Here is a 57295-nt window from a genome sequence, read left to right as displayed (position 1 = left end):
TTCATTCTGATTATTGGCCCGCACGGTGGGACCCAGTTGTTTCGTCTGAAGCGCATATAAGCGCTCATGCTATTTCATCAAGCGGCTAAGCGTTTGTGCGGTAAAATCGACCATGGGCACGATCCGGGCATAATTTAACCGCGTAGGCCCTATAACGCCGACCACGCCGACCACCTGCCCGCCTTCGTCGCGGTAGGGCGATGCGATGACCGACGAGCCCGAGAGCGAGAAGAGGTTATTTTCTGCGCCGATGAATATGCGGGTCGATGTCGCATCGCGGGCGCTATCAACCAACTTGGCGATTTCCTCTTTATTTTCCAATTCATCCAGTAATTGCCGAACACGGTCCAAATCGACCGCCGCGCTTTCATCGAGCAGGTTGGACTGCCCTTTCACAATCATCACCGGCCGTTCATTGGCATCAAGCGTCCACATGGCAAGGCCCCGCCGAATAAGGTTGGCGCTCGCTTTATCCAGCGCCGCCTTTTCGACGCGGATTTCGCTATCCAGCCGTTTCATCGCGTCGGCAAGCGTCAGACCGGAAAGCCGCGCCGTGATATAATTTGCGGCCTCATTCAAACTGCTGTCGGTTATGGCCGGCGATATATCAACAAGCCGGTTTTCCACGCTGCCATCACCGCCGACCAATATTGCCAACGCCTGCACCGGCGAAAGGCGCACAAAGCTGAATTGCTTCAACACGGCCTCGCGGCGCGGAACGATGACCAGCCCCGCGCAAGCCGACAGCCCCGACAAAACCGAAGTCGCCGCCGCCAAGGCCTCTTCAATTGGCCCCTCGCCCTGTATCTGCGATTCAATCGCGCGCTGTTCCTCGGCGCTTGGCTCTGCGGTTTGCATAATCCCGTCAACGAAAAGCCGCAGACCGATTTCAGTAGGCATTCGCCCCGCACTGGTATGCGGCGCGGCCAGCAGGCCCAGCTCCTCTAAATCCTGCATGACATTGCGGATGGATGCAGGCGACAGGTTGAGCCCGCCAAATTTACTCCCCGCTTTGCTAAGCGTGCGGCTACCAACCGGCGCGCCGCTTTCCAAATAGCTTTCCACCACCATCCGGAAAATCGTGCGGGTGCGGTCATTCAATTCGGTGATGGGGGGATTGGTCATAGCAGAAATATCTAGCGCACAGCAGTTGCAATGCAAGCCTATCTGTCTATGTCGAGTTTCCCATCATCAGGAGAATCAATTATGCGTCCATCCGGCCGCGCGCCAGATCAAATGCGCGCTCTCACCATCGAAACAGGCTTTACGAAACACGCAGAGGGCTCCTGCTTGATCAGCTGCGGCGACACGCGGGTGCTGGTTACGGCCAGTGTCGAAGACCGGCTTCCACCTTGGATGCGCGGCAAGGGTGAAGGCTGGGTCACGGGCGAATATTCGATGCTGCCCCGCTCCACCCATACCCGCAGCCAACGGGAAGCCGCACGGGGCAAGCAATCTGGCCGGACGCAGGAAATTCAGCGGCTGATTGGCCGATCTTTGCGGGCTGTTGTCGACATGAAAAAACTTGGCGAGCATCAGATTACGCTCGATTGTGACGTCATACAGGCCGATGGCGGCACGCGCACTGCGTCTATTTCCGGCGCATGGGTGGCGATGCGCCTCGCGGTTAATGGCTTGCTCGCGTCGGGCGCGATCAAAGAAGACCCGATTACCGCACATGTCGCCGCGATTAGCTGCGGCATATATAATGGCACCCCGGTGCTCGACCTTGACTATGATGAAGATAGCGCGGCCGATGCCGACGCCAATTTCGTTTTGATCGAAGGCGGCAAGATCGCCGAAGTGCAAGCAACCGCCGAAGGCGCAACCTATGACGAGGAAGGCTTGCTGCGCCTGCTGCGCCTCGCGCGCATGGGATGCGACGATATATTCAAGGCGCAGGCGGCCGCAATAAAGTGACGTCCCGCAAACTCGCCTCCGGCAGGCTGATTATCGCCACGCACAATAAGGGCAAGTTGGCCGAGATTGACGCGCTGCTCGCACCCTATGGCATGGCAACCGAGGCAGCGGGCGATCTCGGACTGGCCGAGCCTGAGGAAACGGGTAGCAGCTTTGCCGAAAACGCCCTCATCAAAGCGCGTGCGGCTTGTGATGCCACGGGCTGCGTATCGCTCGCCGATGATAGCGGGCTTTGCGTGGCCGCGCTTGGCGGGGCGCCTGGCGTATGGACAGCCGATTGGGCCGAGCGGAACCCGGTCGAAGCGGATGCACTGGGCGGTCCGGGGCGCGACTGGTATCTCGCCATGGGCAAGGTCGAAGGAAAACTCGCTGAATTGGGGGCAGACGTGGACCGCAGTGCCTATTTCATATCCACCCTCGCGTTGGTTTGGCCTGATGGACATCATGAGATTTTCGAAGGCAAGGCGCACGGAACGCTCAGCTGGCCGCCGCGAGGGACATTGGGATTTGGTTATGACCCTGTCTTTGTTCCGACCGGCGAAACGCACACCTATGCGCAGCTGGGGCCGGATTATAAGCTGAAACAAGACCACAGGGCGGCTGCATTTGCCAAATTGGTGGCGGCGGTTTTCTAACCGCAGGACGCGGCTTGGGGTCCGGACCCTAAAACACCCTCTGGCCAATAAAGTTACCGGGCGGGCTATAGCGGCATACCAAAACGTCGCGCTGGCTATTGCTGGCAATCCCGCAGCCGATTTTCGTCGTGCTGCGCCATATAATCTGCGTATAATGACCGACATCTCGCCAATTGCCCGTGGTGCTGACATCGGGGAACACGCCCGCCTGGAAAAAGCGTTTTTCGTTTATCCAACCATCCGCCATCTGCTGAAACGAAAATGCGCCCGCGGTTCCCGCCCATAAATTCTCGCCCTGATTGGGGCGCGAGGCATTGCTACTATGTTCAAATCGGCCATTGGCGATCAGCACCTGCGCATAGGCAAGCGCGGCGGCGCTAAGGTCTGGATCGATTTTTACAGGACCAACCCCGACCTCCGCCCGGGCATCATTATGCGCTTTGAGCATGGCCGATGCCAGCGCATCATTTGCAGGAGCCGGAGTGGCTGTTGAAGTTGGCGGCGGTGGAGGAGGAGGAGGAGGTGGCGGTGGTGGAGGCGGCGCAACCGGAGGTGCCGCCGGAAGCGATACCGCCGGAGCAACGGGCCCGGAGCTGGCCGAACCACCGCCGCAGCCTGTAGCTAGTAATATGATTGTTCCTTGCGCGATTAACGCCGCATATTTACAGGTCCGCCGATGCTCCATAATCCATCCTCCGCTATTGCGACCAAAGCAAATGACCGAGGCGGGTTAGCGCTCTACATTCATTGGCCATTTTGCGTTTCCAAATGCCCTTATTGCGATTTTAACAGCCATGTGCGCAGCGACATTGATGTTGACGATTGGCGCAGTGCGCTCATTTTTGACTTGAGACATGAACATCAAGTTAATCCCGCACCCACGATCGGATCGATCTTTTTTGGCGGAGGCACTCCATCGCTAATGCCCCCTCAACTCGTCGCAGATTTGATTGCTCAGGCGGATGATTTATGGGGTTTGTCCCCGCAATGCGACATCACACTGGAAGCAAATCCGTCGTCTGTCGAAGCTGCGCGTTTTTCCGAATTGGCGCTGGCCGGAGTTAATCGCATTTCATTGGGATTACAGTCCCTTGATGATCAAAGCTTACGCTTTTTGGGCCGCGCCCACAGCGTCGATGAAAGCTTGGTCGCACTCGATATTGCACAGCAGAATTTTGCCCGTATGAGCTTTGACTTAATCTATGCACGGCCCGGCCAATCCATCGACGCGTGGGAAAGCGAACTCACCCGGGCAATCCGTTTCGGCACCGGTCATTTGTCGCTGTATCAATTGACAATTGAACCGGGGACACAGTTTGAAACGCTGGTCCGCACCGGTAAATTAACCCCGGCCGATGATGACCATTGCGCCGATCTGTTTGAGATAACCCGGCAAATAACGACGGCGGCAGGGATACCGGCCTATGAAATCAGTAACCATGCCCGCGCCGGTCAGGAAAGCCAGCATAACTTGACCTATTGGCGGTATCAGGATTATGTCGGCATTGGTCCCGGCGCGCATGGGCGCAGGGGCGGCATGGCGACACAGCGTCACAAAAAACCGGAAAATTTCCTCGCCGCCATCACGCGCAATGGCCATGGCCTGCAAGAGGAACGGCTGTTGCCGCCGCAGGAACAAGCGGTCGAGGCGCTGCTAATGGGCCTGCGCCTTGCTGAAGGGATAGCGCCTGATGAAATGGCCGCACGTTTTGGCCTATCCGTCTGGCAGATGCTCGACAAGGCCGCAATTGGCCGCCTATCCCGGCTGGGTTTGTTGCGTGCGGAGGGCAGCCGGCTGCATGTAACGGCGAAAGGAATGCCGCTGCTCGATGCGATCCTGCCGGAAATTGTCGCGGTGACGGCGGGGTGATGGTGCGCGAACTCGACAATAGACTTATCAGCGCCTAGGCTGATCACATGAATGCGTTGATCGCCGAATATCGCAGCCACCTTGCCGATAGCCGCCGGCAATCGGGTGCAACCGTGCGAGCCTATACCGCGACCGCACAGCGGCTATTGCTGTTCCTTCAGGGGCATTTTGGTGAGACCGCCGACCGAGGCATATTGGCCAAGGTTACCGCTGGCGATTTGCGCGCATTTCTGGCCGATAGGCGGGGCGATGGCCTGACCAACCGGTCAACGGCAAGAGAGCTGTCGGCGGTCCGCAATTTCCTGCGCTTCGCTCTGGGCGACGACGCCGCCATCCCTGCCATAAAAGGTCCGCGCACACAGCGCAGCCTGCCGCGCCCGATTGCGCCCGACGACGTGCTGGCAATGGCGGATGATATTGCCGAAACCGCCCGCGAAAGCTGGATCGGTGCGCGCGATTGGGCCGTGCTGCTGCTCCTGTATGGCAGCGGCCTTCGGATCAGCGAGGCAACCGGCCTGAGCGGGGATATATTACCGCTGTCCGATACGCTGCGCGTGACCGGAAAACGCGGCAAGACCCGGATTGTCCCCTTATTGCCGCAAGTGCGCGATGCGATTGAAGCCTATCTCGCCGCCTGCCCGCATCCGACCGCAAAGGACCAATCCCTGTTTCGCGGCGCTCGTGGCGGGCCGCTCTCCCCCGCCTTAATCCGCCGAGCGGTACAAGGCGCACGCAGGCGCATGGGACTGCACGACAGCGCGACCCCCCACGCGCTGCGCCACAGCTTTGCCACGCATTTGCTGGCGGGCGGCGCAGATTTGCGCAGTTTGCAGGAATTGCTCGGCCATGCGAGTTTAAGCTCAACGCAGGTTTATACAGGTGTTGATACAGCGATGCTGCTGGATGAGTATTTGAATGCCCATCCGAGGGCATAAATTCCTCTCCTTTGGGAGAGGATACGCAGCCTTGGCAGCATTTCTCAAACTCCTCTCCCGTTGTGAGAGGCAAGCGGAGCTTGTGGACTTGTCCACTAGCGTAGCTCGGTGAGGGGTTCAGCTCTCCCGAAAGCAAACAACCCCTCACCCACTGCGACTAGGCGGCAGGCCGCCTAGTCTCGTTGCCCTCTCCCACAGGGAGAGGTGTGGTTAAGGTCCAGAAAAATATGCGAAGACTAAAAGAGCAATAAAGATTAGCCAAAGCGACATGGTCAATTTAGCGAAATGATTTGAGAGATTCTGAAGTGCTTCCAATACCTCGCCATGTCTTCTGGCCTCTTGAGCTTCGGAATGGACTGCTTCTTCGAAATCCAGTCGGTTACTCTCAACATCTTCATCTGTGGAATCTTCCAAACTGCCCTTTGTCCAACTTATGTTCGCCTTCGTGATCGGTAAACTTCCTTTGCCGTCCCAATGCACATTTGTTTCAGTCCAACCGCTGTCGATTGATTGTGGAGGGAATTTTACAGTAATGTTCAGCTTAAAGTCTGGCTTCTCGAAAGACAGGATTTGCTTCACTAGAAGAGCGTAATTTTCTTTTCCAAGCCCTATCCAAGCGTAGACATCTCCAGTTTCTGAATTGCCAAACTCAGAATCGTAAGGTTCATGATACGATAGGAAACCGGGATATTTTTCGCCATCATGGTTCTCGGCACATTTATCAAACCAATCGCTGTCCACTTCAAAAATTTGCAGAAAAATTGGTATTTGATACAGATCCCTACCAGTCTGCTTCTCAAACTCCTCAACAGACTTATCCCTACGTTTGTAGCGAGGGATCGGCACATCATGAACGTCATTGCCTAACCTAATAAATCCGTCATCGATCCAGCTGGACGCATAGGAACATTTTGTGTGAATTTTTCGGGAATTCAATCGATCATGCTCTGCTGCGCCTAAGACCAAATCACATCCGACAAGTTTGAGTGATATTGAAACTTCTCTCAGCATTTCAGCTATTTCAGGTTTGGTTTCCTTTCTCATCACCCCAACCGCCCCGCACACGCATCCCAGATCGCGCTTGCCGTATCCGTCCCGTTAAACCGGTCGATGGCGACAATCCCGGTGGGTGATGTCACGTTAATTTCGGTTAGCCATTCGCCGCCGATCACGTCGATACCTACGAAAATTAAGCCGAGTTCTTTGAGCCTTGGTCCCATCGCCGCGCAGATTTCTTCCTCGCGCTGGGTGAGCTGGGCTGCTTCTGCGCTGCCGCCGACGGCAAGATTGCTCCGAAATTCGCCTTCCCCTGGACGGCGGTTGATCGCGCCTGCGACCTCGCCATCGACCAACACGATCCGCTTGTCGCCCTTCGCCACGTCGGGAAGGAAAGGCTGCACCATATGCGGTTCGGGCCATGTGCCGTTGAACACTTCAAACAAAGCGCCCAAATTGCTGCCATCGGCCTCAATCTTAAAGATTGCCTTGCCGCCATTGCCGTGCAGCGGTTTAACGACGACCGCGCCATGTTGCCGCTGAAAATCGCGCACCTGGTCGGCTGACCGGGTGATCAATGTGGGCGGCATGAAATGGCGATAATCAAGCACCATCACTTTCTCTGGCGCATTGCGCACGCTGACCGGATTATTGACCACTAAAGTTTCGTCCGCAATCCGTTCGAGCAAATGTGTCGCGGTGATATAGCCGACGTGAAAGGGCGGATCCTGACGCATCATCACAACATCAATATCGCGGCCCAGATCAATCCGCTTTGCCTCGCCAAATCGGTAATGATCGCCCTCCACACGCTGCACATCATATACGGGCCGCGCCAGCGCGGTCAGCCGGTCATGCGCATCGAGGGTCAGCGTGCCGACATCATAATGCCAGATGGCATAGCCGCGTTCCTGCGCGCTCAGCATCAAGGCAAAGCTGCTGTCGCCATGAATGTTGACGCCGTTCATCGGGTCCATTTGGAATGCAGTATTGAAGGTCATTTCTTATCTTTCCATTAGCAGCTTAGCGGCCAGTCGTTATCGCTCCTTATGTCGGCAAATTGCGCAAGCCACAAGCGCGGGGTGCGCGCGCCGCTATGCTAACCCATGCCGTCCCAGACATTGACCAAATGACGCGGCAGCCGCCACGGAGCAATGAGTATGACATCTATGCGGATATTCTCTGCGCCTTTGCCATATTGGCCAATCATCGCTTCCGCCGCCGCCGCCACGCGCCGCAACCGCCATGCGTCAATGGCGGTGGCAAGGTCGGCATCCTTTACCCGGGCCTTTACCTCAATAAAGGCAAGGGTTTTCCCTCGCCGCGCGACGATGTCCACCTCCCCCCGGGGATTGCGCACGCGCTGCGCGACTATTCGCCAACCGTGCAGGCGCAGCCACCATGCCGCTATCGCTTCGGCGCGGCGGCCGCGCTTTTCGGCAGCCTTGCGGGCGCCCTCTGGGCGTTTAACGGGTGACGGCATGGCTGCTATGCACCTGATTTCATAGCAGTAGCCCGCGCATACAGGGCCTTGCGGTCGAGCCCGAAGCGGCGAGCAATTTCCGCTGCCGCCTTAGCCGCTGGAAGGCGCAGCAACGCTTCCGCCAGCGCCGCTTCGGCATCACCGCTTTCCGCTGCCGCAGCTTCAGCCGGTGGGCCGACCATCAGGACGATTTCCCCCTTGGGCTGATCGGCGGCGTAACGCTCGGCGAGGTCGGCCAACGAACCCGTAACAACCTCTTCAAATTTCTTTGTTAATTCCCGCGCCACCGCAGCTTTGCGATCACCCAGACCGGACGCCAGCGCCGCTAGCGCTGCGCCAAGCCGAGGACCGCTTTCGTAAAAAACCAATGTCGCATCGACGGTGCGGTATCGTTCGATCGCATCGGCCCGCGCTTTCTCTTTATTCGGCAGGAACCCGGCAAATAGAAACACATCGGTAGGCAGGCCGGATATGGACAAAGCAGCGATGGCCGCGCTGGGCCCCGGCGCAGTGCTGACATAGATGCCTTGCTCCCGCGCGGCTCGGACCAGCTTATATCCGGGGTCAGAGATCAGCGGGGTGCCAGCATCGGAAACCAGAACAACGATCCCGGCGCGCGCCTGTTCCAATAACCTGTCGCGGTCATCGGCGCTGCTATGGTCGTTATAGCGCCTCATTTTTTTCTTCAGGCCCAAATGATGAAGCAGCTTTCCCGTGACCCGGCTATCCTCCACGGCGACAATATCGGCCGCAGCCAAAAGCTGCACTGCGCGCTGTGACAAATCTGCAAGGTTGCCGATTGGGGTGGCAACGATATAAAGACCTGAGTCGAATGCCGAAAACGGCTGGGGATTATCGAGTGAGGACAAAGTCATGACAGCAATCTTTGCAGCAACATCTGCCGCTCCGCAAGAGCGGGTATCAGGCTTTGCCCGCGCGGTAAAAAGAGTTGCGGCGCTCTCCGCCTTGGCTTTGCTGGCTGCTTGCCAATCGGTAGTGCCAAAGGGCGGCAATGTCCCTGTGGCCGGACCAAAGCCGGATCCGATCGTCATTCCCGCCGATGGCCGGCATCAGGTTGCGTTACTGTTGCCCATCACTGGCCCTGACGGCGATGTTGGGCAATCCATCGCCAATGCCGCCGCGCTGGCCATGACCGACACAAACAGCACGACAAAAATCAACCTGAAAACCTATGACACCGCGCTCGGCGTCGCGGCAGCGGCGCAGCAGGCGGTTGCGGATGGTAATAAGCTGATCCTTGGCCCGTTGCGCGGGGATAATGTCGTTACTGCCGCCGATATTGCCCGCACCAAAAATGTTCCAATCATAAGCTTTTCCAACGATATCGGCGTGGCCGGACGCAATGTATATGTGCTCGGCCATTTGCCTAGTCAGTCGGTTGACCGGATTGTCCGTTTTGCAAAGGCAAAGGGGAAAAACCGTTTCGGCGCGATTGTCAGCAACAATGTCTATGGCCAGCGGGCCAGTTCCAACCTGACCATTTCGGTTCGTGATGCGGGCGGAGTGCTCGTAAATGTTCAACAGGCCGATGATTCGCAGGCATCGATTGATGCCGCAGTCGCTCGGTTAAAAGCGGAAGGTCCGGTTGACGCCATTTTAATCGGCGGCACCGGCGGATGGGCCCGCATGGTCGCCCCGTCTTTGAAACGCAGCCGGGTCAATGCGCAGATTTTGGGCACGGAGCTATGGAATATTGATAGCCGCTTGGCGAGCAGCGCCGATATGCGGGGCGCATGGTTTGCCAGCGTCGCGGATGGTTATTACCGGCAGTTTGCCGAAAAATACCGGACCAGATACGGCAAAGCACCGCTGCGCCTATCGAGCCTGGGATATGACGCGATATTGCTGACCAGCCGCGTTTCACAGGAATGGCAATTGGGCACGACTTTCCCGATTACCAATTTAATCGATCCGGGCGGCTTTATCGGCATTGACGGCGCTTTCCGCTTTAGCGGCAATGGTCTGTCCGAACGTATGCTGGAGGTGCAGGAAGTGCGAGCGGGCCAATTCACCGTTATCGAAGCCGCACCAGGCGCATTTGCAAAATAATCATCGCAATCGGCTGCTAAAACCATTGGCCTCCGTTTACGCTTGATTCAGCGTTTGGCGGTAAATGCTCAGCATGGCGTGGAACTGGCAAACAGGGTTTTTCCCGAACGATAAATTCGAACAGTTGGAGCAAGGGCAGAAGGCCAAACTGGCTCGGTGGTTCAGCGATGATCGCGAAATGCTGGTCTATTATGATCGGAATGGCCATGCGCTGCCAATAACACGTGCAGAGCAAGACATTTGGCTGGCCGATGCGAACCATATAGTCGAGCGTTATGTCGCAGAAGAGACATTGGTCGTAAGCGACTTGATGCTGTCGATGATTGTAACCTTTTTTGTGACAATATTTTTGTGCACAATGTTGGAACTGAACATGTTTTTAACTGTCACTATGCCGATGGCAATTGGCGTATATGTTGCGAGCCAACCCTATTTGAGGTTCAGACAAAGCTGCAACGCCTTGCGCGGCAAAATTGAACAAAAACTACAATTTCGAGATCCGGTTGGCGAAATGGTCGCTAAGCGGGAAAACATATTTCGCCATTTTCATATTTGGGGGTTTGTTATACTCTTAATCATTGTCGGCGTTATCATGGTTGCTGAGCCGCAGATGCAAGGACCGCTGCCCGCAATCCTAATCCTGATATTCATCCCGATATATGTTTTCGTCTTCTTAAACATGAAGCTAGGCGAAAAAGTGGACAAGAAACATATCGCGCGAACCGGCAAATGGTTCCGCGATTGGTTTTAGGGTCAGGACCTAGGCCTTCGGTTTAAGCTGCTTTACGCTGTTTATTCAATTTTTTCAGGACCATTTGCCGTTTCAACCGGCTGAGATGGTCGATGAACAATATGCCTTCCAAATGGTCCATTTCATGTTGAAGGCAAGTCGCCATCAACCCGTCCATTTCCTCTTCATGGGTTTTGCCGTCCAAATCCTGCCAACGGGCGCGGATTTTTGCGGGGCGGTCCACCTCAGCATATTGATCGGGCACCGACAGACAGCCTTCATTATAGCTGGCCATATCTTCGGACGGATCGAGGATTTCGGGATTGATGAAGATACGGGGATCGCGGACCACGTCATGATCGTGATTGCAATGTTCGCCATGTTCATGATCATGCGGTGCCGGTTCCTGAAGGTCAATGACCAGCACGCGTTTCGGCACGCCCACTTGGATCGCAGCAAGGCCGATGCCCGGCGCGTCATACATGGTTTCAAACATATCCTCGACCAGCTTGCGCAGATCGGCGTTAAATTCGGTCACCGGCTGCGATATGGTTTTCAATCGTGGGTCGGGGACTTCTAAAATCGGTAAAATAGCCATAGCGGTAATTTAGGCAATATCGCCCCTATTTACAACCAAAACTGCTGGGTAAATTCTACCCCACGGGCCGCCTGGCACGCAGCGCCTGTGCCAGCGTCCCGTCGTCGAGATAATCAAGCTCTCCGCCCACTGGCACACCGTGTGCCAGCTGTGTCAGGCGTATTGGGTAGCTTTCCAACCGCTCGGCCAGATAATGAGCGGTCGTCTGTCCCTCCAATGTTGCATTCATTGCGAGCACGACTTCATCAATCCCGCCGGCCGCAACACGGGTGACCAATGCGTCGATATTCAAATCTTCTGGCCGCACGCCATCGAGCGCCGACAATTTTCCGCCCAGCACATGAAAAGTCCCCGGAAATAAACGCGACCGTTCCAGCGCCCAAAGATCCGACACATCCTCAATCACACAGATTGACCGGCTGTCGCGGCGCGGGTCAGCGCAAATGCCGCAGGGGGTCACGGTATCAATATTGCCGCAATTTTCGCACGTCACCAGCCGTTCGTTGACATTTTCGAGTGCGCGGAGCAGCGGCTGCATCACGCTTTCGCGTTTTTTCATCAAATGCAGCACCACTCGCCGCGCAGACCGGGGGCCAAGCCCGGGAAGTTTTGATAATGCCTGCGCCAATGCGTCTATTTCTTGCGATGCCATGACGACATCATTAGGGCGCTTTGCAACAAAGGAAAAGACATATGCGCATCGCCTTTATGGGAACACCGGAATTTGCCGTGCCGACGCTTAACGCGCTGGCGGCGGCGGGGCATGACATTGCCGCCGTCTATTCTCAGCCGCCACGCCGGGCTGGCCGGGGAAAGAAGCTATCCCCTTCGCCGGTCCACGCCCGCGCCGAACAGCTTGGGATCGAACTGCGCACGCCCGTGTCGCTTAAGGGCGCGGAAGAGCAGGCCGCTTTTGCTGCGCTCAACCTCGATATTGCGGTGGTCGCCGCTTATGGATTGATCCTGCCGCAACCGGTGCTGGATGCGCCGGCCCATGGCTGCCTGAACGTCCATGGTTCGCTGCTGCCACGCTGGCGCGGTGCGGCGCCGGTGCAGCGGGCGATATTGGCCGGAGACCAAGAAACCGGCGTGATGGTGATGCAGATGGAGGCAGGGCTGGATACTGGTGGCGTGCGCGCCGCTGCGACGACGCCGATTGCCCGTAAGACCAGCAGCGAGCTAACGCAGGAGCTTGCCGCTATGGGCGCGGATTTGATGGTGCAGGTTTTGGCCGACCTTCCTGCATACCCGGCACAGCCGCAACCAAGCGAAGGCGTGACCTATGCCTCGAAAATTGACAAGTCCGAAACGAGACTGAATTTCGGGCAGGATGCCAGTGCAGTCGAGCGTCAAGTGCGCGCTTTTTATCCGAGCGCCTGGTTCGAATATGACGGACAGCGATACCGGATATTGAAATGCGATGTCACCGAAATAGCACAGGAGCTTGGCCCCGAAGGCATGGTCATGGACGACCGATTGACGATTGCTTGTAAAAGTGGGGCGATCCATCCTCAGCTGATCCAGCGTGCGGGCAAGCCTGCTATGTCCATCGGAGAGTTTCTGAAAGGCAATAAAATTCCGGCCGGAGTGCTGCTTTAATGCCGCGTTTTGCTTTGACGATTGAATATGATGGCGGCCCCTATGCCGGGTGGCAGCGTCAGGATAATGCGCCGACGGTGCAGGGTGAAATTGAAAAAGCGCTGCGTAAAACCTGCGGCACGGATATTCCGGTTTATTCGGCAGGGCGCACCGACGCCGGGGTTCATGCGCTTGCGATGCGCGGGCATTTCGATCTCGATACGCATTTGACCGGCTTCCGTCTGGCAGGCGCCCTCAATGCCCATTTGCGTCCAGCCCCGATTGCCATCCGCGCCTGTGAGATTGTCGATGATGAATGGCATAGCCGGTTTAGCTGCACCGGCCGCGCCTATGAATATCATATCGTCAACCGTCGCGCACCATTGGCGCTGGAAAAGGGAAAGGCATGGCAAATCCCCTTTCCGCTGGACAGCGATGCGATGCATGAAGCCGCGCAGTTGCTTACCGGACTGCATGACTTCACCACTTTTCGGTCGACTGAATGCCAATCGGACAGCCCGATCAAAACGCTCGACCGGTTGGACGTGCGGCGCGACGGGGAGCGGGTGATTGTCGAGGCCGCAGCGCGCAGCTTTCTGCATCATCAGGTGCGCTCTATGGTCGGCTGTCTCGCGCTGGTCGGCCGGGGTAAATGGAGCGCGGTAGACCTGCAAAACGCATTGGACGCAAAGGACCGTGCACGATTGGGCCATAATGCCCCGCCCGACGGATTATATTTTGTCGATGCCGTCTATCCGCAGGGTTAGGGAAATCTTGCCGCCCTTAACCGAATATCCGGGCAACCGATTTTTCGAGCATAATCAGCTGCCACAATAGCCGCCCGTGGTCGCTGCGCCCGGCGATATGATCCTCTGCGATCTTGCCAATCGCGGCGCTGTCAAACCATTGCATTGACGCCAATATCTGGCTGTTTGCTATCCCCCGCGCGCTATCGGCCAAGGGACCACGCAGCCACTGGGCAACCGGCGTGACAAAGCCCATTTTTGGCCGGTAGAGGATATCCTTGGGCAGATAGCGCTCCATCGTCTGCTTCATCAGATATTTGCCCTGCCCCCGGCGCACACGCATATTTTCAGGCAGCTTTGCAGTGAATTCTATCAGCCGGTGGTCAAGCAAAGGCTCCCGCGCCTCTAATCCTACTGCCATGCTGGTCCGGTCCAGCTTGGTCAATATATCACCGGGCAGCCATAACTTCATATCGGCATATTGCGCACGGTCGAGCCCGGAGCGCGCAGGCGCGCCGCGCATCAACCGGTGCATATGCTCTTCGGCGCGATATCCCTGCAATATGCCCTTGGCGCGGCCAGAATAGAGTTGATGCCGGATGGCGGGGCCGGTCACGCCCACGGCTTCGGCATAGCCTTCCTCCCCCGAACGCGCGAGCGACAGCAAGGTCGTTTTGGCACGCAGCGGCCGGGGCGCCCAATCGGCCTTGGGATAGGCACGGCCTAGCGGCCCCAATAGGGCCGAGCGCAGCGCAGCCGGTATCATGCCGCGTGCTGTTTCCTCGCCGTGATGAAATACGTGACGGCGATAACCGGCCATCGCCTCATCCGCGCCATCCCCCGACAAGGCCACCTTCACCTGTTCCCGCGCGAGTTCGCAAACCCGGTAAGTTGGCAGCGCGCTGGCATCGGCAAACGGTTCATCAAAATGAAAGGCAAGCGTATCAATCAATTGAAAATCATCGCTGCCCACCTGCCGGCTGCGATGATCGGTGAGGAAGCGTTTGGCGACGGTGTCGGCATAGGCGCTTTCATCCAACTCCCCGACGTCAAAACCGATGGAGCAGGTTTTTACCGGTTGCCGGGATATTTCCGCCATCAGTGCAACGACGCTGCTGCTGTCCACCCCGCCCGATAGAAACGCCCCAAGCGGTACGTCGGCGACCATGCGCGATTCGACTGCTTGCTTCATCAGGCGCAGCAGCTCCTCCTCCAATTCCTCCTGCGACCCTTTGATCCGGTTGGAGAAATCAATGTCCCAATATTCCACTGGCTGCGGACGCGGGCGGCCTTGTTGGAGCAGCATGGTGTGTCCGGCAGGTAGCTTCTTTACCCCGCTGATCAAACAAGTGTGGTCGGGAACATAGCCGAAGCTTAAAAAATCATCGACTGCGCCCAAATCGGCTTCGCGGCGCAGCGCCGGATGCGCCATCAGCGCCTTTAACTCTGACCCGAAAATGATACTGCCATCGGCAAGGTCCGCATAATATAGCGGCTTCACGCCCAGCCGGTCGCGCGCCAGAAACAGCTGCTTTTGCGTTAGATCATAAATGGCAAAAGCAAAAAAACCGTGGAAATGCGTTACACAATCCGTCCCCCAATGCCGCCAACCATGCAAGATAACCTCGCTGTCGCTATCGGTTCGAAAAGCATATCCGGCCTGCTCCAATTGCCGCCGCAATTCTCGGAAATTATATATTTCGCCGTTGAAAACCAGAACCGCTTTGCCATCGGCGGAGTGCATCGGCTGCCCCCCGCCCGCCAGGTCGATGATCGACAGCCGCCTATGGCCGAACCCAACGCCCGCGGCGGTCCACACGCCCGAACCATCGGGACCGCGATGGGCAATCGCGTCGGTCATCCGGCGCACCCGTTCTGGATCCACCGGCTTTGCCGTTTCCACATGAAAAATGCCTGCAATTCCGCACATAGATAGCCGCTTAGCGCACCCCCATCATCTGGTCAGCAACTTTGTCAATATTTCCCATATCGTTGGCAAAGCCGTTAATCGCGGCAATTTGCGACGCTTTGCCCTTATAGGGCGCGGACAGCAATATGGCCGCAGCCTGTTGATCACCCCCCAACAGCTTTGCCTTCATCGTCGCCAGCTTGATCCGGCTCGCCGATCCGCTGGTCACGCCGCCGATGCGATAATAGCTGACTACGTCACGCAGCACCCCGCCTGCGCCCATAATTTTTTCCGCTTTGGCCCCTTGCGGTGCAGGGATATTTTCGACCCAGGACCAGCCACCATCGGGATCAATCGCGCCTTGACCATATCCGACAATTTCGCGTCCTTCGCTTTGCCGGTCATAGAGTGCGGCGAAAAAATCAACCTCTTGGCCTGCGCGATTGCGGTACCGAGCATATAATATCCGGCTCGCTCCATCAAAACGCGGGCTCCAATGCTGCCCGCTTTGATGGTCCACAATTTGCCAACCGGCAGGGCGCGGCAGATCAATCTGCTCTGGCAAAGGCGGCACCTGGGCCGAAATTATGACGGGCCAAGCAGCGGGGATAGCGATGATCAAGCCCAATCCGATCATCACCGCCTTCGCTGAAACCTGAAACCGGGCGGGCATTTGCAAGCGGGCGGGATCAAAAGCGGGCGCATCGGGGCTTTTATCGAAATAGCGCCATGCGCCGCCGATGATGACCGCGATCACAATGCCGAAAAATATCCAGCCGTAAAAAACATGGTCGAACCCGGCCGCCGATTCAATGCCGCGAAATTCGGCGATGTAGATAGTGGCAAAAGCGCGGATACCATTGGCGATTATCGGGACTATGAAACAGGCCGCCATGAAAATTGCCCGCCGGTTCCAGCTTGTGAAACAGAGATTAGATATCAACGCGCCGAGCGCCACCATCGCGATCAGGAATTTCACCCCTGAACAAGCCTCAGCCACGCGAAAAAGACCCGCTGGTGTCGAAATAAATATCCCTTCAATATGCGCAGGTATGCCAAATAAGCCAAGCAGAAACATGCACATATCGGCGGTTACCAATTGGAGCGCTGGCACAGCCTCTTCGCCGAAAGGCAAAAGGAAGAACATATAAAATAGGGGAAAGGACAAACCACGAGTCACATTGGGACCAAGCAGTGCCGCAGCCGTTCCCTGCAACATCATAATCAGACCCAATTGCCGCGCGAGTGCAACGCTCGCTGCATCGCCGAGCAGCCAACCAAATGAGCCCGCCGCGACATATAATAAAGGCAGCCACCAAGTGACAGGAACAAGCGCCGCCAGTTCAGTCTTGCGCATCACCACCAGCCAGCCGAGGATGGGCAGAATCAGCAGGCAATGGTTAAAGGTGGAACTCGTCCACCAAATTACCGCCATATCGGCTGCATCGCGCCAGAATAGCAGCAATATACCTACCCACATGCCCACCAGCATCAGTAGCGACCGGCGCCAAATCATGTCCGTGCCGCCGCTGGCTGGCCCCACCCAATCGTCGAGGCGAGAAGACATTGCTGTCATTCCGCCGCCTCGCGGAGCGGCTTAATTGACATCAACGCATCCAAAGGGGCCAGCTGACCATCCCAGCTATAATGTTGCTGCACATGCAAACGCGCGCTGATACCGAGCCTTTTTGCGGCCTCGGCATCACTTAACAAGGCGCAGATTTTTTCAATTTCTTCGCCGATATTGGCGGCGACGTGGAAATGAACGCCGTCAGTGGCTTCTATCCCTTCGGCCGCAGCAGCAGAGGCAACCACCGGTTTTGCCATGGCCATCGCTTCCAGCACTTTATTCTGAATCCCCCGGGCGATGCGCAGCGGCGCGGCCACCACATGAGCCGCCGTTAACCAACTACGCACATCGTCAACCGCCCCTGTCACAGTCACGCCGGGCAAATTTGCGAGCGCTTTAACTGCGTCGGTGGGGCTGCGGCCAACGATTATAAATTTGGCATCCGCGTGGCGTTGCAAAATGGCGGGCATCGCGCGGCGGGCAAAGTCATCCACTGCCTCTATATTCGGGCGGTAATCCATTTGCCCGGTGAACATAATAATCTTCCCACGCGGCACGCCCTTTGCTCTTGGTATGTCCGCCAGCGGGTCATAGCTGATCGTATCAATGCCATTGCCAATGGGCAGGACTATATCAGCGCTAAGCCCGCTACGCTGCCGGAAAAGCGCTGCCTCGGCTTCGCTGACGAACAAGCTGGCATCGGCGCGGGCAGCGACTTGATGTTCAAAAGCAGCGAGCAAACGGCCTTCGCGGCGATTGACCCAGCGCATAAACGCCCCGCCTTCGCTCGCATAGCGTTCAAATTTGGCGCTATCCACGTCGACGAAATCCATGATGATCCGCCCAGCAAAATCATCCGGAATATATTGTGCCATTTGGCCGGAGAAAACGAAAATGTGGCTGATTGGGCGGCTTGCCAGCACGCTGTTCACCCAATTGGCCATTGACGGTGATGCGAAGCTTTCCACCGAAATGGGTCTGCCGGAACGCAGCGCCTCTAGCCCCGCCTGCCACTGCGGCTTGACCCGTTTTTCCGCATGGACCGACGCAAAGTTCGGCTCCATTTCAGCGACAAAGCTCATATCGCGGTCGTCATCGGCGAAGCTACCAACATGCACGGGGCCCATTTGCGCGAGATGCTGCAAGATATGATAAGACCGGATTTTATCGCCCCGATCGGCAGGCCATGGGATGCGGTGGGCGAGAAATAATATCTCTGCCACTATCCCAATCCTTTGGCGATCCAAGGGCCTAAACGGTTGGCGATGGATAAGGGCAGCCGCTGCCAGAGCGCGATTTGCATCTTATATTTCGGGCTATTCGGGTTCACGTCGCGCGGTTCGCCGCCATCCGCCGTGCGCACTGCATAAGACAGCGGATCGGGTTCGAAACCCCAATTTTTCTTGAAATGATATGCTCCGCTGCCTGTTTTGCTGCGGCCAAAATCAAAACTATGGCAGCCTTTTTGCCGGGCATGGTTCATCAGCGCATAATACATAACGTCATTGGCGCGCAGACGCCGCGCATCCCATATTCCGCCGCCCCAATAAGGCATGACGATGCCATTATGATAGAGGCTCAACACGCTCGCCACCGGCCGGTCGCCATCAAGCACGGTCAATATATCGGCCTGATCGCCGAAGCCGTCCAGCACCGCGTCCATCAACGATTGCGGGAACACTGGCGTGCCGAGATTGCGGACGCTTTCGGCATAAATCGCATAATGGTGGCGGCGATCCTGCCTACCGTTGCCAGTGGTGATGCGCAAACCATTGGCCAGACCTTTGCGCACCTCAGCCCTTTGTTTCCTGGGTATCGCGAGCAGCTCCGCCTCATCATCGCTGGTCAGGGCGCGGGCGAAATTGGCATGGGCATCGCTTTTTTCGGTCCATGCGCCGCCGGGCATCGCCCCGCCGCGCAGCTCTACGGTTGGGCAGCTCCGACGCTCAGCAAATTGCCATGCTGCCTCGGCAAGTTGTTTCACGGCCACGGGATTACCGGATAATATGCCCCCGCCGACGGCGAAGCCGGATGATACCAGCGCCCGCCCAAATAACGGCGAGTGCATGATATGCAGAGGGAGTATGCCAGCAATCTCACCCCCCGCTTCAGCGATCAAGCAATGGGCCTCTTGCCCCGTAGCGCGTTCAATCGCGTTCAGCCATTTCGGCCGGTGAAACGGCGATCCGGCCGCCTGCGCCATGACCCAAGAATCAATGCGGGCGCATTCACCGGGGTCGCCCAGATTAAGCGCACGGATAGACGCCAAGCCCTGTGCTGAACGGAAATGTTGCGGCGCGTTCATGCGGCTGCCTTTTCCAATAGCCGTTGCTGCTCCCGCATCGCAATCGCATCGAGCCTTTCCCATTCAAATTCACGGGCGAGCCGCGCCAGCTTTCCCGCCATTTTGTCGAGTTTTGTATAATGCCGCAATTTCGATTTTACCGGTGCATTGGCAACGCGGGGTTGATCGGGGTCAATTTCCCATGGGTGGAAATAGATGATCGCGGGGCGGCCTTCCTCCAAATTCACCTGACGAATGGCCCAGCGCGAAAATTGATAAGGCAAAAGCCGAAAAAACCCGCCGCCACCAGCCGCCAGCCGTTTGGGCCCTAATTGCGCCGTAGTGACCGGAATCTCAAGGAAATCCGAACCTGCCACCGGATGAAAGGCGAAACGCGGCGCTTCGGCCCAGCCATAATGATCATGCTTCACCGGCGCCACGCTGGAGGAATAATAATAGCCTTTTTCAGCCAATATTTCATGTGCCCAAGGCGTGCGTTTATCGATTGAGAAGCTAGGCGCGCGGTATCCCGTAACAGCCGCGCCGCTTGTATCCTCAATAATCTTGCGCGCTTTATCAATATCGGCGGCAAATTGATCCGGGGTAAAATTAAAGACCCGGTCATGGGCATAGCCATGGCTGGCAATTTCATGCCCCGCCTCGACAATACGCCGCATCAATGCCGGATAACGCTCGGCCACCCAGCCAAGAGTAAAGAAGGTCGCCTTCACTCCGGCATCATCAAATAATGCCAGCACCCCGTCGGTATTCCGCTCAGCGCGGCACTCTAGGCTGTCCCAGTCGCTGCGTTTGATTACGGTTTCAAATGCACCTACTTGGAACCAGTCTTCGACATCTACGGAAAGCGCGTTTCGCACGGGCTAAACGTCCTTTCATTGCAATGTTACGCGGCGCGGTTTGCCTGACGCAGCTTGCTTTCTAGCGAAGTTTCACGGTCCATCCAATCAATCATCATGGACAGCACATGGCGCAGCGCATCTTCCTGCTCGCTCACTCGCTGTTCCAAGGTTGCCAAACGGGCAATCAGTTCGGGATTGGCTTCAAGCGCGGCTACTGCTGCAACATCTTCGTCCTCATTATCGGCGAGCCGAGTTTCAGCTTGCCCGTCAGGTTGAGCGGGCGCAGCGTTATCCAGCACCAACTCTTCTGCGGCTTCGGCAGTATAAGCAGGCAGCGGTTCGGTTTCTGTTTCCGGCTCAGGCGCTATTTGCGCTTCGGGCACTACCGGCGCAGCGGGGGCTTTTGCCGACGGCGGGGCCGTATATTCAAATGGTTTGCCAGCCATATCTGCGACCACCGCTTTCACCAGAGCGCCGTCAATATGATGCAATTGTTCGACCGCGCCCATTAACATCACCCGGCTCATCAACATATTCAACTTGCGCGGGACGCCGCCAGTTTCAGCATAGAGCGCGGTGAAAGCATCGCTGCCAAATTGGGGATTGCCATTCCATCCAGCACGGGTCAGGCGGTGGATGATATAGGGTTCAACCTCGTCAGCCTCCATCGCGTCGAGATGATGCGTGGCGATGATGCGTTGGCGCAGCTGTTCCAATGCGTCCGAATTTTGAACCAGATCCCGAAATTCAGGCTGTCCCAAAAGGAAAATTTGCAACAGCGCCTGCGACCCCAATTGGAAATTGGACAGCATACGCAGCTCTTCAACGGCATCGATGGACAAATTCTGCGCTTCGTCCACCACAAGCAAACAACGGCGGCCGGAACGCGCTTCACCATGCAAATAGCTTTCAATGGCTTTCAGCATCTCGGCCTTATCTTTGCCATGCGAAGAGATGCCAAAGCTTTCAGCGGCCATTTGCACCATATCTTTGCCATCCAAATGGCTGGTCACAATCGTCGCGGCGCTGAGGCGCGATTTATCGATGCTCTGCATCAAATGCGCCACCAGCGTCGATTTACCCGCGCCTACTTCGCCCGTAATGACAATGAAGCCTTCGCCTTGCGCAAGGCCATAGCCCAGATAGGACAATGCCTTGCGGTGCGTTCCGCTTTCAAAATAATATTGCGGATCAGGCGTCAGCTGAAATGGCCGTCCGTTCAGTCCGTAAAATTGGTCGTACATATTGTCTTTCTCCGATCCAAATTCATCTGCTCAGCATTAGAAGCTGTAGCGCAGCCCCAGCAAAGCAGAGGCGGTCAAATCGCTGTCAAAATCTTCCTGACGGAAACTATCGAGGCCAACCGCTGCGGTTGCCGACAGGCCGCGAACAATCTCGCGGTAATAAGCCGCGTTTGCGCCCAGCCCCAGAACATCAGGTGCCCCTGTAAATCCGGGGTCAAAATAGGTCGCATAAACGCTGGTATCAAAGCGTGAGCGCTCATCAATATTCCGACCCAAAGATGCGAGCGCGAAATAGTTCTCGTCAACCAATCCGGACAGTTCCGCACGGGCCCCGACGGCAGATGCCAGATAACGGCGGTTGCTGTAACCTGCCGCGACGCCGACATCCCATCCCGAAAGATTGGAAGCCAATGCCGCCGTCACGCCGCGATTGCGGAACGATGCGCTGTTGGCGCTTTGCAGGGCATCGTTGAAGCAGAAACCACCTGCCCCGCCGAATGCACAGCCGCCGATGTCGCCGGACAATGGGTTGCGCGCGACCCGGAAACTGGTCGGCAACGCCGCCAAGCTATCGTTCAACAAGCTGCCAAAGCCCGTGACCTGGTCATAAACCGCCACGTTCACCGCAAAGTTGTTATTCGGTTGATAAGTCAAATTGGCACCGAAAGTATCGCCGCCATAGCGTTGCCCATAATAAGCGCTAACCGAAGTCCGGCTGCTTGGACGCCAGGCAAGGCCCACGTCCCAGATCAGCCCGTCTTCCTGATACGCAACCAATCGCGGCGAAGCAGGGTCCGTCACAAAGCGGCCATTATCATCGACCACTGGATCACCCGCCGCATCCCGCAGCGCGTCACGTTCGCTAATCTCAATATCTTCATATCCGATACCGCCAATCACGGCGAGACCGGCGGCAACAGGCACGGTCACGTCGCCGCGTACATATTTGCCTTCATAGCGGTTATCCAGCTGTCCGGCATCCTCACGCTCATATGCGCCGCTGATCGCCCAACCGATCGGCAATTCACCGGGCTGCATCCCAACAGATGCAGTGGCTAGGTGGCTGACACTGTCGTCAAATGTGCTGAACGGTTCCTGGCCGGGCGGAAGGTCAACATCCTTGCTTTCAAATTTGGTATAGCCCGCACGGTAAGCAGCATTGACCGACAAACCGCCAACATTGGTCGCAAATGTGGGGCCGGCATAAACCGAATAGACTTGCGAGACGTTATCTGGATTGCCAACCAAATTGGTGGGCGATGCGCCGCGTCCGTCAATCCGGCTGCGGGTTGCAATGGCCCCTGCCTCTAGGCTCAAACCAGGCGCGACCAGCACCGAACCGCGCGCAAGGCCGGATACGAGATTTTGGTCATCCACTCCATTGTCATAAGCGATCAACCGTTCATAACGCACATTAACCTGCGCCTCGGCGCGGCGCGTTGATATGGATGCATCAACGCCGGCGGCAACCGTAGTATAGGTCAGCACATCATTGCTGCCGTCCCGGAAACTGGTCAGTGCAACCTGCTGCACCTCCAGATATGGGGTTACATCAACGCGCGGTCCTTTTCGCGCGCCGCTGCGGCGAGAGCTTTTTTCTTCTTCAGCAGCGGGCACCTCGTCGCTTCCTGCGCTGCCATAAACGGGGCCGCTGTCATCCAACGGCGACCATTCAGGTGCCAATTGCTGCGCCAAAGCAGCCTGCGGCAACATAAATGCCGCGCTACCCAAAAGGGTGATTAATATCTTCTTGCTGGAAGTCCGGTTGTGCATGATCATGCTCCATATCCATAATAATTGCCGAATTTTCGGCCTGTGGGAGAGAATTTTGCGCGGTTCAAAAGCAGCTGAACATGGTCGCAGCCGCTGAGCAGACTAAGCGCATCGCGCAGGGCACTGTCTGTGGTTTCATCCGCATTCACCACTACCAAACACTGACCAACATGAAGTGCAAGCACAGAGGCCGGCGATGCCGCCAATGCGGGGGGCGAATCGAAAATGATTATCCGGCTGGGATCATTACGGGTCAGATCATCGATGATCTCAGCTGTCCGTGATGCCGCCAGATACTCGGTATCCTGATTGGTTTGCGCCCCCGCAGGCAGAACCGACAGTCCTGCTATATCTGTTTCAATAACGAAGCTTTCGGCATTGCTGTTGGGATCGGCCAACGCGTCCATCAATCCCGGACTATGGTCAATTCCCAGCGTCGCCAATATGCTCGGCTTGGCAAAATCGGCATCAACGAGCAGGACGCGGTTGTCCTTTTCCGAGGCCATGGACAGCGCCAAATTGATCGAACAATAGGTTTTACCCTCATTTGGATGCGCCGAACAGACCAATATCCGTTCGCCATGTTCAACAGGCTCATATCCTTTTCCGCCGCGCGCCGCGAGCAGCAGCTGCCGTTTCACAATCCGAAATTCTTCCGACAATCCAGTCACTGGGCCAGTCGGGTCAATAAAATTGCCATCGGTCAACAATTGCCGGTCAATCTTGGCAAAACGGGTGCTTTGCTGCGGCCGGTTGGACCGGCTGGAATAAGCGGGCGGGGTTGCGGCCTGCACCGGGGTAGGCGCAGCAGCAAGCGGAGCGATCTCGGCAACGGGGCTGGCTTGGGGCGCCGGACCCGGCACTGGTCCGGGCACTGAACCGCCTGTTACCGAGCTATCCGGTGAGGCAGGTTCGGCGGCTGGCGGTGCCATCGGTGCGCCGCCGCGCAAGGCATCGCCAAAGCCGTATAATTCAGAGGCACGTTCGAGCAGCGAGCCGGATGATTTGATGGAGCTATGCTTGTTCATATCTTTGCCCTTCTCACGCCGTGATGCCGCGCTGAACAAATTCGGCGACCAGCAGCAGCGCAAAAACGCCAACCAGTGCGAACGAACCTGTGTAAAATAGTTTAAGCTTACGCCGCCGTTCTTCGCGGGCTTCGCTGCTCAACATTTGCGAAATTGATCCGATGACGGGCAAGCCGCTTGCCCGCTCCAGCTTTGCTGCCGTGGGGAAGCTTGTCTGCAAATGGCCCAATGCAAAAGCCGCGCCTGCACCTGCGCCAATCCCGGCAAACAGCACCATCGCCAGCAATAATGGCCGGTTGGGCGCGGCAGGGACGCTGGACAGGGTCGGCCGGTTGATCACCCGGAACTGAACCGCATCGGTTTGCGTTTCCACATCACCGCGCAGCGCCACATTGTTACGCTCCGCCACCAAATCATCATATTGTTTTTTCAGGACATCATAATCCCGGTTGATCCGTGTCATTTCGGCAGCAACGCCGGGTTCAGCGGTTTGCTGTGATGTCAGCTGCGAAATCTCGCCCTCCAACGCCGCTTTGCGCGAAGCCAGCGCCGTGGCGGACGCTTGACGTTCCGCCCGCAAGCTTTGCAAAGAAGAATAAGCTGGATTCGGCGTGCTAAACGATCCGCTACCGCCGCCTGTGCTTGGCGATGCTTTTGCTTGTGCCCGCAAGTTCGCAACCTGATTTTTTTGCGCAATTACGTCTGGGTGGTTATCGGTTAAGCCGCGTGCTCGCATCGCACCCAAATCGGCCAAAGCCTGCGACAGCGCCACTTGCGATGGACTGGCACTGGCGCCGCCGCCGCCAAAAGATGGCGTCGACAAGCTTTGCGGAGTTCCCGCAAGCTGGCTGTTTAACGCCGCCAAAGCGCTGCGTGCTTGCACCAGCTGCGAATCGATTTGTGTAATTTCTGCACGGGCCGAGGCCAGACGCTGCGACACCGAACCGATGCCGGGCAACAGACCAAGGTTTTTGGTTTCAAATTCCACCCGCTTGGCTTCGGCTTCCTGCAATGCAACCTGACGGTCCTGAATTTGTTTTTCGAGGAAACGCAGCGTTTGTCCGGTTTCTTTCCGGTCACCCGCAATGCTGTCTTCCTCTGCAACATCAATCAGTTTCTGCACCACATCGCGCGCCAGTTTAGGGCTCGATTGCTTTACCGTGATGGCAAAGAAATTATCCTGTTCAGATTTAACCTCAATCTTGGCCCGCAACCCTTCAACCTTGCCCGCCATTTCGCGGTCTGATACCACTGTTTGTCCCAGCTCTGTGCCGCGAATGACCTTTTCCAAATTGGTCGAGGAGGTCAGCGTTTGTTCCAACTGTTGGATATTCCGCGCCCGGTCATTGGCCGAAATGCCCACTTTATTTGACAGAAATTCCTGCGTCTGCACCTGAACCCGCGCTTCTGATTCATAGCTGTTGGGGATCATCGCCACGCCAAGCCAACCCAGCAGGCAAAAGCCCCAGGCAATAGCCAAAGCGAGCCAGCGCCTGTTCCAGACACTATGGATCGCAATCCGGATTTCATCATAAAGACCTGTCATATCAGCTTCTTATCTTTCCGTCGTTTATGTGGGTCATCGCTATCATCGCTCGCTCAAAAGGCGCTTTCGGGGATGATGATGACGTCGCCGGGTTGCAGTTGCACATTGGCCCGGCTGTCCCCGCGCTTCAGCAGGTCACCAAGACGCAGCGCATATTCCTGCTGCCGCCCTGTGGCGCGGTTAACACGGATCAGGCGGGCCCGGTTGCCCGATGCAAATTCGGATAGGCCTCCGACCGCGATGATCGCGTCAAGCACGGTAATATTGGCGCGATATGGGATGCTGGCCGGTTTTTCGGTCGCGCCCAATATCCGGATATTCTGGCTTCCGCCTTGGAAATCATTGACGATCACTGACACGATCGGTTCGTTGATAAATTGCGATAATTGCAGTTTAATATCCTGCGCAAGCATCGTCGATGTTTTGCCCGCTGCGGGCATATCGGTAATCAGCGGGGTGGTGATGCGGCCATCGGGACGCACTTGCACTTTTGCGCCAAGTTCAGGATTGCGCCAAACAAAAATCGTCAACGTATCGAGCGGCCCGATCAGATATTCCTCACTCCCGCGCTGAACCTGCGATGCCGTTACTGGTGCTTCGGGCAGGTTATTGCCGCCAAAGCCAGAGCAGCCCGACAGCGCAAGTGCAGCCGCGCTCACGCCCAGTATCGCTTTGGTTTTCAGAGCATTATTCATTTTTTCTTCCTTCATCAACGCGCCCCCAAATTGCCCCGCTCGCAGTCACGCAGCGCAGGCATTGGTCACAGATTACCCACTCATATGATGAAAAAAGGTGAACAACTTGTTAGTATTAACTGTATTTCGCCGCAAAAAATGACCGCGTCCCTCTATGAGACATTGGCGCAACTATTTGTTTACAGTTTTTTGGAGCGATTTTCGGACTGAAAATGCGGCCCTACTTCATCGAGATGCAACGGCCCTCTGTATTTTTTTCGCACCAGCATTAACCACTGCAAGGTCGCAAGCCCGTTTAGGGTTAGACAGTTAAAAAAAACCAATTCGTCGCTATTTGAAGCTATTCGTCATGAGCCGTCCTACACCGACAAAACTGGCCTCATGCGGCATTCGGCGCGGCTGCACCCGTTTTGAACCGGTGCCAGCTTGGATGTACAAATTCGCCCTGCTGCCATGCTTTACGCAAGAAATATAATCCGAGCGCAGTTGCGATAATCAGCGCAGGCAATGACGCCTCAGCGCCAAATGCGCCGCCGGTGAGCAGCGCCGGTCCGTCCGTTTTGCTGATTAAAAATCCGGGAATATCGGTGCCGGATACTTTGATACCAAATATACCGCCTTGGGTAACATTCCACGCCATATGCAAGCCGATCACCGCCCATAAACGGCGCGTAATCATGTAAACAGCGCCAAGCAATATGCCTGCTTCTATCGCGATCGCCAATCCGGCAAACAGGCTGGCATTGGGATTGCCGAGATGAACGAGGCCGAATAGCAACGCCGAAATGAATAGAGCGAATATGCTGCCCAGCCATTGTTCGGCAAAGCGAAATAAAATGCCGCGAAACAATATTTCCTCCATTATTCCCGATTGCATCGCCATGCCGAATAACGGAACCACCACCCATAGGCCGTTGCTGCCCGTCACCGAATAGCCGCCAAAAGCGGCGATCACTGCAATAATCGCGGTCATCGCGCCTGCGCCAATGGCAAGGCCCCATGCCCATTCGCGCAAGGCCCCCTCCGCCTCAAAATCTGTCAGCGGTTTTCGTTCCACAAAAAGGACGAATAGCAAATAAGCCATCGCGCTAACCAATGCGACGGCAACGCCCAGCCCGCTTTCAAAACCCTCTGTCTGCGCTGGCGATGGATTGAGCGCGAAAAAAACCGAAGCGGTTAGCCCGACCGACAACCAGATCGTCATAATTCCAAAAACCATCAAAAATGCAGGATGAGCAATGATATGGTTTAAGATGCGAATTACCGCCGGTTGCTCTGCCTCGTCCATTATCCCTCCTGTCTTTCTCGGCGCAGTAGCTCATTCTTTATATCCAAGCCATAGGCATAGCCGCCCGGCGATCCGTCGCTGCGGATGACCCGGTGGCACGGGATTAGCACCGCGACATTATTTGCACCATTGGCGCTGCCCGCCGCACGAACGGCTTTGGGGTTTCCAACCGCCGCAGCAATTTCGGCATAGCTGCGCGTCTCACCGGGTGGAATACGGCGCAGTTCCTGCCACACAGCCTCCTGAAATGCGGTGCCCGCAACGTCAATTGGTATATCGGGCATAGCGCGCGGATTTTCCGCGGCCGCAACGGCATCCTTTACCAAGCTATCCATCGCCGCCCCGCCTACTTCGATTGCCGCATTGGGGAAACGGCGGCGCAGTTCTTCTTCATCCTCGCCAAAGGACAATCTGCATATCCCCTTATCCGTCGCTGCGACAAGCATCGAGCCCAGCGACGTTTCTGCAACCGCGTATCTTATCACCACATCTTTCCCGCCATTTTTCCAAGCGCTTGGCGTCATGCCCAATCTCCCTTTTGCGTCGGCGTAAAATCGGCTGGGCGCCGAATAGCCAGCATCATATATAGCACCGGTCACGGTGGCACTGCTGTCCAATGCCTTTTGAGCACGTGAAGAGCGCAGCGCCCGAGCATAGGCAGCTGGTGTTACGCCTATATGCCGCTTAAATAACCGGTGAAAATGATGCGGCGCATAGCCAACCATTTGCGCCAGCGCGGTTAAGGTTGGGGGTTGATCCATCCCCAATAAGCCGGCTGCCCGCCTGACCGCGGCTTCGTCGCGCGCCACATCATCGGGCAGGCACCGTTTGCAAGGCCGCAGACCCGCCGCGCGCGCCGCCGCTCCATGAGCGAAGAAGCGCACATTGGCACGCGCTGGATGCCGCGCGGCGCAGCTTGGCCTGCAATAAATGCCGGTAGTGAGCACGCCAGTGACAAATTGCCCGTCAAACTGCCGGTCACGGCGCAGCACAGCATTCCAAGCGGTATCAGGATCAGTCTGCGTCATAAATCGCTTATAGCGAACCCAAAACTTGCTGCATCCCGAAACTTGCTTTCAAACATTAAAGCCGCATTATTGGGGTCAGCGTCTCACCAAAAAGCTATCTGGTCGTTATTGGATTGCGGGCTATCAATTTACGTTTAGCGCAAGAAACCAAACTTATATTGACCATACGGTTTCTATGCAGAATAACCGCCAAACAACCCATTGATCGGCGCATCACACATGTTTGAAGCCTTGCTGATTTTCATCTTGATCGGTTTTGCAGCGCAAGTTGTCGATGGCGCGCTCGGCATGGCATTTGGTGTTATTTCAACGACCTTGTTAATAAGCATGGGCGTACCGCCTGCCCTGGCATCCGCGAGCGTGCACGCGGTGGAATGCGTGACAACCGGCGTTTCCGGGGTCAGCCACGTATATCACCGCAACGTGGATTGGAAATTGTTCAGAAAGCTTGCGCTGCCCGGAATCGCAGGCGGCATCACTGGCGCATATGTCTTGTCGAATATCGACGCCGGAATAGCCAAACCTTTTGTTCTTACCTATTTAACCATAATAGGTGCGATTTTAATTTACCGCGCGTTGCGCTGGCCGCCGCAGGTTAGAGAACCCAAATATGTGGCACCATTGGGTCTGGCGGGCGGCTTCCTTGACGCTGCAGGCGGTGGTGGCTGGGGACCAGTGGTTACCTCTAACCTGCTGATTCAGGGGTCATCGCCGCGCCACACCATTGGCACAGTCAACAGTGTCGAATTTTTCCTGACCATGTCGATTTCCGTTACCTTCTTGCTCACCTTGGGGCTGGAGGCTTTTACACAGCCAGCGATTGGTCTGCTTATTGGCGGTGTTATCGCGGCTCCTTTTGGTGCGATTATCGCAAAGCGCATACCGACAAAGCCATTACTGCTCATGGTCGGAATTATTTTGACCGCAACAAGCATTTATGGGATTTACCGCGCGATCGCGTGATGAAAGAGGTTCAGGATGGTCGATATTGCCAATCCCTATCTTGCATCGCAGCACAACCGATGCTAGGCGCGCGGCGACCGAATGAACAGGGCGTCACTGCCCCGCAAATTCACTATCAATTCAAAGTCTGATTTAAGGACATTCACACGTGGGAAATTCCGGCGCTATTTCAGCAAGCTTAGGTGGGCGTTACGCAGCCGCTTTGTTTGCTTTGGCAAATGAGAATAAAAAAGTGGCGAGCGTCGAATCCGACCTGTCCAAATTGCGCTCTGCACTTGCCGAATCGGCTGAGCTGAAAGCATTGACCACGAACCCTGTTTTGTCCCGCAAAGATGCCCAAACGGCAATCGCCGCAGTTGCAAAGTCGATGAAGCTGGATGCACTTACTGCAAATACTTTGGGTGTGTTGGCGCAAAATCGCCGCCTGGATCAGCTCAAGGCTGTGGCAGATGCTTTTACAATGCTGGCAGCGCAGGATCGCGGCGAAGTAACCGCTGAGGTGACTACTGCCCGTCCGCTCACCGCAGCGCAGGGCAAAAAACTCGCCGAGCAATTGAAATTACGTGTTGGCAGCGACGTTGCCATCAACGCAAAAGTCGATCCCGCCATATTGGGCGGCATGACTGTCCAAATCGGCAGTCAGTTGATCGATAATAGTATTAAAACCCGTCTCAACTCCCTCGCGACCGCGATGAAAGGCTAAACATGGATATCCGTGCCGCAGAAATTTCCAAGGTTATCAAAGACCAGATCGCCAATTTTGGCACCGAAGCAAAGGTTTCCGAAACCGGCTCGGTTCTCTCCGTAGGGGACGGTATCGCCCGTATCCACGGCCTCGACAATGTTCAGGCAGGGGAAATGATCGAATTTTCCAACGGGATTCAGGGCATGGCGCTGAACCTGGAAGCGGACAATGTCGGCGCCGTTATTTTCGGCAGCGACAGTGAAATCCGCGAAGGGGACACTGTGAAGCGGACCGGGACCATCGTTGACGTTCCTGTCGGCAAGGAATTGCTGGGCCGCGTAGTCGATGGCCTCGGTAATCCGATTGACGGCAAAGGCCCCCTGAAAACAACCCAGCGCGGCCGCGTTGAGGTAAAAGCGCCCGGCATCATCCCGCGCCAAGGCGTGAGCGAGCCGATGCAAACCGGCCTCAAGGCGCTAGACGCTCTGGTTCCTGTTGGCCGTGGTCAGCGCGAATTGATCATTGGTGACCGCCAAACCGGTAAGACCGCCGTTGCTATCGATGCCTTCATCAACCAAAAGAACGTCAACGCAGGCGATGACGAGAGCAAGAAGATGTATTGCATCTATGTTGCTATTGGCCAAAAACGCTCGACCGTGGCGCAGATTGTCCGCGCGCTGGAAGAAAAAGGCGCGATGGAATATTCCATCGTTGTCGCCGCAACGGCGTCTGAACCAGCACCGCTGCAATATCTGGCTCCTTATACCGGCGTAACCATGGGCGAATATTTCCGCGACAATGGAATGCACGCCTGTATCGTATACGACGATTTGTCGAAGCAGGCTGTGGCCTATCGTCAAATGTCGTTGCTGCTGCGCCGTCCTCCGGGCCGTGAAGCTTATCCCGGCGACGTTTTCTATCTGCACAGCCGTTTGCTAGAACGCGCCGCAAAGATGAGCGATGCAAATGGCGGCGGATCGCTGACCGCATTGCCGATCATTGAAACGCAAGCGGGCGACGTTTCGGCCTATATTCCAACCAACGTGATCTCGATCACCGATGGTCAGATTTTCTTGGAGACCGATCTGTTCTTCCAAGGTATCCGCCCGGCGATTAACGTCGGTCTGTCGGTGTCGCGCGTTGGTTCGGCGGCACAGACAAAAGCGATGAAGAAAGTATCCGGCTCGATTAAGCTGGAACTGGCGCAATATCGCGAAATGGCGGCTTTTGCACAGTTTGGTTCGGACCTAGATGCGTCAACGCAGAAGCTGCTCAATCGCGGCGCGCGTTTGACCGAGCTGTTGAAGCAAAAGCAATATTCGCCCATGCCGTTCGAAGAGCAAACCGCATCTATCTTTGCTGGGACCAGCGGATATTTGGACTCAATCCCTGTGACCGATGTTGTTCGCTATGAAGAGGCAATGCTCGCCGACTTGCGTGCCAACCATGCCGACATTTTGAAAACAATCCGCGACACAGGAAAGTTTGAAGACGATGTTCGGGATAAGCTGGCTGCGGCTTTGGACGCTTTCGGCAAAACATTCGCGTAAAATCACCCTGTCTTATCGGACGGGATAAAGGAAAGCAGAGATGGCCAGTTTAAAGGCACTCAAAATCCGGATCAACTCGGTCAAGTCGACCCAGAAGATCACCAAGGCGAAGAAAATGGTCGCTGCGGCAAAGCTACGCCGGGCGCAGGAAGCTGCGGAAGCTGCGCGCCCCTATGCGGAGCGTTTGGCCGGAGTGATGGGCTCAATCGCTAGCAAAGTGTCAGGCGACAGCGCGCCTAAGCTATTGTCTGGAACCGGCAGTGATCAGCGGCATTTAATCGTTGTCATCAACACCGACAAAGGCCTGTGCGGCGGTTTGAACTCCAACATCGTCAAAGAGGTAAAGTCACAGGCAAAGGCGCTTTTGGCTGCTGGAAAGCAAGTGCAATTTTACCTTGTCGGTAAAAAAGGTCTGGCGCCAATCAAACGCGACTATGGTCAGCAGATTGAAAAGCATTTCGATACGTCGGCTGTTCGCAATTTGGGTTTCGAACAGGCCGAGGCAATCACCGACGATTTGCTTGCTATGTTCGACGGCGGCAAATTTGATGTCATTCACCTCGTTTATCCGGTGTTCAAATCTGCGCTAGCACAGGATCCGACCATGGTTCAGTTGATCCCTGTTCCCTCTCCGCAGGTCGAAGCCAGCAGCGTAGCCGGTGCGTCTGTTGAATATGAACCTAGCGAGGAAGAAATTCTGGAAGACTTGGCTCCGCGTTATGTGAAGACCCAGATTTTCGGATCGCTGCTCGAACGCGAAGCATCCGAACAAGGCGCGTCGATGACCGCCATGGACAATGCAACGCGCAATGCAGGCGACATGATCAACAAGCTGACAATCGAATATAACCGCCAACGTCAGGCGGCAATTACAACAGAACTCGTAGAAATTATCTCTGGCGCAGAAGCGCTCTAAGCTAAAAAGGCAAGGAAGACAGATATGGCAACCGCCCCGAAAAAACCCGCAGCCGCGAAAAAGCCAGCTGCCAAAAAAACCCCCGCAACGACCGCATCCGCCGGCGCCGGCCGCATCAGCCAGGTGATTGGCGCGGTTGTTGACGTGCAATTTGAAGGCGGCCTGCCCGCTATTTTGGAAGCGCTGGAAACCCAAAATGGCGACAACCGCCTCGTTTTGGAAGTGGCACAGCATCTGGGCGAAAACACCGTGCGCACCATTGCGATGGACTCAACCGAAGGCCTGACCCGCGGTCAAGCCGTGACGGCAACCGGCGCGCAGATTTCTGTGCCCGTTGGTCCTGAAACATTGGGCCGTATTATGAATGTGGTGGGTGAGCCTATCGACGAACGCGGCCCTGTGAATGCCAAGCTAAAAGCGCCTATTCACGCCGAAGCGCCTGCTTTTGTTGACCAGTCTACCGAAACCGAAATTCTGGTTACCGGTATTAAGGTCGTTGACCTGCTCGCGCCTTATGCAAAGGGCGGTAAGATTGGTCTTTTTGGCGGTGCGGGCGTTGGTAAGACCGTGCTTATTCAGGAATTGATCAACAATATCGCAAAAGGCCACGGCGGTACCTCGGTATTCGCTGGCGTGGGTGAGCGGACCCGCGAAGGTAACGACCTTTATCACGAATTCCTAGACGCAGGCGTTATTGCCAAGGATGCAGACGGCAATGCAACCTCGGAAGGTTCGAAAGTGGCGCTGGTTTTTGGCCAAATGAACGAACCTCCCGGTGCGCGTGCCCGCGTTGCTCTATCGGGTCTGACTATCGCAGAATATTTCCGTGACCAAGAAGGGCAAGACGTTCTGTTCTTCGTCGACAATATCTTCCGCTTCACGCAGGCCGGTTCCGAAGTGTCCGCTTTGCTCGGCCGTATTCCGTCGGCTGTGGGTTATCAGCCAACACTCGCCACCGACATGGGCGCGTTGCAGGAACGCATTACATCTACCAACAAAGGATCGATCACCTCGGTTCAGGCGATTTACGTGCCTGCCGATGACTTGACCGACCCTGCCCCTGCAACCTCTTTTGCTCACTTGGACGCGACAACCGTTTTGAATCGTGCGATTTCCGAACTGGGCATTTATCCTGCTGTGGATCCGCTCGATTCGACGAGCCGCGTGTTGACTGCTGATGTTGTGGGCGCGGACCATTATGACACCGCCCGCCGCGTTCAGGAAACATTGCAGAAATATAAGTCGTTGCAAGATATCATCGCTATTCTGGGCATGGATGAATTGTCCGAAGAAGATAAGCTGACCGTGGCCCGCGCCCGTAAAATTCAGCGTTTCTTGTCACAGCCTTTCCATGTCGCCGAAGTGTTCACCGGTATCCCCGGCAAATTCGTGCAGCTCGAAGACACGGTTGCTTCATTCAAGGCGGTTGTGGACGGCGAGTATGACCATCTGCCCGAAGCGGCTTTCTACATGGTTGGCGGCATTGAAGAAGCCGTTGCCAAAGCCGCAAAACTGGCTGCTGAGGCGGCTTAATCCCTTAACCCTCCCCTCCTGAATTCAGGAGGGGAAAGGATATTTGTCATGGCATTGAAATTTGAACTGGTAACCCCCGAACGGCTCGTGCGCAGCGAAGACGTGCATATGGTTGTCGTCCCCGGCAGCGAAGGCGACTTTGGCGTTCTGGAAGGCCATAGCCCCATGATGAGCACGATCCGTAGCGACGCCGCCGTCGAAATCTATGCCAGCGAAGGCGCGGCTCCGGAACGCATTGCTATCGCCGGTGGTTTTGCCGAGGTCAACGACAAGGGCCTGACTATTTTGGCTGAAAGCGTCGGATAAGCGATAATCGCTCGGTAGCGGGTAAGCGATTCCAGCCGAGGCCGCGCTTCACGTGTTTCAAATGCTTAGGGGCAGAACCTAACCCCTGCCCACTCGCTTGCTGCGCCACAAATATATACCGGCGGCAATAATGATGCCTGCGCCGCCTAGCGCGGTTATGTCGGGCCAGTTACCGAAAAATAATATACCCAGCGCCATCGCCATCACAATCTGCACATAAACCATCGGCGCAACCTGCGCGGCCGATGCCTTGGTAGTCCCCATATACACAAGGCTGTGGCTAAATGACGCGGTCACCGCGACCAGAGCGCAGCGGGCAACAACCGTCCAGTCGGGCCATGAAACGGCCAGCGGTTCAAAACCGCTGAAATGCCCAGCTATCGCGGCGACAATCAAAAACACTGCAGCGATAACGGCGATCAGGAACTGCATTTGAAGCGCCGAGCCAGCGCTTGCAACTTGGCGATTACCAATCATGACACCGGCCATGCCAAAGGCTGCGATCAGCGGCAGAAACGCCGCCCAGCCCAAAAGCTCAACATTGGGCCGCAATATAACGATCACCCCTGCAAAAGCTATGATTGAGGCCAGCCAGGTTGCCTTCGTCGCGCGTTCGCCCAGAAATAATGCGGATAATAAAGCGGTTATCATCGGGCTGCTAAACTGAATCGCGGTTGCTTCGGCAAGCGGCATCAGGAAGATGGCGCTGAAAAAACATACAGTCGCCAGCGCAACCATGGAGCCGCGTAGCAATTGCGCCTTGGGCATCGGTATATGAAATGCCTGCCTTCCCTCCACCTTCCATAACAGTAGCCCAAGTCCAGCGGCACCTATCGTATAGCGTAAAGCCGCAATCGCCGTTCCCGGCCAATGCCCCGCCATAGATTTGATAATCGCATCGCCGACCGACAAGCCAGCAAAGCCGCAAAGCGCCAAAATCAGGCCGCTATTGGTGATACGAGAGAGCATGATGGATACAGAAACCCTGATTATCTTTCCGGGGCTTTAGATCAGCCATACAGCAAAGCATAGGCATTTGGCCGAAAGTGTTACGAGTTTGTTTACCATTTTACATTAGAGCGTCCGGTCTAGAGATTAACCAACAATGGGAGCGGCCCGCTGTGAGCGCATTTGGCAAGAAACCTGGCATGGGCGGATCACGTCCGTCTTTTGGTGTGGCACGGCCCATGGGTGGCGGTTCTAAAAAGCCAGTCGAAACCGACGAAAACGCCGGGAAATCAGGCGGCGAACAATTTCCCAAAATTGAATCCGTTGAATTGCCTGGCACCCCTGTGCCATCCAAAGATCAGGATGCAATGTCACGGCTTGCCGACCGGGCATCCGCGCTGAACGAAGCCCCTGCCGAAGTCGAAGGTTTTGAAGCATCGGTTCATAAAATCAAGGAACAGGTTCTCCCTCGCCTGCTCGAACGTGTTGACCCGGAAGCTGCGGCAACGCTGAATAAGGAAGAGCTGACCGAAGAATTTCGGCCAATTATTTTGGAAGTTCTTGCAGAGCTGAAGCTGACACTCAACCGGCGCGAGCAATTCGTGCTTGAAAAAGTGCTGGTGGACGAACTGCTCGGTTTTGGACCGCTCGAAGAATTGCTGTCTGATCCCGAAATTTCCGACATCATGGTCAACGGCCCGGCGCAAACCTATATTGAAAAAAGCGGTAAGTTGCAGCTCGCACCGATCCAGTTCCGCGACGAAGAACATTTGTTTCAAATCGCTCAACGGATCGTGAACCAGGTTGGCCGCCGCGTCGACCAAACCACCCCACTCGCCGACGCCCGTTTGAAAGACGGCAGCCGCGTTAACGTAATTGTCCCGCCGCTTTCTTTGCGCGGCACAGCTATTTCGATTCGTAAATTTTCGGAAAAGCCGATCACGCTCGATATGCTCAAAAATTGGGGCGCGATGGATGAGAAAATGTGCACCGCGTTGAAAATTGCGGGGGCGTGCCGGATGAATATTGTTATTTCCGGCGGTACGGGTTCGGGTAAAACCACCATGCTCAACGCCCTGTCGAAAATGATCGATCCGGGCGAGCGCGTGCTGACGATCGAAGATGCGGCCGAACTTCGCTTGCAGCAACCGCACTGGCTGCCGCTCGAAACCCGTCCTCCAAACCTTGAAGGACAGGGCGCGATTACCATTGGCGACCTTGTGAAAAACGCCCTTCGTATGCGGCCTGACCGGATCATTCTGGGTGAGATTCGCGGCGCGGAATGTTTCGACCTTTTGGCTGCTATGAACACAGGTCACGATGGTTCCATGTGTACGCTTCACGCCAACAACCCGCGCGAATGCCTCGGCCGTATGGAAAATATGATCCTGATGGGCGATATTAAAATCCCGAAAGAGGCCATTTCGCGCCAGATTGCCGAATCGGTTGATTTAATTGTTCAGATTAAGCGTCTGCGAGACGGTTCGCGCCGCGTGACCCACATTACCGAGGTTATCGGGATGGAGGGCGACGTGATCGTGACGCAGGAGCTGTTTAAATTCGAATATCGCAGCGAAGACGATAACGGTAAAATTTCGGGCGAATATGTCCCCGGCGGCGTGCGCCCTTATACATTGGAAAAAGCGCGCCAATTCGGTTTTGATCAACCCTTTTTGGAAGCGTGTCTGTAAAGCGTTTCAACCGCCAAATTCGGTTTTGATCGTTAGGGCGATCGCAGCCACGGTGATAAAAATGCTGAGGACGGAAATGCCCGTCCACGGCATGAAGCCGACCTTTTCAAGGTTGATACGTTTAACGCGCCTGCGATCAGCAAAAATGCTGAATAACGATGTTGTCGCCGCCAATATGGCGACGATCATCCACAAATGATCGTTCCACAAGCCGGTCAAATATTCCAATATTGATCCCATGATCCTGACCATCTGGCCTTGCGGCACGAATTGTTCAAGGCTTTGACTATTCAATATGGCGAATTTCTCCTAACGCCGGAAAATGAAACCGGGCATCCCCCAAACCCCGCCGCTTGAATGGCCAAATAATCGCATTCTGTTCGGCATCATGTTGCGGCTGCTCGCGATGGCTGCGCTTGGGATCATGTTTGCGCTGGTTAAATTGGCCAATGACGCGGGCGTCCATGTCGGCGAAAGCCTTTTTTGGCGGCAATTAACCGGATTGCCGGTCGTCATAGTGTGGCTTTGGTGGAATAATGACCTGACAGCGATCAAAACACATAGGCCTTCATTGCATGCGATACGGATGACGCTTGGCCTTACGGCAATGGCGCTTAACTTTTGGGCGATGACCTTGCTTCCGATGGCAGAGGCGACGACTTTGAGCTTCGCAACACCGATATTTGCAACCGTTCTGGCGGCTTTGTTGCTGCGCGAACAAACAGGGCGCTATCGCTGGGCAGCGGTTATGGCTGGGTTTGCTGGTATCTTATTTGCCACTCGCCCAGGCGGCAGCGATATCGCGCCGTTTGGCGCATTGGTTGGTTTATCGGGCGCCTTGCTGACCGCCAGCGTGTCGATCCAATTGCGACGCATGACGCGAAGCGAGACAACCGGTGCGATTGTATTTTGGTTCAGCCTGTCTTCTTTACTGCCATTGGGCCTCATCATGTTTTTCGTCGCTAAGGCACATAGCGCCGAAGCCTGGACCTATCTTGCCGGGCTAAGCTTTGCTGGTGCCTGTGCTCAGATATTATTGACGGCGGCCTTACGCCACGCGCCAGTCGCTGCGGTGATGACCATGGACTATAGCGGCTTGCTATGGTCGGTGCTGCTTGGCTATTTCATATTCGCCAACATTCCGGGGCCAGGTGTATGGGTTGGCGCGCCCATCATTATATGCGCCGGTATTGTCATAGCGTGGCGCGAACATTTTCTGGCGCGAAAAGCTGCTAAGGGTTAGTAGCGCTTCACCTTTTCGGGAATCGCGCGGCGGTTCATAAGCACGGGTATCTGGGACCGCACGGCATCGATGCGCGCAAGATCGAGGTCGGCATAGCCAAGGCCCTCACCATCCCCCATATCCAGCAAAACCTCTCCCCAAGGATCAACCACAAGTGAGTGGCCAAATGTTTCGCGGCCATCATCATGGTTACCAGATTGGGCCGCAGCAACAACGAAAGCCGCATTTTCAATCGCCCGCGCCCGCAGCAGGCTATGCCAATGCGCCCGGCCCGTGGGACGGGTAAAGGCGGCAGGAACCGCAAATATCTGAGAGCCGGCTTGGCTCAAACGGCTGTAAAGTTGCGGAAAGCGCATATCATAACAGATGGTCAGTCCCATAGGCCCAAGGGGGGTATCAACCATGACCGCTTCATCACCAGCACCATAAGCCGATGATTCGCGCCAGCTTTCGCCGCTGGCCAAATCGACGTCGAATAAATGCATCTTATCATAGCGTGCGGCAATTCCGCCCAAAGGGTTGATTACCACCGAGCGATTGGCCAGTTTGTCCGGATGTACCTCCGATTGCACTGCGACTGAACCCAGATGGGCCCAAATTCCGGCTTTGCGTGCGGCGTCACATAGTGCTGTAATAGCAGCTGATTCTGGCTCAGCGACAATATGCCGCTTCGCGCGCTGCCGATCGCGGTCCAGCAAACAGCTCATTTCCGGCGCAAAATAGAACATCGCACCAGATTCGGCCGCAGACGCAATGGCACTTTCCATTTTGGAAATATTTTGTTGCGGATGAATACCGCTCCGCATTTGATGGACCGCAATTTTCATCTGTTTGCTTTTCAATTATTGCAGGAACCAAGATTGCCCCGAACATAGTAGAGGAGCAAACGATAGAAAGTAAATTGTGACGAATCGGCAACAAGCCGAAAAAACAAGACAAAATGTGGAAAATGTTTCCCCAAGGGTTGAAATGTCTGCCCCTTTGTGTAGAACCATGGCCAGAGATACCCACTCAACGAAATAATAAGGAGCATAACGATGCGTTTCGGTAAAAATTCTTTGGCTGCCGTTGCTGCCGCAACTTTGGTGCTTGCACCTACGATTGCTCAGGCTGCACCTGCTGCTAAAGCAGCGTCAAATCAAGTAGAGCGTGCAAGCGCTTCGCCTCAGGACGAAAGCAAATTGGAAGGCAGCACGGGGATCATCCTCGCTATCTTGGCTGCCGCAGGTATCATTGCTGGCATCGTGATTGCTGCTGGCAATAACGAAGATACACCAACCAGCCCAGGCTGAATGTTGTTGGATTCTTTTTAAGAAGGGCGGCCAAATGGTCGCCTTTTTTTTGTCCTAAAACAATATATTGCTCGCATATTGGAGCATCCAGACAAAATGGGGGTCGGTCATGACAACGGCTAATAATGGTTTCAAAATCTTGGTGACAGGCGGCGCTGGCTATATCGGTAGTCATGCGGTCCTCGCGCTGAAAGACGCAGGCTGGTCGCCGGTTGTTATCGATAATTTAACGACTGGATTCCGCTGGGCGATTCCAGAAGATGTTGCCTTTATCGAAGGTGATATTGCCGATTCCGATTTAGTTGCAAAGACCACTGCCGACCATAATATCGGTGCGATCATGCATTTTGCAGGGTCGATCATCGTCCCCGAATCGGTCGAGAACCCCCTGAAATATTATCACAACAATACCGCGAAAAGCCGGGCGTTGATCGAATCGGCAGTGACAAATGGCGTAAAGCATTTCATTTTCTCCTCCACCGCTGCGACCTATGGCGTTCCAGAGGAAAGCCCGGTTCGCGAAGATACCCCAACTTTACCAATCAACCCTTACGGCCTGTCAAAGCTGATGACCGAATATATGCTGCGCGATGTCGCCGCGGCGCATGATTTCAACTATTGCGCGCTACGTTACTTTAACGTGGCAGGCGCAGACCCGCAGGCACGCACCGGCCAATCCACTGCGGGCGCAACTCATTTGATAAAGGTGGCGGTTGAAGCGGCACTGGGCAAACGGGACAAAGTGGCCGTTTTCGGCACCGATTATGATACGCCCGATGGCACAGGTGTGCGCGACTATATCCATGTCAGCGACCTGGCGGCGGCACATGTAAAGGCACTCGAAGCTTTGGTTGCAGATCCGGCGCTGTGCCACACGCTCAATTGCGGGTATGGCCGGGGTTTTTCCGTGTTGGAAGTTTTGGACGCAGTGGACCGTGTGACGAATCAAAAAATTATCCGCGACCTGCAAGGCCGCCGCGCAGGCGACCCCGATGCGTTGATATCGGATAATCGCGCCATCATCGAACGCTTTGGCTGGGAACCGCAATATGCCGACCTCGACACCATTGTTGCCCACGCGCTGGCATGGGAAAGGCAGCTGAGCGACCGACGCTAACCCGCACAGCAATCATGCTATTTCCCCTGCCCTTGCGCTTTATGGCAATTGATCCCATATCCGCTGGATGAGCGATAATTCCCACCACGCCGCGCCGGTTTGGCACGGCACCACCATCATGTCCGTCCGTAAAAATGGTAAAGTCGTCATCGCTGGCGATGGCCAGGTTTCAATGGGGCAGACCGTCATGAAACCCAACGCGAAAAAGGTCCGGCAATTGCATGACGGGTCGGTCATTGGCGGATTTGCCGGGGCAACGGCCGATGCCTTTACCTTATTTGACCGGCTGGAGAGAAAGCTGGAACAGCATCGCGGCCAATTGATGCGTGCGGCGGTCGACTTAGCCAAGGATTGGCGCACCGATAAATATCTGCGCAATCTGGAGGCGATGATGATCGTTGCGGATAAGGAAGTAACGCTCATTCTAACCGGTAATGGTGATGTGCTTGAACCGTTGGACGGAATTGCCGCCATCGGTTCGGGAGGAAATTACGCCCTATCCGCCGCGCGTGCCTTGATGGAATATGAAGAGGACGCAGAAAAACTGTCGCGAAAGGCCATGGCCGTTGCCGCCGACATCTGTGTTTATACCAATGATCAATTAACGGTTGAAACGCTCGACAGCGTATCCTGAACCCTCTCCTTATTGGAAAAAGACATGAATAACTCCCTTACGCCAAAAGCCATTGTTGCGGCGCTCGACGAACATATCATCGGGCAATCCGACGCTAAACGTGCGGTTGCAGTAGCGCTGAGAAACCGTTGGCGCAGGCAGCGGCTGTCTCCCGAATTGCGCGGCGAAGTGACGCCCAAAAATATCCTGATGATCGGCCCCACGGGATGCGGTAAAACCGAGATAAGCCGGCGCTTGGCAAAACTAGCGGATGCACCCTTTATCAAAATTGAGGCCACAAAATTTACCGAGGTCGGATATGTCGGGCGCGACGTGGAACAAATAGCCCGCGACTTGGCCGAAGAAGCCGTCCGGCTGGAAAAAGACCGCCGCCGCGAACAGGTACGCGAGGCCGCAGAAAAAGCGGCAATGGAACGGCTGTTAAAACCCTTGGCGGGCGAAACCGCCAGTGAGGCAACGCGCGAGGCATTCCGCCAACGTATTATCGAACATCATATGGACGACGTCGAAATAGAAATCGAAGTTGCGGACACACCCACTGCTCAAATGGAAATTCCCGGTATGGGCGGCAATATTGGAATGATTAACCTGTCCGATATGATGGGCAAGGCCTTTGGCGGGGACAAGCTGAAACGCCGCAAGATGAAGGTGCCCGATGCCTGGGCAAAATTGGTTGAGGAAGAAGCGGAAAAGCGTCTGGATCAGGACGATGTTGCCCGTGTTGCCCTTGCCGATGCCGAGGCCAATGGGATCGTATTCTTGGACGAGATAGACAAAATCGCGGTCAGTGACGTGCGCGGCGGATCGGTCAGCCGTGAAGGCGTGCAACGCGATTTGCTGCCCTTGATTGAAGGCACGACGGTTGCCACCAAATATGGACCGATGAAAACCGACCATGTTCTGTTCATTGCATCGGGCGCTTTTCACGTTTCAAAACCGTCAGATATGTTGCCCGAATTGCAGGGCCGCCTCCCGATCAGGGTGGAATTACGCGCGCTGACCCATGCAGATTTTGTGCGCATATTGTCGGAAACCCGCGCCAATCTGGTGGAGCAATATACCGCCTTGCTCGCAACCGAGGAAGTGACGCTGGACTTCACCGACGACGCCATCGATGCAATTGCAAAGCTTGCCGCCGACGTGAATGACAGCGTCGAAAATATCGGTGCGCGCCGGTTGCAAACGGTGATGGAAAAATTGCTAGAAGACGTCAGCTTTGAAGCAGAAGACCGCAAGGGTGAGAAGTTGAAAGTCGATGCAGCCTATGTAGAAAAGCAGCTATCGGGCATCGCCAAGGACAGTGACCTCTCCAAGTATATTTTATAATATTTGCGCGCGCTCAGCATGACGCTGTGATCGGTTATCATTTCTCATCACCCCCGGCGGTAGCTCGCGATATCACAGCCGCAATCGGTCAATCCTGAATCATCGCCTGAGCATCGCAAACTGTTTGGCGTGCTTCAGCGTCCCGCAGGCACCGCGCCTGCCCCCTTGGCCGTGATCTTTTCCGGGCGAACCGTCAACTTCCATGCCTTATCATTCCGGAAATAGCGTTTGGCCAGATCCTGTAAACGTGCAGGCGTCACGTTGTTGAAATCGGTATATAACCGGCCAAGCGCGTCAAAACGCCGCGAATCAAACGCCGCACCTTTCAGATATTGCAGCCAGAATGTATTCCCTGACGATGCCCGTTCAATATATTGTTTGATCGGTTCGACAGCCCGTTGCAGTTCGTCATCGCTGATCGGCGTGTCAATCAAATCCTGTGCGACGTCATTCGCAAAGGCGTAAAATTTATCGACATCCTGCGGACGCACCTGCGTATAGGCCATCAAATAACCGCCCTCCGGGAAATTTTCGGGCCAATTATTCGCCATGTCCGGGCTATAGCTTGCGGCCTGTTCGGCGCGGAATTTTTCGAACAACCTGTCCCTGAAAATTGCGGCTAAAACATCCAATTCGCGGCTTTCCGAAATCTGCTCCAACCCGCCGCCTGTTGGCCAAGCGATCAGCGCCGCGACCTGATCCTGCGGTCCTTTATGGGTTAAGGTAACCGGCTTTTTATTGTCTTTCGGAAACGCCATTTGCAGCTGAGTGTCGCTAGGCGGCACATCTTCACGCGGCTTCATCGCGCCAAGGGTTGCGGATAATGCCGCTACTGCTTTGTCCCTATCAAAATCGCCAAATATGATGACCTCAATAGGTCCTTGTTTCAGCAATGGTGACCAGAATTCTTCAAATTTTTCCGGTGTTAATGCGTCAATTTCCGCCGGACTAGGGGATTTCCAGCGGCGGTCCTTGCTGCGGATCAGATATTCGAGGTCCCGCTGCAGAACCGAATTGGCCGACATTTCAAAACTATCATAATTGGCTTTTGCGCTCGCCTTTGCGCGGGTGACAGGCCCCGGCCGCCAGCCGGGATGCTCCAGCTTCGCCGCGATCAACCGCAACTGATCCGCCAGATCATCGGGCCGCGTTGTGCTCGAAAATTCAAACGCATTATCTTCGATGCTGAAATCAAGGCTGATACGGCGGCCTTTGACAATCTCGTCAATTTCGGTGCGGCTTAACTCGCCCACACCATTATCGCCCAAAACCAGCGGCCCGGCCCATAACAGGTCCCCGCCCTTGGCCGTAAAGGATTGATAGCCTTTGCCAAAACGGACGATCATCCGGATCTGATCATTTTCGGCCTTATTGGGATCAAGCAATGCCCGCACCCCATTGGCAAATTGCACCGTTTCAATTTGCAGCCGGGGATGCACTCCGCTGGCAACAACCCCTCCGGGTGGCCCCAAAGCAGGCAAGTCATCGATGGTCAGCGTTTTTTCGGGCAAACGGGCATCGGCATTGGCGACAACATTTTCGGTAAAGGCCCGGGCGAGCCGATCCTTCATCACCTGCGCCCCGGCGCCGTCGGCTTTCGGCGCAGTCAGGAACACACGTTCCGCATCTGCCGCAAATAGCCGCTTGAGCGCCGCATGAACATTGTTAGGGGTCAGCCTTGCATCCATTGCTGTAAACACATCCAGCACGGTTTGAGGCGCGGCGACGGTTTCGCGAATATCCACCGCCGTGATTATCGAATCTGCCTGTTTCGCCGCGCTTTCAAAACGGTAGCTTTGCACCTGCGTCCGGAACACATCGAGAAAATCGCGTTTTTCCCGGTCAACATCCATTTGCGATGGCGGGGTGGCGAGCGCATCGGCAATGATCGCCCGGACATCGGTTACCGCTGCTTCCCATTGCCCATCAACGGGCTGTATTGCGATTTGCGTGGTTTCGGCTGAACGCGCCAAATCATTCGTATCAATGCCCGCAAAAACAAAGCTCGATCCTTCACGGGCCGCTCGCTCCAATCGCCGGTTGACCATCGCCGTTGCCAGATATTCGGTCAAAATACTTTCGTTATAGACAATGGTATCATCCTTCAACGTCCATGGGCGCAGCCACGCCATGGTGACCAATGATGGCATTGTCGGTTCGATAAACAGGTCGGCGGTTTCCCCGGCCGCTGGTTTGCCGAAATCAGGCTGTTTTGCCGGGATACCTTCGCTGGGCCAATCGCCATAATATTTTTCAATCATGGATGCCATAACCGCAGGGTCGCCGTCGCCTGCGATTACCACAACTGTATTTTCTGGCCGGTACCAGCGCTGGTGAAACGCCGCCAACCGTGTGGCATCGGCGGACAGCAGGGTTTCCGTGGTGCCAATTACCGCCCGCTTGGCAAGTCTTTGCCCCTGATATAAATGTTCGCGCAATTTATTGGCAGCATCCTGTCCTGCGCCGCTGCTTTCCCGCTGTTCGGCCAGGACGATTGCCCGTTCAGCATTCAGCGCCGTTTCCGAAATGCGCGGCTCGCGGATCATGCCGGACAGGATTTTCATCGACTCTTCGAAACGGGCATCATCGCTATTGGGCAGGTCGAGTTGATAGACGGTTTGGGTCGGTGTGGTTTGAGCGTTGCTGTCGCTGCCAAAGGTGACGCCGAAACGCTGCCATATCCGCTTTGCCTCGCCATCAGGCACATGCGTGGAGCCACGAAAGGCCAAATGTTCGATCAAATGGGCAAAGCCTTGCTCATCATCCTTTTCGTGGAGCGAGCCTGCATCAATGCGCACGCGGATCGACATTTGCTTGGCCGGAACATCATTATTTTTCACTGCATAACGCAGACCATTTTTCAACGTGCCGAAAGTCCAGCTTTCATCAACCGGAATATCGCTGCCTTCATACAGCCAGGGCTTTGTATCTGCTTTGGCGGAAACTGCATCTGCGGCAGGCGCGGCATCGGTCAAGGATTGCGCAAATAAAGGTGCAGGCAACAGGAGCGCCGCAAGCGGCAGGAGAAGGCAGATAATCGGTTTTTTCATATTAACCTTAATGATGGCAAACGCCTTTCTGGCGGATGAACGACAATCGATCCAGCAGCGTCAAATGCCGCCATCAATCGCGGGATAGCTAAGCCCCTCAAGGCCGGATTTCAGTGCTTCTGAACATTGATTAAGCTTCACCGGGTCGACCGACCGGATAACGAAATTTGCGCCCACACGGCCTTCGCGGAAAAAGGGATAGCTGCCAATTTGGCACCCTTCATGCGCTTTTTCGACATCGGATAGCAGCGCAGCGACTTCGCTTTCCGCGACCCAGCAACCGACCTGATGCGACAATAACGGATCGCCGCCCTCCAACGTGCCGGTCAGCGCGTCGAGCATACCGGCGGTGATATGCGGAACGCCCGCCATAATGTAGATATTGCCGATACGGATGCCGGGTGCGCCCGACATCTTGTTGGGGATCAGTTCTGCTCCATCGGGCACCCGCGCCATGCGCAGCCGGCCGGGATTAATCCCGCCACGGCTTTCATAATATTTATGCAGCACCGCACTCGCCTCTGGATGGATCACTACTTCCACGCCCAGCGCGGCGGCAATGGCATCGACCGTTATATCGTCATGGGTGGGGCCAATCCCGCCTGTGGTAAACAGGTAATCATGCGCCGCCCGAAGCGTATTCACGGCCTGTGCAATCGCATCCATGTCATCGGCAACAACCCGCACTTCTTGCAAACGTATCCCCTGAATATTCAGCCACAGGGCAATTTGCGAAATATTTTTGTCCTGTGTGCGACCGGAAAGGATTTCATCGCCAATGATGACGATTGCGGCGGTGTAGATGCGTTTTTTATCCATAACTCTCCTCTGCCACAAAGCCAAACAAAGTCCAATAAAACACTTGCGCCTAATCTGTATTATACTACTGATACACTAAATTAGCATTAGGATAGAATATGCGTGTTTTGATCTCGTTCATTGCCCTTTTATGCGCAACCTCGGTGGCAGCGCAGACACCTGCTTTTGATCCCAAAAGTTGGAAAGGCGAACAGGCGGGACCACCAACGCAGGTTTTGACATTGGGCAGCGCGCATCTGGGCCAAATGGAACAGCCGGTTACCACGCAAATGCTCGAACCATTGCTGGATAGGCTGGCTGCCTATAATCCTACGGTAATTACGCATGAGGGCCTGTCCGGCGAACAATGCGATATTGTGAACCGCTATCCGGCGCGTTATCCGAATATATTCAACGATTATTGCTGGGGGACGGCCGAGGCGGAAAAAGCAACCGGCCTGACTGTTCCCGCCGCGATGGCCCAGGTTGAAAAAGCACTTATAGATTGGCCATCAAAGCCCTCCGCTGCGCAGCGCCGCCATCTCGCGGCATTGTTTCTGGCCGCAGGAGACCGGCCTTCTGCGCAAGTGCAATGGCTGCAATTGCCCATGGCAGAGCGCAAGGAAGGCAATGGAGTTGACGGGGCTTTGTTAAAAATATTGCAGCGGGACGGTGCAAAGCCCAACGAAACCTATGAGATTGCCGTAAATCTTGCCGTCCGGCTTGGCCTGCAACGGATATATGCGGTGGATGACCACACCGCGGACAGCATTTACGAACTGGTGGATTCAGACTTTGAAGCTGCCATTCAGAAAATCTGGAGCGCGCCTACCGGCCCGGATATGGCGGATTATAATAAAAAGCAGGCGCAAAATTTGGAAAGCGGCGACATCATCGCTTATTATCGTGCGCTCAATGATCCCCAGACACAGCGTCTTCTCATAAGCGTGGATTTCGGCAATGCCCTGAAAGATAACACGCCGAAACTCTATGGCCGCCAATATGTCGCTTGGTGGGAAACCCGCAACTTGCGCATGGTGGCCAATATCCGCGCGGCATTCGGCAACCATCCGGGCGCACGCGTGCTCAATATCGTCGGCGCATCGCACAAGGCTTATTATGATGCCTATCTTGACATGATGCATGAGGTGCAACTGGTTGATGTAGAATCTATCCTGAAATAAACTTGCCCTCGCAAAATGCGTAATCATGGCGTATATAATGGCTTATGGACAAATATATTTCAGTATCGCCTGAAGAGGCCAGCATTGCCCGGGACGGCACCATCAAACTGCACGGGGCCGAAGGTTTTGAAGGCATGCGTAATGCCGGGCGGCTCGCAGCCGAGATTTTGGACGCGCTTGTGCCCCATGTTGTGCCGGGTGTTACCACCGAAGAATTGGACGATATTGTCCGCAACATGACGATTGCGGCGGGCGCTGTTCCGGCAACCTTGGGATATCGCGGCTATACGCATAGCTGCTGTATCTCGATCAACCATGTGATCTGCCACGGCATTCCATCGGATAAGAAATTGCGCGATGGTGACATTGTTAACATTGATGTGACGCCGCAGTTGGATGGCTGGCATGGCGACACCAGCCGGATGTTCTTTGTCGGTGATGTGCCGGTAAAGGCGCGGCGGCTGGTCGATGTGACTTATGAATGCCTGATGCTGGGTATCGAGCAGGCCAAACCCGGCAATCATATCGGCGATATTGGCGCCGCTATCCAAAAACATGCAGAAGCGCATCGCTACGGCGTAGTGCGCGAATTTTGCGGCCATGGTCTGGGCCGCCTGTTCCACGACGCGCCGGAAATACTCCATGCGGGCCGCGCGGGCACGGGCCCCGAAATCCGCCCCGGAATGTTCTTCACCATCGAACCGATGATCAATATCGGCAAGCCCGGGGGCAAGATTTTGGATGACGGCTGGACCGCCGTAACCCGCGACCGCAGCCTGTCCGCACAGTTTGAACATAGCATCGGCATCACCGAAAATGGCGCCGAGATATTTACGAGTAGCCCCAAAGGGTTGGATAGACCGCCTTATTGAGGGGTATTAATACTCTGCTATTTCTCTTTGATTTTGCTTGATTTTGGAGATTGATTGAAAAATGTAGTCGGTGAAGATGATTGCATTCAAGCTGTTTTGGACAGTCGAATAGGATGATAGTCCATGTAATGCGACATGGCGATTTGGAACAGGATCGTTAAATACCGCATTGATATCATCAGCGTTATTCATTTTGTCTGTTTGGAGATATACATGATTTACCAGCTTCACGTAAAATCGAAACGCTGCCACTCCAAATGGTGCCATTTCTGCATGCGTCAGCTCAGCGATAAGACTCTGTAGGTCTTTCTGACTAGTTATAGGCTTTTGTTCACCGTCGTGTATTTCAGATCTAGAGACACGCTCAATTTCAGGGAATAGAAGTCGCGGGGCGCAACGGTACAGACCATGTGTATGTGCAGCGACAGCTTCTGCGAATGTTTTCTTAGCCTCACAATCAACATCACTCTTATTCACACTGTCAATAAACACTTCGGATATCTCAGGCCATTCATTCATATAGTAGTCTTGTGTTTTACGATCGAGTAGGTCTGGCTCAAGGCTTGCGTCTTCTGCGATCCGCCACGGCGATGTATAATGAGCAATCCACCCTGCATCCTCAAATCTCTTGCATAGCTTGTCTTCAAGATCGACCTCTTTAAGGATGTCGTTCTGGCTATTAGCCAGTTTAATCTTTGGAAATTCGATCTTGGGAAATTCGATCTTTTCCCAATTTAAGTTCAACTGACTCAATGCAGCAATCAACGGACGCATCATTTCGTTCAATGAATCGCTAATGTGCTCAAGAGATTTTTGCATTTCATCAGATCTTTTTTCATCTAATTTCATAATGCTTAACTCTAATCTTCACTTTTTTGCTCTGCCTTGATATTCTAATGCTGCACTTGTCCCTGCTCCACCTGAACGTTCGCGCGTCATTGCGACTACACTGAACCAATCCAGTATTGGCTGAGCTGCTTTGTTTTCCCGTAACGCTTCTTTCCTCACAAGAAAATTGCGGGTCACCCCTTCTCCAACCGTCCCTCTGGATCATACACCTTCACGCTATTCAGCGGGCGGTCGCCCCACCGCCATAGCACCAGATTGTGCGAACCTGTTTCAATATCAGGCACAAAGCTCGGCACGATTGCGCCGTTATAGCCTTTTTTGATAAGGGATCGAGCGAGCTTTTGCGACGGAGCGATTTTGCCTTCGCGGTTGATGCGCAGCCAGCTGCAGGCCATGTCCGCTTCCTTGACGCCCTCTGCCTCCCGCGTCGCCGCATCGGTTAGGTCGATGATGTCGGCCATGTCGATATCATATTCACATAAAGTGAGCGGCAACATCCGGTTCGCAAAACCTTGCGTGCATTCGGCCAGCGCGGTGATCGGGGACAAGGCGAGATAGAGTGCCTCCTGCCCGCGCTCATTAAACCGCCCGCCTGTTATCGCTGCGCCGCGTCCCGATGTCGGTTGCCACGACCAGCGGGGATCATGCGCCCGCCATGCTCGGCCTTTGAAAATCATCGGCGCGCTTTACGCAAAACCGCCGAGCGCCATATGGTCGAGATAATCGCGCACTGCCGCCGCATCGCCCGATTTCACCAGCGATTCCGCCGTGCGGCCATCCAATGCCGGGATAGGTTGGGACCGGTACCAAGCCATGGCCTGCGTGTCGCTGCCGGCCCAATCGCGGATACGGGCAATGATTTCAAGCATTTCGGTCATCCTTCCTTGTGCCTTGGCGGATTTTAACCGGTCGGCCTTGGTAACGGTGGTCAACGGCAGTCCGGTTGTTTCGGCAAATTGTGCCCGCGACATATGAAATGCCGACAGCATTTTGGCGATATCGATGAGACCTTTTTTGGTGAAAAAGCCGTCCAGAAACGCGCCTCCAAATCCCGGAAAGCCCGGCCCCGCAGCAAACGTCATCGGCATTTCACGCACAGCCCCGGATTTGGAAGCAGCGGTTTTGGTATCAGGATATTGCATAACATTGTCCGTATTTTTGTCTATATATGGACCATATATTATGACATCAAACGTTTGTCAAGCATTGCTAGGTTATTCGCAACCCCGCTGCTTCATCCAAACCCGCCATGATATTCAAATTCTGCACGGCTGCTCCGCTTGCGCCCTTGCCCAAATTGTCGAGCATGGCGATTAACCGGGCGCTTTTCCCGTCTGCCGCCGGTGCAACAAACAGCTGCAAATCATCCCGCCCATCGGCCCCGTCCAACATTAACAGCTCGCTGGGTATGGCGGCCCCTGCCACGGTAACAAGCGGCGATGAAGCATAATGCGACGCCAGCGCGTCCCGCAACGTCCCCGCCGCAGCGGCACTCGGCATCGCAAATAATGGCAGCGGTATTTCAACGATCATACCGCGAAATGCGTTCACGACCGTTGGCGCAAATATCGGAGGATGCGACAGTCCGGCATATTTCTGCATCTCCGGCAGATGTTTATGCGCCAGATCATAGCCATAGCCGCGCGCGGCAATAGTGCCCGCCTCCTCAAAACGCGCGATCATCGCCTTACCGCCGCCCGAATAGCCGGACAAAGCATTGACCGTGTAGGGCCAGTCAGCCGGAAGCAGACCCGCAGACACCAACGGTGCCAGCAATGCCAGAAAACCTGTGGGATAACAGCCCGGATTACTCACCCGCTTGGCCTTTGCAATCGCCTCCCGCTGCCCGGGTTTCAGCTCAGGAAAGCCATAGGTCCAACCGTCCGCTACCCGGTTGACAGACGACGCATCGATAATCGCAGTATCACCGCTTGTGACCATGGCGGCGGCGTCATTCACTGCTTCATCCGGCAAACAGAGGATCACAAAATCCGCGTCATTCATCGCCTCACGCCGGGCCGATATATCCTTTCGCCGCCGCTCATCAAGGCAGATTAGCGCAAATTCGCTGCGCCCCGATAGCCGCTGTGCGATTTCAAGGCCGGTGGTACCAGCCGCGCCATCAATAAAAATACTCTTTGTCATAGGCTTAAAACTCGTTTTCACTGCTACCCTGGATCAAGGTGTAAGGAACCATCTGGGCCGCTCACAAACAGCCTCTATGCAACTGCCTTAAAGCAATCGTCGCCGCGCAGTGATCGCGAGGCCGCCATCCTCTGGTTGATTGCGGGCCACAACATCGCTTAGCGGTTCCGCTACCAGCTGCATATGATGCGCGGTTGCGTGGATGATGGTATCTGCATCCTGCATGATCCCCACATGGCCTGGGAAATAGACCAAATCATTGCGGCGGAGCGGTTCTCCATCGGCAAGCTGGGTTCCAACAACATCCTGCTGCAAATCGGTATCGCGCGGTAAATATATGCCCTTAATTCCATAGACCAGCTGCACCAGCCCGCTGCAATCAATTGCATGGCCGCTGCGTCCGCCCCATAAATAGGGGGTGCCGATCAATTTTTCGGCAAGCGCCGCCGGATCGTCCTCAACCTGACCAACTGCTGCGACATGGTCCCGAAAAATATAACCGTCATCGCAGCTTAAAAATTCACCGCTTTCATCCGCTTCGCCGCAAACCAGCTTTGCCCCCATGTGCAGCCGCGCCAGTGTGTTCGCCTTGGCGTCGGGTGCAGCAAGCAAGGTAGCGCTGCGGCTGGTGACCACATGGGTTGCAACCGGCCGCTCCCCCAATGCGTCCAAATCGACATAGCCGAGATAATCGTCATGCACGGTGTAGCCCCAGGCCCATTTACCCGAAACATCAAGGACGGCAAAATCTTCACCGTAAATCAGCTCGCTAATGCCCGTGGAGTCGCCATCTGCTCGCTCATGCATCATCGCAGATGGTAAAATACAGCTACGTATCATCGGCACGGCATAATGCGGCGCGAATAATAACCCGGCGAGCTTTATATCCGCTAGATCACCGCGTATCGGCGTTGTACGTTTGTCACCGACAAAACTATGCCCCTCCAATGTGAAGGTTGGCCGGGCTTTTATGGCTGGCTGTTTATCGGCCAAATTACTACCTTTCGCGTATATCCCCTGCCTATCGCGCTGGATAGGTTTTGGCCAGATAGCCGAATACCGCACGCAGGCCAAGCGCTTCCCCACCCTTTGGCCGGCCCGGCTTTGCTGCAGGCCGCCAAGCATATGTATCAAAATGCACCCAGCGGGTATTCTCCGGCACAAATTTCTTCAAAAATAGGGCTGCGGTCACAGACCCTGCGAAGCTGCCGCCACTATTTGCGGTGTCAGCAACATCGCTGGCCAGCATATCGGCATAGTCATCCCACAGCGGTAGCCGCCAATTGGGGTCGCTGACTAAGTTCCCAGCGTCATGTATCGCCTCGGCCAGCGCATCATCATTGGTGAACATGGCGGGCAAATCTGGTCCCAGCGCAACCCGCGCCGCGCCGGTCAACGTCGCAAAATCGATCATCAATTCGGGCGTATCTTCACCTGCCTTGGTAAAGGCATCGGACAGCACCAGGCGGCCTTCGGCATCGGTATTGTCAATTTCAACGGTAATCCCGCTCCGGCTTTTGACAATATCTCCGGGACGCAGCGCGTTGCCGGAAACGCAATTTTCGGCCGCAGCGATCAACAGATGCAACCGCACCGGCAAATGCGCCGCCATGATCAGGTCGGCCAGCGCCAGCGCATGCGCCGCGCCCCCCATATCCTTTTTCATAATACGCATACCGGCGCCGCTTTTCATGTTCAGTCCGCCGCTATCAAAGGTAATGCCTTTGCCAATCACCGCTATACGCGGGTGGCGTTCATCACCCCAATGGGCCTCAATCAAGCGCGGGCCAAATCCCCGTGCCGCCGCCCGGCCCACAGCATGGATCATCGGATAGCCGCTTTCCAACGCATCGCCGCTTGTAACCTGCACCTTGGCCTTGTGCTTTTTTGCGATTTTCAGCGTTTCGGCTTCCAACTGTTCCGGCCCCAAATCACCCGCTGGCCGGTTGACTAAATCACGGACGAATGCGGTTGCCTGTGCCTGCGCAACCACGGTGTCAATGCGTCCTGGTTCCTGAACCAATAATATCCGGGCACCCTCCCGCTGGCTCGCGTCACGATATTCGTCAAAGCTATATTGCCCCAATATCCAGCCAAGCATTGCATCACCGGCCTCTGCGCCTTGCAACCGGTAACAGCCCGCAGGCAAACTTTCGGCCGCCTTGGCCAACGCCCATACGTCCAGCTTGCTGATATCTGCTGCACCAATCAATATTGACCAGTCACCGGCATTTTCGCCTGAAAGGATCGCCAGCTCACCTGCGCCGCCCGTGAATTTATGAGCTGCGACCATCCCCCGTATCCGGTCGCTTTGGGCCGTTAGCCATTCGCCAAAATTGCTGGTTTGAACAACTAGTATGCTTTTCGCATCTTGGCCCGTATCCGGCGCGATAAGTTTATGATAATCTGTCATTCATATCCATTAACCGCTATTTGCCGCTTGGGGGAGATTGTTTTGATGCATAGCCGCATTTTTTTAACGACAGGGATATTGGGATTGCTTGCCCTGTTGCCCAGCTGCTCCCCCGGTGCAGAGAATAAAAAAACCTATAAAATCAATCAAGACAATCCAGTCGGTACTATACCCAAGGCCTCCGCGCGGGCAGCGGCGGGCGGGGCAACAGCCCAAGCGTCCGGCGCATCTGGCCGCAGCATTGCTGAAGAAAATGACCGCTATTCATTTAGCTTCAGCTACCCGGCAGAGGCCGGCCGGATCGCCGCATTGAAAAGCTGGTTCGATGCGCAGCTTGAAAAAGACAAGGCCGCATTGTTATCCGATGTCGCGGAGGCCGAAAAAGATGCCAAGGAAAATGGTTATGAATATCGTGGTTTTTCCTATGGTGCCGAATGGCAACGCGTTGCCGATACTCCGCGTTACTTAAGCCTATCCGCCACAATTTCCTCTTATAGCGGCGGGGCGCATGGCAATTATGGTTTCGACAGTCTGCTATGGGATAAAAAGGCAGGAAAACGGATGAAACCGCTGGACCTATTCACGTCGGACACTGCCTTCACTGCATCCATCGTCAAAGCCTTTTGTACCCAGCTCGACCGGCAACGAGCCAAAAAGCGCGAGGGGTTAGATGATAAATCAAGCATTCCGGAATTTGACGCCTGTATCAACCCCGCTGAAAATACCGTGATCTTGGGATCAACCGATAAGGTGCATTTTGACAAAATCGGAATATTGATAGGGCCTTATAGCGCTGGACCGTACGCCGAGGGCGCGTATGAAGTCACTCTGCCAGTGACACAGGCCGCCTTGCAGGCGGTCAAGCCAGAATATCGGAATGCATTTAGGGTCAAGACCTAGGCCGTATACTCATAAGTATTTGAGCGTCGCCACCGCTGCCGCAATAACCGTTATTCCGCCGCCTCCATCACGTCGGTGGTATCGGCGCTATCCCCCATCTTGGCGCTCGCGTTGCTGAAAATCATCACGCCGTCATCTACCGGATCCTTCGTCAGTATCTTTTTTTCCGCCGCGTAATTTTGCAGAACGCGCCACGGATGACGGTCACCATTTTTGGGGAGCTTGTCAAAACTGCGTGCAAAATAGCTGGAGGAAAAATCTTCGACAAAAGGAAGGCGCGGCATGCCGGGTTCGTCCAAATGCGGATTGGCTATTTTCGCGCCTTTGGCATCCATGACATTCAGCAACCGGCAGACATAGTCGGCGACTATATCGGTTTTCAATGTCCAGCTGGCATTCACATAACCAAAAACGCTGGCCATGTTGGGGATGTCGTTGAACATCACGCCCTTATAATTGACATGGTCGGCTAAATTGATGGGTTTGCCATCTACGCTCAGGTCGGTTTGGCCCAACAGCACCAAGTTAAGCCCGGTTGCCGTGACAATCACATCAGCTTCTAACTCTTTTCCAGATTTCAGCTTGATCCCGGTTTCGGTCCAATGATCGATATGATCAGTCACCACCTGCACCTTGCCTTTGTTGATTGCATCAAACATATCTGCATCGGGGACAAGGCACAGCCGCTGCTCCCACGGGCCATAGCGCGGCACAAAGTCGGTTTCGAAATTTTCGTATCCGGGCATGGCTTCGCGCGCTTCATCGAGCAATGTTTTCGCCATTTTATCCGGTGCAGACCGCGCGCGCCAGTAAACCAGCCTTTGCCAATTGATATTGCGCCAACGCGTGACCGCATAAGCAATTTTTTCGGGCAATATCTTGCGCATAAACCGGCTAAATGGATCGATAGCGGGGCGAGATACCATATAGGTCGGCGATCGTTGCAGCATCGTTACCTTTGCCGCCGTTTGCGCCATCACTGGCACAATGGTTACGGCGGTCGCGCCCGACCCAATAACAATAACCTTCTTTCCCGCATGGTCGAAATCATCCGGCCAGTGCTGCGGATGGATCACCTGCCCTTTGAAATTTTCCTCGCCCGGGAAATCGGGCTTATAGCCTTCGTCATAATTATAATAGCCCGCACACATGAACAGGAAATTGGCCCGAAACTGGACCTCTGCACCATCCTCTTCGCGCCGCGCCGTCACCGTCCAAGTCGCATCCGCGCTCGACCAGTCGGCCTTAATCACCCGGTGGCGAAAATGGATATGCTGTTTGATGTTAAATTCTTCGGCGGTTTCCCGCACATAGTCCCAAATCGCCGGACCGTCGGCGATCGTTTTTTCATGCAGCCATGGTTTAAACCTATATCCCAGCGTGTGCATATCGCTGTCAGAGCGAATGCCGGGATACCGAAACAGATCCCACGTCCCGCCCATATCAGCACGCTGCTCCACAATGGCATAGCTTTTGCCCGGACATTGCATGGTCAGATGCGCCGCTGCGCCAATGCCGGACAGACCCGCACCGACGATCAGAACATCGACGTCTGCTATCCTTTCTGATGCTACGCTAACTGCGTCTGGCGTGCTCACCATGCTCACTCTCCCGATGCATCTCTCTCATACGTTTAATCGAGCGATTAGCTTATCCATATGGTTGCAGATTGCAACGGATAAAAGCCCGAGGTCCCTTACAATTGCAAACATGGTGCCCATCGCCTTGATCAAACTGCGGCAGCCAATAGCTTTGCAAATCTATTCCTGTCCGGAACTATATCGGACAGTGTATAACCGTCGAGCCGTCGCAAAAAATCCCTTAGCGCCGCCGACAGCGCGCCTTGTAAACCGCATCCTCCGGCAATGATGCAGCTGTTATTTTCAGCATCAAAACATTCCACAAAACCGGATATATTCTCCACTGATCGCACTACGGCACCGACATTGATCTCATCCGGCACCATCGCAAGCATAATGCCGCCACCGCGTCCGCGCTTTGGCTCAATATAGCCAAGTTCAGCCAATCGCGCCGCAACCTTCATCAAATGATTGCGCGAAATCCCGTAAGCCGCCGCGATCTGGTCTATCGACG

The 57295-nt window shown here is 55.2% G+C and carries 56 protein-coding genes (1 of these 56 running past the window's edge); 23 read left to right on the top strand and 33 right to left on the bottom strand.

What is annotated here, in order from left to right; all coding sequences use genetic code 11:
- Positions 1-69: 69 nt before the first annotated feature.
- Entirely contained in the window at positions 70-1125 is a 1056-nt protein-coding gene (gene hrcA / locus ACFOWX_RS04620) for a heat-inducible transcriptional repressor HrcA (RefSeq protein WP_381421787.1), read from the bottom strand.
- An 81-nt stretch (positions 1126-1206) separates the two neighbouring features.
- Between hrcA and rph the strand changes: the two genes are divergently transcribed.
- On the top strand, positions 1207-1920 hold the full coding sequence (rph, locus tag ACFOWX_RS04615) for a ribonuclease PH (protein ID WP_381421785.1): 714 nt from the start codon (positions 1207-1209) through the stop codon (positions 1918-1920).
- Complete coding sequence (locus ACFOWX_RS04610) at positions 1878-2555, top strand: non-canonical purine NTP pyrophosphatase (RefSeq protein WP_381421783.1); 678 nt, start codon at positions 1878-1880, stop codon at positions 2553-2555. Before rph ends, ACFOWX_RS04610 begins: the two co-directional genes overlap by 43 nt.
- Before the next feature lie 28 nt (positions 2556-2583).
- Here the strand turns inward: ACFOWX_RS04610 and ACFOWX_RS04605 are convergent, their stop codons facing one another.
- Positions 2584-3240 carry a CAP domain-containing protein gene (locus tag ACFOWX_RS04605; protein WP_381421781.1) on the bottom strand — a complete coding sequence of 219 codons (657 nt, stop codon included), beginning with the start codon at positions 3238-3240 and terminating at the stop codon, positions 2584-2586.
- Between ACFOWX_RS04605 and hemW the strand changes: the two genes are divergently transcribed.
- Entirely contained in the window at positions 3232-4425 is a 1194-nt protein-coding gene (hemW, locus tag ACFOWX_RS04600) for a radical SAM family heme chaperone HemW (RefSeq protein WP_381421779.1), read from the top strand. The two genes, ACFOWX_RS04605 and hemW, sit on opposite strands and share 9 nt — an antisense overlap.
- A gap of 47 nt (positions 4426-4472) precedes the next feature.
- Positions 4473-5360 (top strand): tyrosine recombinase XerC, encoded by an 888-nt coding sequence (locus tag ACFOWX_RS04595; RefSeq protein WP_381421777.1) that lies wholly within the window; start codon positions 4473-4475, stop codon positions 5358-5360.
- A gap of 210 nt (positions 5361-5570) precedes the next feature.
- Here ACFOWX_RS04595 and ACFOWX_RS04590 read toward each other — a convergent pair whose 3' ends face one another.
- The 4 genes from ACFOWX_RS04590 to rsmI all read right to left on the bottom strand — a co-directional run bounded on the left by ACFOWX_RS04590 (position 5571) and on the right by rsmI (position 8714).
- Positions 5571-6404 carry a hypothetical protein gene (locus tag ACFOWX_RS04590; protein WP_381421775.1) on the bottom strand — a complete coding sequence of 278 codons (834 nt, stop codon included), beginning with the start codon at positions 6402-6404 and terminating at the stop codon, positions 5571-5573.
- Positions 6404-7357 (bottom strand): glutathione synthase, encoded by a 954-nt coding sequence (gene gshB, locus ACFOWX_RS04585; protein ID WP_381421773.1) that lies wholly within the window; start codon positions 7355-7357, stop codon positions 6404-6406. Before gshB ends, ACFOWX_RS04590 begins: the two co-directional genes overlap by 1 nt.
- Before the next feature lie 98 nt (positions 7358-7455).
- On the bottom strand, positions 7456-7839 hold the full coding sequence (locus ACFOWX_RS04580; RefSeq protein WP_381421771.1) for a YraN family protein: 384 nt from the start codon (positions 7837-7839) through the stop codon (positions 7456-7458).
- 5 nt (positions 7840-7844) lie between these two features.
- A complete protein-coding gene (gene rsmI, locus ACFOWX_RS04575; protein WP_381421769.1) occupies positions 7845-8714 on the bottom strand; it encodes a 16S rRNA (cytidine(1402)-2'-O)-methyltransferase in 870 nt (289 codons plus the stop codon).
- Between rsmI and ACFOWX_RS04570 the strand changes: the two genes are divergently transcribed.
- Positions 8713-9909, top strand: coding sequence for a penicillin-binding protein activator (locus ACFOWX_RS04570; protein WP_381421767.1), 1197 nt, complete (start codon positions 8713-8715; stop codon positions 9907-9909). The two genes, rsmI and ACFOWX_RS04570, sit on opposite strands and share 2 nt — an antisense overlap.
- Before the next feature lie 73 nt (positions 9910-9982).
- The gene (locus ACFOWX_RS04565; protein ID WP_381421765.1) at positions 9983-10660 is read left to right on the top strand and encodes a hypothetical protein; all 678 of its coding nucleotides are present in this window, start codon (positions 9983-9985) and stop codon (positions 10658-10660) included.
- A gap of 22 nt (positions 10661-10682) precedes the next feature.
- Here ACFOWX_RS04565 and def read toward each other — a convergent pair whose 3' ends face one another.
- Complete coding sequence (gene def / locus ACFOWX_RS04560; protein ID WP_381421763.1) at positions 10683-11237, bottom strand: peptide deformylase; 555 nt, start codon at positions 11235-11237, stop codon at positions 10683-10685.
- A gap of 55 nt (positions 11238-11292) precedes the next feature.
- Positions 11293-11889 (bottom strand): recombination mediator RecR, encoded by a 597-nt coding sequence (gene recR / locus ACFOWX_RS04555; RefSeq protein WP_381421762.1) that lies wholly within the window; start codon positions 11887-11889, stop codon positions 11293-11295.
- 41 nt (positions 11890-11930) lie between these two features.
- On the opposite strand from recR, the gene fmt reads away from it, so the two are divergent.
- Positions 11931-12836: a methionyl-tRNA formyltransferase gene (fmt, locus tag ACFOWX_RS04550; protein WP_381421760.1), complete on the top strand. Its 906-nt coding sequence runs from the start codon at positions 11931-11933 to the stop codon at positions 12834-12836.
- Entirely contained in the window at positions 12836-13582 is a 747-nt protein-coding gene (gene truA, locus ACFOWX_RS04545; RefSeq protein WP_381421758.1) for a tRNA pseudouridine(38-40) synthase TruA, read from the top strand. Before fmt ends, truA begins: the two co-directional genes overlap by 1 nt.
- A gap of 16 nt (positions 13583-13598) precedes the next feature.
- Here the strand turns inward: truA and ACFOWX_RS04540 are convergent, their stop codons facing one another.
- The 12 genes from ACFOWX_RS04540 to ada form a co-directional block, all read right to left on the bottom strand.
- Positions 13599-15491 (bottom strand): XrtA/PEP-CTERM system amidotransferase, encoded by a 1893-nt coding sequence (locus ACFOWX_RS04540; RefSeq protein WP_381421756.1) that lies wholly within the window; start codon positions 15489-15491, stop codon positions 13599-13601.
- 10 nt (positions 15492-15501) lie between these two features.
- Positions 15502-17046 (bottom strand): exosortase A, encoded by a 1545-nt coding sequence (gene xrtA / locus ACFOWX_RS04535; protein ID WP_381421754.1) that lies wholly within the window; start codon positions 17044-17046, stop codon positions 15502-15504.
- Complete coding sequence (locus tag ACFOWX_RS04530; protein WP_381424908.1) at positions 17043-18266, bottom strand: TIGR03087 family PEP-CTERM/XrtA system glycosyltransferase; 1224 nt, start codon at positions 18264-18266, stop codon at positions 17043-17045. Before ACFOWX_RS04530 ends, xrtA begins: the two co-directional genes overlap by 4 nt.
- Positions 18263-19345: a FemAB family XrtA/PEP-CTERM system-associated protein gene (locus ACFOWX_RS04525; RefSeq protein ID WP_381421752.1), complete on the bottom strand. Its 1083-nt coding sequence runs from the start codon at positions 19343-19345 to the stop codon at positions 18263-18265. The genes ACFOWX_RS04530 and ACFOWX_RS04525 overlap by 4 nt, the downstream gene beginning before the upstream one ends.
- Positions 19342-20202 (bottom strand): XrtA system polysaccharide deacetylase, encoded by an 861-nt coding sequence (locus ACFOWX_RS04520; RefSeq protein ID WP_381421750.1) that lies wholly within the window; start codon positions 20200-20202, stop codon positions 19342-19344. Before ACFOWX_RS04520 ends, ACFOWX_RS04525 begins: the two co-directional genes overlap by 4 nt.
- 26 nt (positions 20203-20228) lie before the next feature.
- Positions 20229-21428: an XrtA/PEP-CTERM system-associated ATPase gene (locus ACFOWX_RS04515; RefSeq protein ID WP_381421748.1), complete on the bottom strand. Its 1200-nt coding sequence runs from the start codon at positions 21426-21428 to the stop codon at positions 20229-20231.
- 36 nt (positions 21429-21464) lie between these two features.
- Positions 21465-23201: a hypothetical protein gene (locus ACFOWX_RS04510; protein WP_381421746.1), complete on the bottom strand. Its 1737-nt coding sequence runs from the start codon at positions 23199-23201 to the stop codon at positions 21465-21467.
- A 2-nt stretch (positions 23202-23203) separates the two neighbouring features.
- Positions 23204-24229, bottom strand: a complete 1026-nt coding sequence (locus ACFOWX_RS04505; RefSeq protein WP_381421744.1) for an AAA family ATPase — start codon at positions 24227-24229, stop codon at positions 23204-23206.
- Positions 24230-24242: 13 nt separating this feature from the next.
- Positions 24243-25775, bottom strand: coding sequence for an XrtA system polysaccharide chain length determinant (locus tag ACFOWX_RS04500; protein ID WP_381421742.1), 1533 nt, complete (start codon positions 25773-25775; stop codon positions 24243-24245).
- 53 nt (positions 25776-25828) lie between these two features.
- On the bottom strand, positions 25829-26470 hold the full coding sequence (locus ACFOWX_RS04495; protein ID WP_381421741.1) for an XrtA/PEP-CTERM system exopolysaccharide export protein: 642 nt from the start codon (positions 26468-26470) through the stop codon (positions 25829-25831).
- 379 nt (positions 26471-26849) lie between these two features.
- Positions 26850-27758, bottom strand: coding sequence for a CPBP family intramembrane glutamic endopeptidase (locus ACFOWX_RS04490; RefSeq protein ID WP_381421739.1), 909 nt, complete (start codon positions 27756-27758; stop codon positions 26850-26852).
- Positions 27758-28786: a bifunctional DNA-binding transcriptional regulator/O6-methylguanine-DNA methyltransferase Ada gene (gene ada / locus ACFOWX_RS04485; RefSeq protein WP_381421737.1), complete on the bottom strand. Its 1029-nt coding sequence runs from the start codon at positions 28784-28786 to the stop codon at positions 27758-27760. The genes ACFOWX_RS04490 and ada overlap by 1 nt, the downstream gene beginning before the upstream one ends.
- 219 nt (positions 28787-29005) lie before the next feature.
- On the opposite strand from ada, the gene ACFOWX_RS04480 reads away from it, so the two are divergent.
- From ACFOWX_RS04480 to ACFOWX_RS04455, 6 genes are all read left to right on the top strand, one after another.
- The gene (locus ACFOWX_RS04480) at positions 29006-29749 is read left to right on the top strand and encodes a sulfite exporter TauE/SafE family protein (RefSeq protein WP_381421735.1); all 744 of its coding nucleotides are present in this window, start codon (positions 29006-29008) and stop codon (positions 29747-29749) included.
- Between the two features lie 148 nt (positions 29750-29897).
- Positions 29898-30452 (top strand): F0F1 ATP synthase subunit delta, encoded by a 555-nt coding sequence (locus tag ACFOWX_RS04475; protein WP_381421734.1) that lies wholly within the window; start codon positions 29898-29900, stop codon positions 30450-30452.
- A 2-nt stretch (positions 30453-30454) separates the two neighbouring features.
- A complete protein-coding gene (gene atpA / locus ACFOWX_RS04470; RefSeq protein WP_381421732.1) occupies positions 30455-31984 on the top strand; it encodes a F0F1 ATP synthase subunit alpha in 1530 nt (509 codons plus the stop codon).
- Positions 31985-32024: 40 nt separating this feature from the next.
- Complete coding sequence (locus ACFOWX_RS04465; protein WP_381421730.1) at positions 32025-32900, top strand: F0F1 ATP synthase subunit gamma; 876 nt, start codon at positions 32025-32027, stop codon at positions 32898-32900.
- Between the two features lie 24 nt (positions 32901-32924).
- Positions 32925-34433 (top strand): F0F1 ATP synthase subunit beta, encoded by a 1509-nt coding sequence (gene atpD, locus ACFOWX_RS04460; protein WP_381421728.1) that lies wholly within the window; start codon positions 32925-32927, stop codon positions 34431-34433.
- Between the two features lie 48 nt (positions 34434-34481).
- A complete protein-coding gene (locus ACFOWX_RS04455) occupies positions 34482-34739 on the top strand; it encodes an ATP synthase F1 subunit epsilon (RefSeq protein ID WP_381421726.1) in 258 nt (85 codons plus the stop codon).
- Between the two features lie 78 nt (positions 34740-34817).
- Here the strand turns inward: ACFOWX_RS04455 and ACFOWX_RS04450 are convergent, their stop codons facing one another.
- Positions 34818-35708 (bottom strand): DMT family transporter, encoded by an 891-nt coding sequence (locus tag ACFOWX_RS04450; protein WP_381421725.1) that lies wholly within the window; start codon positions 35706-35708, stop codon positions 34818-34820.
- Positions 35709-35860: 152 nt separating this feature from the next.
- Here ACFOWX_RS04450 and ACFOWX_RS04445 point away from each other — a divergent pair, with 152 nt between their 5' ends.
- Positions 35861-37378: a CpaF family protein gene (locus tag ACFOWX_RS04445; RefSeq protein WP_381421723.1), complete on the top strand. Its 1518-nt coding sequence runs from the start codon at positions 35861-35863 to the stop codon at positions 37376-37378.
- Positions 37379-37384: 6 nt separating this feature from the next.
- Here ACFOWX_RS04445 and ACFOWX_RS04440 read toward each other — a convergent pair whose 3' ends face one another.
- Positions 37385-37672, bottom strand: coding sequence for a hypothetical protein (locus ACFOWX_RS04440; RefSeq protein ID WP_381421721.1), 288 nt, complete (start codon positions 37670-37672; stop codon positions 37385-37387).
- 28 nt (positions 37673-37700) lie between these two features.
- Between ACFOWX_RS04440 and ACFOWX_RS04435 the strand changes: the two genes are divergently transcribed.
- Positions 37701-38621 carry a DMT family transporter gene (locus ACFOWX_RS04435; RefSeq protein ID WP_381421719.1) on the top strand — a complete coding sequence of 307 codons (921 nt, stop codon included), beginning with the start codon at positions 37701-37703 and terminating at the stop codon, positions 38619-38621.
- Here the strand turns inward: ACFOWX_RS04435 and ACFOWX_RS04430 are convergent.
- Positions 38618-39448: a carbon-nitrogen hydrolase family protein gene (locus ACFOWX_RS04430; protein ID WP_381421718.1), complete on the bottom strand. Its 831-nt coding sequence runs from the start codon at positions 39446-39448 to the stop codon at positions 38618-38620. The two genes, ACFOWX_RS04435 and ACFOWX_RS04430, sit on opposite strands and share 4 nt — an antisense overlap.
- A 210-nt stretch (positions 39449-39658) precedes the next feature.
- Here ACFOWX_RS04430 and ACFOWX_RS04425 point away from each other — a divergent pair, with 210 nt between their 5' ends.
- The 4 genes from ACFOWX_RS04425 to hslU all read left to right on the top strand — a co-directional run bounded on the left by ACFOWX_RS04425 (position 39659) and on the right by hslU (position 42990).
- Complete coding sequence (locus tag ACFOWX_RS04425; RefSeq protein WP_381421716.1) at positions 39659-39913, top strand: hypothetical protein; 255 nt, start codon at positions 39659-39661, stop codon at positions 39911-39913.
- A gap of 109 nt (positions 39914-40022) precedes the next feature.
- On the top strand, positions 40023-41030 hold the full coding sequence (gene galE / locus ACFOWX_RS04420; RefSeq protein ID WP_381421714.1) for a UDP-glucose 4-epimerase GalE: 1008 nt from the start codon (positions 40023-40025) through the stop codon (positions 41028-41030).
- A gap of 67 nt (positions 41031-41097) precedes the next feature.
- Positions 41098-41664 carry an ATP-dependent protease subunit HslV gene (gene hslV, locus ACFOWX_RS04415; RefSeq protein WP_381421712.1) on the top strand — a complete coding sequence of 189 codons (567 nt, stop codon included), beginning with the start codon at positions 41098-41100 and terminating at the stop codon, positions 41662-41664.
- A gap of 24 nt (positions 41665-41688) precedes the next feature.
- Complete coding sequence (gene hslU / locus ACFOWX_RS04410) at positions 41689-42990, top strand: ATP-dependent protease ATPase subunit HslU (RefSeq protein WP_381421711.1); 1302 nt, start codon at positions 41689-41691, stop codon at positions 42988-42990.
- Between the two features lie 134 nt (positions 42991-43124).
- Here hslU and ACFOWX_RS04405 read toward each other — a convergent pair whose 3' ends face one another.
- Positions 43125-46040: a M16 family metallopeptidase gene (locus ACFOWX_RS04405; protein ID WP_381421709.1), complete on the bottom strand. Its 2916-nt coding sequence runs from the start codon at positions 46038-46040 to the stop codon at positions 43125-43127.
- Positions 46041-46100: 60 nt separating this feature from the next.
- On the bottom strand, positions 46101-46859 hold the full coding sequence (locus ACFOWX_RS04400) for a competence/damage-inducible protein A (protein WP_381421707.1): 759 nt from the start codon (positions 46857-46859) through the stop codon (positions 46101-46103).
- A 98-nt stretch (positions 46860-46957) separates the two neighbouring features.
- Between ACFOWX_RS04400 and ACFOWX_RS04395 the strand changes: the two genes are divergently transcribed.
- Positions 46958-48022 (top strand): DUF5694 domain-containing protein, encoded by a 1065-nt coding sequence (locus ACFOWX_RS04395; RefSeq protein WP_381421706.1) that lies wholly within the window; start codon positions 46958-46960, stop codon positions 48020-48022.
- 44 nt (positions 48023-48066) lie between these two features.
- Complete coding sequence (gene map, locus ACFOWX_RS04390) at positions 48067-48894, top strand: type I methionyl aminopeptidase (protein WP_381421704.1); 828 nt, start codon at positions 48067-48069, stop codon at positions 48892-48894.
- Between the two features lie 6 nt (positions 48895-48900).
- On the opposite strand, the gene ACFOWX_RS04385 is transcribed toward map, so the two are convergent.
- The 6 genes from ACFOWX_RS04385 to ACFOWX_RS04360 all read right to left on the bottom strand — a co-directional run bounded on the left by ACFOWX_RS04385 (position 48901) and on the right by ACFOWX_RS04360 (position 54301).
- A complete protein-coding gene (locus tag ACFOWX_RS04385; RefSeq protein ID WP_381421702.1) occupies positions 48901-49743 on the bottom strand; it encodes a hypothetical protein in 843 nt (280 codons plus the stop codon).
- Between the two features lie 173 nt (positions 49744-49916).
- On the bottom strand, positions 49917-50420 hold the full coding sequence (locus tag ACFOWX_RS04380) for an RES family NAD+ phosphorylase (RefSeq protein WP_381421700.1): 504 nt from the start codon (positions 50418-50420) through the stop codon (positions 49917-49919).
- Between the two features lie 9 nt (positions 50421-50429).
- The gene (locus ACFOWX_RS04375) at positions 50430-50885 is read right to left on the bottom strand and encodes an antitoxin Xre/MbcA/ParS toxin-binding domain-containing protein (RefSeq protein ID WP_381421698.1); all 456 of its coding nucleotides are present in this window, start codon (positions 50883-50885) and stop codon (positions 50430-50432) included.
- A gap of 67 nt (positions 50886-50952) precedes the next feature.
- Complete coding sequence (argC, locus tag ACFOWX_RS04370; protein ID WP_381421696.1) at positions 50953-51888, bottom strand: N-acetyl-gamma-glutamyl-phosphate reductase; 936 nt, start codon at positions 51886-51888, stop codon at positions 50953-50955.
- Positions 51889-51975: 87 nt separating this feature from the next.
- Positions 51976-52881, bottom strand: a complete 906-nt coding sequence (locus ACFOWX_RS04365; protein ID WP_381421694.1) for a C40 family peptidase — start codon at positions 52879-52881, stop codon at positions 51976-51978.
- Between the two features lie 28 nt (positions 52882-52909).
- Positions 52910-54301, bottom strand: coding sequence for a leucyl aminopeptidase family protein (locus ACFOWX_RS04360; RefSeq protein WP_381421692.1), 1392 nt, complete (start codon positions 54299-54301; stop codon positions 52910-52912).
- Between the two features lie 45 nt (positions 54302-54346).
- Between ACFOWX_RS04360 and ACFOWX_RS04355 the strand changes: the two genes are divergently transcribed.
- Positions 54347-55201: a DUF3298 and DUF4163 domain-containing protein gene (locus tag ACFOWX_RS04355; RefSeq protein ID WP_381421690.1), complete on the top strand. Its 855-nt coding sequence runs from the start codon at positions 54347-54349 to the stop codon at positions 55199-55201.
- A gap of 50 nt (positions 55202-55251) precedes the next feature.
- Here the strand turns inward: ACFOWX_RS04355 and ACFOWX_RS04350 are convergent, their stop codons facing one another.
- Together ACFOWX_RS04350 and ACFOWX_RS04345 are read right to left on the bottom strand one after the other, a co-directional pair.
- Positions 55252-56802: a flavin-containing monooxygenase gene (locus ACFOWX_RS04350; protein ID WP_381421688.1), complete on the bottom strand. Its 1551-nt coding sequence runs from the start codon at positions 56800-56802 to the stop codon at positions 55252-55254.
- Positions 56803-56930: 128 nt separating this feature from the next.
- Positions 56931-57295 carry the 3' portion of an RrF2 family transcriptional regulator gene (locus tag ACFOWX_RS04345; protein WP_381421686.1) on the bottom strand. 70 nt of this gene lie beyond the right edge of the window, so 365 of the gene's 435 nt are visible here — the last part of the coding sequence; its start codon lies beyond the right edge, outside the window; its stop codon occupies positions 56931-56933.

Source organism: Sphingorhabdus arenilitoris (assembly GCF_042651485.1).
Lineage (GTDB): Bacteria > Pseudomonadota > Alphaproteobacteria > Sphingomonadales > Sphingomonadaceae > Sphingorhabdus_B > Sphingorhabdus_B arenilitoris.
This window is presented reverse-complemented; position numbering and strand designations above follow the sequence as displayed.

Coding starts and splice junctions, on each gene's coding strand:
- hrcA (WP_381421787.1), bottom strand. CDS start 1,125: ATGACCAATCCCCCCATCACCGAATTGAATGACCGCACCCGCACGATT.
- rph (WP_381421785.1), top strand. CDS start 1,207: ATGCGTCCATCCGGCCGCGCGCCAGATCAAATGCGCGCTCTCACCATC.
- ACFOWX_RS04610 (WP_381421783.1), top strand. CDS start 1,878: ATGCGACGATATATTCAAGGCGCAGGCGGCCGCAATAAAGTGACGTCC.
- hemW (WP_381421779.1), top strand. CDS start 3,232: ATGCTCCATAATCCATCCTCCGCTATTGCGACCAAAGCAAATGACCGA.
- ACFOWX_RS04605 (WP_381421781.1), bottom strand. CDS start 3,240: ATGGAGCATCGGCGGACCTGTAAATATGCGGCGTTAATCGCGCAAGGA.
- ACFOWX_RS04595 (WP_381421777.1), top strand. CDS start 4,473: ATGAATGCGTTGATCGCCGAATATCGCAGCCACCTTGCCGATAGCCGC.
- ACFOWX_RS04590 (WP_381421775.1), bottom strand. CDS start 6,404: ATGAGAAAGGAAACCAAACCTGAAATAGCTGAAATGCTGAGAGAAGTT.
- gshB (WP_381421773.1), bottom strand. CDS start 7,357: ATGACCTTCAATACTGCATTCCAAATGGACCCGATGAACGGCGTCAAC.
- ACFOWX_RS04580 (WP_381421771.1), bottom strand. CDS start 7,839: ATGCCGTCACCCGTTAAACGCCCAGAGGGCGCCCGCAAGGCTGCCGAA.
- ACFOWX_RS04570 (WP_381421767.1), top strand. CDS start 8,713: ATGACAGCAATCTTTGCAGCAACATCTGCCGCTCCGCAAGAGCGGGTA.
- rsmI (WP_381421769.1), bottom strand. CDS start 8,714: ATGACTTTGTCCTCACTCGATAATCCCCAGCCGTTTTCGGCATTCGAC.
- ACFOWX_RS04565 (WP_381421765.1), top strand. CDS start 9,983: ATGGCGTGGAACTGGCAAACAGGGTTTTTCCCGAACGATAAATTCGAA.
- def (WP_381421763.1), bottom strand. CDS start 11,237: ATGGCTATTTTACCGATTTTAGAAGTCCCCGACCCACGATTGAAAACC.
- recR (WP_381421762.1), bottom strand. CDS start 11,889: ATGGCATCGCAAGAAATAGACGCATTGGCGCAGGCATTATCAAAACTT.
- fmt (WP_381421760.1), top strand. CDS start 11,931: ATGCGCATCGCCTTTATGGGAACACCGGAATTTGCCGTGCCGACGCTT.
- truA (WP_381421758.1), top strand. CDS start 12,836: ATGCCGCGTTTTGCTTTGACGATTGAATATGATGGCGGCCCCTATGCC.
- ACFOWX_RS04540 (WP_381421756.1), bottom strand. CDS start 15,491: ATGTGCGGAATTGCAGGCATTTTTCATGTGGAAACGGCAAAGCCGGTG.
- xrtA (WP_381421754.1), bottom strand. CDS start 17,046: ATGACAGCAATGTCTTCTCGCCTCGACGATTGGGTGGGGCCAGCCAGC.
- ACFOWX_RS04525 (WP_381421752.1), bottom strand. CDS start 19,345: ATGAACGCGCCGCAACATTTCCGTTCAGCACAGGGCTTGGCGTCTATC.
- ACFOWX_RS04515 (WP_381421748.1), bottom strand. CDS start 21,428: ATGTACGACCAATTTTACGGACTGAACGGACGGCCATTTCAGCTGACG.
- ACFOWX_RS04510 (WP_381421746.1), bottom strand. CDS start 23,201: ATGCACAACCGGACTTCCAGCAAGAAGATATTAATCACCCTTTTGGGT.
- ACFOWX_RS04505 (WP_381421744.1), bottom strand. CDS start 24,229: ATGAACAAGCATAGCTCCATCAAATCATCCGGCTCGCTGCTCGAACGT.
- ACFOWX_RS04500 (WP_381421742.1), bottom strand. CDS start 25,775: ATGACAGGTCTTTATGATGAAATCCGGATTGCGATCCATAGTGTCTGG.
- ACFOWX_RS04495 (WP_381421741.1), bottom strand. CDS start 26,470: ATGAATAATGCTCTGAAAACCAAAGCGATACTGGGCGTGAGCGCGGCT.
- ACFOWX_RS04490 (WP_381421739.1), bottom strand. CDS start 27,758: ATGGACGAGGCAGAGCAACCGGCGGTAATTCGCATCTTAAACCATATC.
- ada (WP_381421737.1), bottom strand. CDS start 28,786: ATGACGCAGACTGATCCTGATACCGCTTGGAATGCTGTGCTGCGCCGT.
- ACFOWX_RS04480 (WP_381421735.1), top strand. CDS start 29,006: ATGTTTGAAGCCTTGCTGATTTTCATCTTGATCGGTTTTGCAGCGCAA.
- atpA (WP_381421732.1), top strand. CDS start 30,455: ATGGATATCCGTGCCGCAGAAATTTCCAAGGTTATCAAAGACCAGATC.
- ACFOWX_RS04465 (WP_381421730.1), top strand. CDS start 32,025: ATGGCCAGTTTAAAGGCACTCAAAATCCGGATCAACTCGGTCAAGTCG.
- atpD (WP_381421728.1), top strand. CDS start 32,925: ATGGCAACCGCCCCGAAAAAACCCGCAGCCGCGAAAAAGCCAGCTGCC.
- ACFOWX_RS04455 (WP_381421726.1), top strand. CDS start 34,482: ATGGCATTGAAATTTGAACTGGTAACCCCCGAACGGCTCGTGCGCAGC.
- ACFOWX_RS04450 (WP_381421725.1), bottom strand. CDS start 35,708: ATGCTCTCTCGTATCACCAATAGCGGCCTGATTTTGGCGCTTTGCGGC.
- ACFOWX_RS04435 (WP_381421719.1), top strand. CDS start 37,701: ATGAAACCGGGCATCCCCCAAACCCCGCCGCTTGAATGGCCAAATAAT.
- ACFOWX_RS04430 (WP_381421718.1), bottom strand. CDS start 39,448: ATGAAAATTGCGGTCCATCAAATGCGGAGCGGTATTCATCCGCAACAA.
- ACFOWX_RS04425 (WP_381421716.1), top strand. CDS start 39,659: ATGCGTTTCGGTAAAAATTCTTTGGCTGCCGTTGCTGCCGCAACTTTG.
- galE (WP_381421714.1), top strand. CDS start 40,023: ATGACAACGGCTAATAATGGTTTCAAAATCTTGGTGACAGGCGGCGCT.
- hslV (WP_381421712.1), top strand. CDS start 41,098: ATGAGCGATAATTCCCACCACGCCGCGCCGGTTTGGCACGGCACCACC.
- hslU (WP_381421711.1), top strand. CDS start 41,689: ATGAATAACTCCCTTACGCCAAAAGCCATTGTTGCGGCGCTCGACGAA.
- ACFOWX_RS04405 (WP_381421709.1), bottom strand. CDS start 46,040: ATGAAAAAACCGATTATCTGCCTTCTCCTGCCGCTTGCGGCGCTCCTG.
- ACFOWX_RS04400 (WP_381421707.1), bottom strand. CDS start 46,859: ATGGATAAAAAACGCATCTACACCGCCGCAATCGTCATCATTGGCGAT.
- ACFOWX_RS04395 (WP_381421706.1), top strand. CDS start 46,958: ATGCGTGTTTTGATCTCGTTCATTGCCCTTTTATGCGCAACCTCGGTG.
- map (WP_381421704.1), top strand. CDS start 48,067: ATGGACAAATATATTTCAGTATCGCCTGAAGAGGCCAGCATTGCCCGG.
- ACFOWX_RS04385 (WP_381421702.1), bottom strand. CDS start 49,743: ATGAAATTAGATGAAAAAAGATCTGATGAAATGCAAAAATCTCTTGAG.
- ACFOWX_RS04380 (WP_381421700.1), bottom strand. CDS start 50,420: ATGATTTTCAAAGGCCGAGCATGGCGGGCGCATGATCCCCGCTGGTCG.
- ACFOWX_RS04375 (WP_381421698.1), bottom strand. CDS start 50,885: ATGCAATATCCTGATACCAAAACCGCTGCTTCCAAATCCGGGGCTGTG.
- argC (WP_381421696.1), bottom strand. CDS start 51,888: ATGACAAAGAGTATTTTTATTGATGGCGCGGCTGGTACCACCGGCCTT.
- ACFOWX_RS04360 (WP_381421692.1), bottom strand. CDS start 54,301: ATGACAGATTATCATAAACTTATCGCGCCGGATACGGGCCAAGATGCG.
- ACFOWX_RS04355 (WP_381421690.1), top strand. CDS start 54,347: ATGCATAGCCGCATTTTTTTAACGACAGGGATATTGGGATTGCTTGCC.
- ACFOWX_RS04350 (WP_381421688.1), bottom strand. CDS start 56,802: ATGGTGAGCACGCCAGACGCAGTTAGCGTAGCATCAGAAAGGATAGCA.